Below are 57671 nucleotides of genomic sequence, written 5' to 3'. Positions count from 1 at the left end.
TCCTCTTCCTGAGAGGCAAACATCCCCACCTTGTCTGGATGCTGTGCAATCGCAATCTCCATCACACGATCCATGCTGATGTGTAGCGTATCGGCAGGCATTTCTGGTGCTTCAATTTCTGTGCCGAGCAGGTGGCCGATCTCGTGATGAAAGATCAGCGGCAGCCCTGTCAGACAGAGCAACAGCATGAACACCGTGCACACCAGGCTGGACCACTTGTGGATCCATGCCCAGCGACGGAGATTGGTGCCAGTCATCAGAAGTCGACTGAGGCGGTGAGGCTGATGGTACGTGGAGCACCGAGAACCAAGTAGTTGTTAGTCACGGATGCTCCGCCGACAGCAGCCCAGTAGTTACGATCAGTCACATTGTCAACACGTGCTCGCCAAGTAACCAGCTTTCCTCCAATTTCTGTGAGATAACGTGCGCCGACATCTAAGCGTGTCCATGATGGAATACTTAAAGAATTATCCTGCGTTGCATACTGAGAGTCTGTGTAGACAACGCGTCCTGTGACTGCAAGGCCGTTGATTCCCGGAACATTCCATTCCGCGCCAACATTTGCTTGAACATCTGGTATTCCGATTACTTTTTTTCCATCATAGGTACCACCAGCAGTTTTTTCCTGTTTGGCATCCATATAAGTTACGCCACCGAGAAGACGCAGCCCTTTTAATGGTTCTCCATAAATAGATAATTCAATGCCTTGATTTTTTTGTTCGCCATTTAATGCGAACACCAGATTCTGTACGTATGCGTTAGGACGTTTAGTTCTGTATGCGGCGATGCTTGCACCAAATGTTTTTGCATCGTATTTCAGTCCGATTTCCGTTTGTTTTGACTGATATGGAGCAAGTACTTGACCAGCGTTTAATACAGCTTGCCCCCCATCAGTTGCGGGAGCCGCAGCGCCCTTTACAAGTGCTTCAATGTAATTTGCATAAACAGAAATTTTTTCGTTTGCTTTATACACAATGCCTGCAACAGGAGTGATACGTCCTTTGCTATAACGATTGTTGTTTGAGGTGCCAGTGTTGTAGTCGAAAGTTTCGCTCTCAATTGTTTGGTGACGGGCTCCTACAGTCACCAATAGACGCTCATTGATAAATGCCATGGTATCTGCGATTGCGATACTTGAAGTACGATCTTTTGCTTGAACAACCGGATTTGTCATATTGCCTGTTGCTGTAATTGCTGGTGCTGGCGCTGGAACAAACTCATACAAGTTGGAAGCCGGTACGATTGCCGCACTAGTTGCAAAGGCGTTTCTTTTTTCCAAAGAAAATGTTGCTGCAGATACGCTGATTTTGTGCTTTACATTGCCAGTGTTGAATTGCCCACGTATGCCGATTTCAGCTGTTTTGGCAGTTTCTTCACGGACGTTATCAAATCGGCTGGTTGTAAGCGCGCCTGATGCGGTGGAGCGAGGATTGGCTAAAGAGTTGTATTCATCACCATTTCGAATACCAATTGCCCCCCATGCAGTTAATGAATCGCTAAGGTCAAGTTCTCCGCGAAATGTTCCGAATACGTCTTTTTCTTCAGAAAAGGTCCAAGGCTGCCCAAAGTTCTTGGATGCATCGGGTGCGTTGGGAATTCCGCCGACCGGCGTAACGCTTGGTTGCGGACGATCTAAGCGATGCTTTTGATAGCCAATGTCGGCAGATAATCGGGTGTTACGATTGCGCCAGTCGAGTCCAATCGCCAAAACGTCAAGTTTTCTTTCTTCGTTTTGAACGCCTGTTTCCCCCTCTCTTTTTGCCGCGTTTAGTCGAATCCCTGTGCTTTGATCAGGTCCAAAACGGCGAGACAAATCCAGTGCACCATATACCTGCCCACGTCCTTCGAATCCCAGAGTTGCTTGGGTCAGCGCCTCGTTAGCCGCACGTTTTGGCAGAAGATTAATTGCTCCTCCAATGCCGCTTCCAGCAGGTGCCGCTCCGTTAAGGAATGTGTTTGCTCCTCTGAATACTTCTACACGCTCAATTAGTTCAGTCGCTACAAATTGACGCGGAAGCATCCCATACAATCCGTTGTAAGCAACGTCATCCGAGTAGACAGGGAAGCCACGAATAACATACAGCTCTTGAAAATTGCCGAAGCCACGTGAAACGCGTACAGCCGGATCGTTCTGCACAACATCCGCAACACTGCGGGCATTCTGGTTTTTAATTAGTTCGTTGGTATAGCTCGTAATGGAAAATGGCGTATCCATATTATCTTGGGTGCCCAAAATACCAGCACGCCCACCGCGCGCGACTTGGCCTCCTGAATATGCTTTGGACAGGCCTTCAGCCGATGCATCTGCGCTGGAGGTGACCGTAATTTCTTCCAGTTGCGTGGTGGTGGCTTCAGTGGTCTGGGCGTAAGCCGTGCCGATCAGGATCGGTAGTGCTGCCTGAATGGCGCAGGCGATAAGTGTTGGTTTGAGCAGCGACGGCGTGCGGGATGCCATGAAAAATCCTTGTGGTGGGAAAAGCGCTTGAAAAAGCGAATGTGAAATACCTAAGATATTTCTTTTAATAAATGCGAATTATTATCAATTATATTTTGCGACCGTGTCGGCAGCAATCAATGTGTGCGTAAAGAAGACGTAAGAAATCAGATAAATCCAGTATTGATGCGGGTTTGCGTAGAGATGAGGGTGTTGTCAAATGTTGTGGTTAGGCCGCAACATTAATTGAATGGCAATGCCATTTTGATTCGTTATGTTGGGATGAAAACGATAACGGGTTGGGGAAGTATTGATGCGACGTCCAAGTCGGATAAATAAAAATGGCGACTGTGTGTCGCCATTTTTACGTTTGATCTTGCTGCAATGTTGCGAGCTCAATGATCCATGAGTGCCTTGACATGAACTGCGGTGCTGGATGCCAAACCTTCGAGGCTGTAACCGCCTTCCAAAATGGAAACAATACGCCCATCGCAAGTGTCATCGGCAATCTTCATCAATTCGCGCGTGATCCAGTCGTAATCGTCGTCTTGCAGTTTCAGCCCCGCCAGAGGGTCGAGGTGATGCGCGTCGAAACCCGCCGAGATGATCATCAGTTCGGGATTGAAGGCGCGGATCGCTGGCAGCATCTTGGCGGCGATTTGTTCGCGGAACAGTGCAGAATCGCAGCCACGCGGCAGCGGGACGTTGACGATGTTGTGAGATATGCCGGTTTCCGTTTCCAGGCCGGAATAGGGGTAGAAATGCGATTGATGGCTGGACGCGTAGAACAATTCGGGTCGGTCGTAGAACGCAGCTTGCGTGCCATTACCGTGATGCACGTCGAAATCAATGACGGCAACGCGTTCGAGTTTATGCACATCGTAGGCGTAGGCAGCGGCGATGGCGGCCTGATTGTAGATGCAAAAACCCATCGCCTTGTTCGGTTCGGCATGATGGCCGCATGGACGGGTTGCGCAGAAAACATTGTGGTACTCATCGCCCAGCACAACATCGACGCCCGCGCAGGCCGCGCCGACACAACGCATGACGGCTTCCAGCGAGCCTGGCGACATGACGGTGTCGCCGCCATCCAGTGGCATGAAACCGCGTACCGGCGAGGCATCTTCCACATCTTCCACAAAATCCTCTGTATGGATCATCAGCACTTGCCCGCGTGTGCCCATTGGTGCGTCACGCCATGCGGCATCGTCAAACTCCGGCGTGCGCAATGCACGCAAGACAGCGCGCAAGCGCTCTGGCGATTCAGGATGGCTTTCGCCAGGTTTGTGATCAAGGCAGGCTTCGTGGGTATAGATGAGTGTTGTCATGTCTTATCGATACGGCTTACCCGTATCGTTCTCCTTGTGTAAGTAGGTTTGACTGGCTGCAAGCTTGACGCCAGATGCATGCTGACATTATAAGACTCGACTCGCGAAAGGATGATGAGGTGGTCTCGTATGGTTTGTTGGTTGATTCGGCTGATTAATTTGCTGATTTTTTCATTCGCAAATTGGTCAATCAGGTCATAATGCATTCCATTACGACAAGATAGCCGCAACATCGCATTGCGTCTTCACCCTCATCATGACACCAAGCGTCGTGCTCAAGTTCGCTGCAAAAACTGATACAGGATTGGTGCGTACGCATAATGAGGACGCCATTGCCTTTGATGAAGCTTGCAATGTGCTGGTGCTGGCGGACGGTATGGGTGGTTACAACGCCGGTGAGGTGGCAAGCCGTCTTGCAACGGAATTCGTGCGGGCGGAACTCGTGCAACGACTGGCCCCTTTAAGTAGGGAAGGGCCGGCAAGCATTCTGCAATTGCAAAAAATCATGCGTGAAGTGGTTGGTGCGGCAAACGACCACATTCTGAATGCCGCGCTCGCCGAGCCTGCCTATCGCGGCATGGGCACGACGCTGGTTGCCGCATTGTTCGACCATGATCGCGTGGTGCTGGCGCATCTGGGCGATTCGCGCTGCTATCGCTTTCGTCAGGGAGTGCTTACTCAATTGACGCACGATCATTCACAGGTGCAGGAGCAAATCGATGCAGGGCTGGTACCACCCGACTGGGGGCGTTTCGCTCCTAACAAAAACCTGATTACGCGTGCATTGGGTGTCGCTGCATATATAGACACCGAGATCAGTGATCATGTCGTGCAAGAGGGCGATCTGTATCTATTGTGTTCGGATGGCTTGTCCGACATGCTGGACGCTGATGTCATGACCGCCATGCTGCAGGCCGATACGGATGATCTGGAACTGCTGGCCGAAGCCTTGGTGCATGCAGCCAATCAGCAAGGTGGACGCGACAATATCTCCGTTCTGGTGGCGCAGGTGCAAAGCTGTAGCAAGTCGCCGCAAATCGGTACGATTGATCGACTGAAGAACTGGTTGTCGATCTGATGCAGATTGGCGTTTAACGTTGGTATATCCCCAATAAAACCGGGCAGCAGATCCGATGCATTCCCCATCCCCTATGCCTAAGAAAAAACGGACAGCATTTCTGTTACTGAAGAAGGATGGCGTATTGGTGCGGCAGCTGGAGATATATGGGCAACGCACAACGATTGGGCGAAAACCAGGGAATGATCTGATCGTCGATTTGCCAAGCGTGAGTGGGGAGCATGCGGTGATCAATCGCACGTCCATTCAGTATTTTTATGAGGATCTGAACAGCACAAACGGCAGTTCCATCAATGGCGAGCGTGTCGATTACGGCATGCTTTATGACGGCGATGTGATCGAATTCGGTAGTTATGTGATCGAGTTCTCCGAGCAGGATCGGGTGCCGCCTGTACATAATCCTGTGCCACCCCAAATTCCCGCAATGCTTGATTTGCGTGAGGCTCCGCCACCTTTGGCAGCTATTCCCCCTGCAGCCAGTCCAGCCGCACTGGTGCGTATTGTTACCGGCCCATCGGTCGGTAAGGAATGGGTACTTACCAAATCCCTCACTACCATCGGTACGCCACCGCAGCATGTTGCTGTCTTCATGCGGTTGCCTGATGCATATGCGCTGGCCCACGTGGACGGTGGCACAGAAACGACCGTCAACGGCATACCCATTTATCAACAGCGCCAATTGGTGCACGGCGACGTGATCGGCATCGGCAAAAGCGAAGCGATCTTCTTTCTCGACCCTTGGCATGCGCACCGCCGATCAGGCTAGCACCGGCAAAAATAAAAAGCACCAAGTCATCAATGTGAAATCAAATGTGCACTTTGTGTCTTTCCCGGTGATCAGAGATGACAATTTTTGTCAGTGGCGCCTAAAAAAAGTGACTGTTTACGTCACAAAATTTCACATTTATGACTATTTTTCTTGAATTTCAGGCTGGCACGCGGCTTGCAATATGGAAAGTCATGGCAATTCCCGCCTATGACTCAGGAGAGTAAGAATGCAATCGATGAAGATGATGAAAAAAGCGCAGCAAGGTTTTACGCTGATCGAATTGATGATCGTTGTGGCGATCATTGGTATTTTGGCTGCGGTAGCGTTGCCCGCATATCAGGATTACACCGTCAAGGCAAAGGTCCAGGAAGCAGTTAGCCTTTCGGCGCCAGCTCGTACAGCCATAGGCGTTGCTTGTAGCGAAGGTAGTTTGGCCACCAATTCAGACCTGAATACATCACTGGGTTTGCCGACTGCCACAGATATTAGTGGCACATACACTACCTCTGTAACGGCAGCTGCTACTTCGGCTTCTGCGGCTACAGTGACAATTGCCATGAAGGATGTTGGCAGTGCCATTACTTCAGGTCAGACCATTATTTACAATGCTAACTGTACTCCAGCAGGCCTTATCTGGACGATTTCGCCTAGCAGTACGGTTGCTACTAAATTTTTACCAAAAACTTAATTTTTTAAGAGTTTGTGTATAAAGGCACCTTCTTGGGTGCCTTTTTCTATTTGGTTTGATATGCATCTCCCGCGTCTTTCACGCTTATTTCTCCTGTTATTACCAATTGGATTGGCATTGACATGGGTAATGCCTAATCATCACCGTCCCTGGACTGCATTTCATGCAGATGCTTGGATGGCAATCAACCTTTTAGTTTTAGCGGTTTTTATTGCATGTCGTTCAAAGCAAATTGATTGGTATGCTTTTGCTGTTGCGATTGCAGGTCTATGTCTGCTGCCCTGGGCGCAGTATTTTTTTGGCTCAGGGACATTGCAGCTTCAGAACGCCTGGTTGGCTTTCTTTTATCTTTTTGGTTTCTTTCTTAGTGTTTTAGTCGCGTCACAGTGGGAGCGCACCCAAGCTCATAGTTGTATGGATACGCTTTTTCTTGCGATTACGTATGCTTGTGTGATTTCTTTGTTTTTTCAATTAAATCAATGGCTTGACTTAATTGACTGTCAGCTTGTTTGCCCCGGAAAAACATCCCGCCCATTTGGAAATTTAGGGCAGGCGAATCAGATGGCAACTCTTTTGTTATGGGGTGTGCTTGGCCTTGGCTGGTTCGTAGCTAGAGGTAAGGTAAATGGTTGGATAGCTTTACTTTTATCTTGTTGCTTCTTTTTTGGGATCGCATTAACCCTATCGCGTACCGCGTGGATCGGGATCCTAATTCTATTTATGGCATCTTTGATCTGGAAAAGATTCTTTCGGCAGATTATTTCTTTTTGGACGAGCTTTTTACTCATTGTGTACTTCATTTTATGTGTATTTTTTGTATCAGAAGTATCCGCTTCAAAGGGTTTTTCAGATAACTTTGATGGGGTAATAAGGATGAGTTCTGAACTTAGGCCAATTGCGTGGCGCCTGTTTATCGATGCAGCATTGCAAGAGCCTTGGTTTGGCTACGGTTGGAACCAAACAGTTATCGCGCATGTTGCAGCCGCTGTTGAACATCCACAGCTACCTTCTCCATTTACTTACGCCCATAATCTTCTGCTTGATCTGGTTTTATGGTGTGGAATACCCATTGGTCTCGCTATTTTCTTGGGGCTATGCTGGTGGCTTTGGCGTCAGATAAATAAGGTTACGTCACCTGAAGAGGCATTGATTATTTTGGCGCTGTTGATTGTTGGTAATCACGCCATGCTGGAACTGCCTTTGTACTATGCTTACTTTCTTTTTCCAGTGGGTTTGATGATAGGTGTGCTATGCGTGCGATTGAAAAACAAGGTGATATTTCAATCTAGCGGATTAGTTTTTGTTCCACTTCTTTTTAGCGCTGCATTTTTTCTGGGAGTTTTAATCAGAGATTATTCTCGAGTTGAAGTTAGCTATAACTTATTAAGAATGGAGCTGTACAGGTTTGAAATTACTTCGACTAAGACGCCTCCAGATGTGTTTTTTTTGACTCTCTGGAAGAACTATATTCTCTACGCAAGGATAGAGCCTTACGAGGGCATGGATTTTCAAGAGATTGTTTGGATGCGACAAATGGTCTCCTTATTTCCTAACGCGCTTTTTGTTCATAAATTTGTAACCGTTCTAACATTGAATCATCAATCGGAAGAAGCAAAGTTTTGGATTGCACGCATGAAAAAAATAGTTTCGGACAGTGATTATTTGACTGCAAAAGAAATGTGGAAGAAGCAAGGTGAGCGGAATAAAATTTTCAAAGAGGTAGATTGGCCAGCATAAAATTAGCAGCTTTATGCGCTCCAATCCCCCGACTTCCCTCCGTGCTTTTCTCGCACCCGCACATCCGTCATCACCATGCCGCGATCAACTGCCTTGCACATGTCATAGACAGTGAGCAAGCCAACCTGCACAGCAGTCAACGCTTCCATTTCCACACCCGTTTTCCCAAATGTTTCAACTTGCGCCGAGCAGTGAATGCTGTCGTTAGGCTGATCGATGGAAAAATCCACGGTCACGCGGGTCAATGCAAGCGGATGGCATAGCGGGATCAGGTCGCTGGTTCGTTTGGCGGCCATGATGGCGGCAATGCGCGCGATGCCGAGGACGTCGCCTTTTTTTGCGGTGCCGGATGCGATGATGGCTAGCGTTTCCGGCTTCATGCGGATGGTACCGCTGGCGACCGCAATACGATGTGTTTCATCCTTGGCACCGACATCGACCATGTGGGCTTGTCCGGTTGCGTCAAAGTGTGTCAGGCCATCATTGGCCGGTTTGTCCTGTTGTGAGCTCATGGTGCGATAAAAAGCAGAGGGTGAACGATTGCAGAGAGCGGGTATCATAGCACCGTGAAACTGAATCCCTTTCTCTCATGTAAGCGGCACATGGCGTTTGAGCAAGCTGCCGCGTTCAGGTCGCTGGTGATCCAGCGTTGTGTACGGTGGTCGGCAGCGGCGTTGCTCATTGCCTCGGGCGTTTTGCTGACGCCATCGCTCATACCATCAGTGCAGGCGCAAGCCTTGCCGAATCTTGGCGATACCGAGCGCGAAGAATTATCGCCGGCAATGGAACGCCGGTTGGGTGAGCAGATCATGCGGCAGATTCGCCGTAATCGCGATTACCTCGATGATGCGCCCACACAGGAATATCTGAACAATCTGGGGAACGATCTGTTGGCCGTGCGGCCGGAGGCACGCGGCGAGGCGCAGTACGATTATTTCTTCTTCGTCGTGCGTGATCCCATGCTCAACGCTTTTGCACTGCCTGGCGGCTTTATTGGTACGCATACCGGTTTGATTCTTGCCGCGCAGAACGAGTCGGAAGTGGCTGGCGTGATGGCGCACGAGATTGGTCACGTTGCGCAGCGTCACATTGCGCGCATGCTGGGTAAGCAGCGGCAGGATATGTTGATCCCCCTGGCGGGGATGATTCTTGGAGCACTGGCCGCAAGCTCCAGTCCGAATGCAGGCGTTGGCATCATGATGGGTAGTCAGGGCTTGGCGATGCAGCGTCAGCTCAATTTCAGTCGTGAAGCGGAGCGGGAGGCGGATCGCATAGGCCTCGACATCATGCGCGATGCGGGTTATGAAACCTCTGGCATGATCAATTTCTTTGGCCGCTTGCAACAGGCAACACGAGGCTACAACGACAGCATGCCGGCCTATCTGCGTTCGCACCCGCTGACGACTGAGCGGATAGCCGATATTCAGGCACGTACCCGGGATCAGCCTTATCGTCAGCGCGCGGATGGTTTTGATTTCCCCGTGATTCAGGCCCGTGTACGTGTCTTGCAAACCAATTCGGCACAAGGCTTGTTTGAAGCGGAAGAAGTATTCAAAAGACAGGTCCAGCAAAACACTCGTACTGCAATCGTTGCGGGTAATTATGGCTTGGCAATGGTGGCGCTGCGACGAGGAGCGCCGGACCGGGCACAAACGTTTATCGATCAGGCCCGTGCTGTCTTGAAAGATGGTGCGCCCAAAACGGGTAATGCGGCCCTGACCAGTCTTGCCATTGAGGTGCGACTGGCAGCGCGACAGGCTAATGAAGCAGTCGCAGAAGCCGAGATTGCGCGCAAACAGTTTCCCTTGTCGCGCGGTATGGCGCTGCAATACGCCGATGCCCTGATGGCGGCAAATCGTGCCGATGACGCCGTGTCATTCTTACGTGACCAGACGAGCTTGTATCGCTCCGAGCCGCAGTTGTATGATCGTCTGGCCAAAGGGTATGCAGCACAAGGCAGGCAGGCATTGCAGCATATGGCGCTGGCAGAAAACTATGCCTTGCGCGGTAGCTTACCGGCAGCGATTGACCAGCTAGGCATTGCGCGCCGTGCACCCGATGCCACGTTCTACGATCAGTCCATCATTGATGCGCGTGAGCGCGAGATGAAGGCGCAGCGAATGGAAGAATTGCAGCGCGAAAAAGACGGTACGTTGTAGGCAAGTGGGCGCGCGCGTTGTTGAAATCATGTGCCGCTCTCAGGTCGCTGGCAGCCGAGGTTTTTTGACAAAACCAAAGCGTGTTTCCAGAGCGCTTTCTGCAATAAAACGTACAGGCAATGTCATCGTATTGTGCTGAAAAAACAGGGTGGTATTTTTGCCTTCCTCTGTCATCCACTGCAGCAGATATTGTTCATTCGCGGTCTGATCAGACATTTTCAGATGCAGCAGACATTCCGCCATGTCGCGATCATCAAGTAATGCAATGACACTGCTTTCAATCAGCACGCGTCCTTGATCGCTGAGCCAGATGCCATACATGGACTCTACTGGTGTGCCGGTGTGCAATGTAAAACCATGCCTTGGATCGGTGCGTACAACGTATGGTGTGACCTCGAGATCAACATACACACGCTGCGGCCCATTCTGAAAATACCATCGTCCTTGTTCATCATGCGTGTAGTTGCGCTGGATGAAGCCGATCAGGGCAGAAGAGTGGATGCGCTCACCCGGCAGGTTGTTTTGTTGTGCTTGCTCGTCGCGCATGCGCCAGTTGCCGCGTGCATCGAGTGCGAGCCAGCCATAGCAGTGTGGAACGTTGGGCCATTTGGCGAGGGCTTTTTCGACGATGGCATCCATGCGGCGCTCCTGATGGTTGCAGTTAGTGGTGACCTTGCAGGAATTTGACGATGCGTTGTGGCAGCCAGTTCAGTCGGCCGGGAAAAGGACCAGTGGCAAAACCCACGTGGCCCCCTTCAGCCGGATACTCCAGGGTGACCGCGCTGGATGCATGCGTTGGCAAGTACTGCTGCGGCAGGAATGGATCATTGCGCGCGTTCAGGACCAGTGTCGGAACGGTAATGTCCGGCAGTACATAGCGCGCGCTGGCGCGCATCCAGTAGTCCTCGGTATCACGATAGCCGTGCAGCGGCGCGGTGACGACATTGTCGAAGGCGTACAAATCCTTTGAACGCAACATGGCCTCCAGATCGAACAGGCCGGGAAACTGCAGTAGCTTTGCCTGACTCTTGAGGCGCAAGGTCTTGAGAAATACCTTTGTGTAAACCATGTTGAAGCCGCGAGATAACGCTGCGCCACCGCCGCTCAGATCCAGCGGCGCGGAAACGGCACAGGCGGCATCGATGATTTCTGCCCGATGTTGAGATTCTCCCAGCCAGCGCAACAAGGCATTGCCACCCAGCGAGACGCCGGCAGCATAGATGTGTGTTGCACCGCGTGTACGCATCAGTGGAGCCAGACGATGCAGGATCCAGTCGATCTCGATGGCATCACCGGAATGATAAAAGCGTGGCGCGTGATTGATCTCGCCCGAGCAACCGCGAAAGTGTACGACGGCACCCGACCAGCCCAGCGTCTTGATATATGCCATCAACGCACGCGCATAGTGGCTGTCCGATGAGCCTTCCAGTCCGTGAAACAGAACGATAAACGGTGCATTGGATGGACCGTCGACAAAATCCAGATCAATGAAATCCTGATCCGGTGTATGCCAGCGCTCACGGCGATAGGCTACATCCGGTTTGATGATGCATTTGGCGGGATAAATGGTTTGCACATGCCCGCCGGGCAGCCACCACGGTGCGGTATAACTCATGCAAAAGAACGGAGAAAGTGATGCAGGTAGAGATGCGACATCGTCAGATGGCAAAAGGTTGACACGCCATCAATGCAACACCGTGGTCGATACCTTTTGCGGTTCATGCTTGCCCGGTGCAGCTGACGCGTGATGCACAACGATGCGCCAGCCTTGTGGTGTTTTGACGTAAACGTTGGTAGCGATGATATGCACGTCGCGCTTGGTGCCTTCTGCCGTGCTGACTTCTTCGATCAGATTGTGCACGGCGCTCATCATGTTTTGCGAGGCATGCAATTGCACAGGACGGATATGAAAGCCGCTGCCGGCAAAAATTTCCGCCCACGAGGCGCGAATGGCAGAGAAGCCGATCAGACGGGTGCCGTCCGGATGGATGCAGACGATTTCCTCATCGTCTGCCCATAAGGCCATCAGCGCATCCAGATCGGCCCGACCGATCGCGTCATAGAACGCATGTTCGATATCGTCTGCCGAGCCAAACTGTTTGCGCGCCTTTGGCATGGTGATGACCGGATTAGTGGCCGTGAACGACTGCGCCTGGTTTCAGGCGATAGTGGGTGCCGCAGTACGGGCATTTGGTTTCGCCATGCGACATGTCGAGGAAAACGCGTGGATGCGAGCTCCATGAGGTCATGGCCGGGTTGGGGCAATAGGCCGGCAGATCGTGGCCGTCGAGTTCGATTGCGGACGCGTTGTTTTGCGTTGCTGCTGTCATGTCTATCTCCGTCTAGCTAATACTGAATAAAGAATGGTCGAATGATAAGTGGCTGCGGCCGGTTTCGCCAGCGAAATTCGACCGTCTGTGGTGTGCTTGCCGCTTACACCAAGGTGAGCCAGTGACTGTATTGCGGTGCCTTGCCAGCGACGACGTCAAAGAACAACGATTGCAGACGCGTCGTGATCGGGCCGCGTTTGCCATCCCCGATCTGGCGATTATCGAGCTCGCGGATCGGCGTGACTTCGGCGGCAGTGCCGGTGAAGAAGGCTTCATCGCAGCAGTACATTTCATCACGGGTGATGCGCTTTTCAATGACCTCGATGCCAAGATCGCGCGCCATGGTCAGGACAGCATCGCGCGTGATGCCATCAAGACAGGATGCAAGATCCGGCGTGTAGAGCTTGCCATTCTTGATGATGAAAACGTTCTCGCCTGAGCCTTCCGATACATAGCCGTCGGTATCCAGCAGCAGGGCTTCATCGTAGCCATCGGCCAGCGCTTCCTGATTGGCAAGGATGGAATTGATGTAATAACCGGATGCCTTGGCGCGCACCAGCGACACGTTGACGTGGTGCCGGGTGTAGGACGAGGTCTTGACGCGAATGCCTTTGTTGATGCCATCTTCACCCAGATAGGCACCCCAAGGCCAGGCAGCCACTGCAACATGGATGGTGTTGCCCTTGGCGGAAATGCCCAGTTTTTCGCTGCCGATCCAGACCAGCGGGCGAATGTAGCCGGATTCCAGTTTGTTCTCGCGGATCACATCGAGCTGCGCCTGCATGATGGTTTCCTGATCGAACGGAATGTTCAGCTGGAAAATCTTCGCCGAGTTGAACAGACGTTGCGTATGTTCCTTCAGGCGGAAAATCGCCGTGCCCTTGTCGGTCTTGTATGCGCGCACGCCCTCGAAGACACCCATGCCGTAGTGCAATGAATGAGTCAGGACGTGAATGGTGGCATCGCGCCAGTCAATCATGTGGCCGTCTTTCCAGATTTTGCCGTCGCGATCAGACATCGACATGTCAGGTTCTCCAGTGATTGTGCAAAACAGCGATTTTAGCGGATTCAGGTCCGAAACAGACGGGTGTAATGTCATGAAGGAAATGAACCGAGGCATTTTCCTGCGAGGAATTTGCTCCAGTCCATTTCAAATAAGAAACAAATGAATAAAAAGATAACTTTTTTGTTCAGGCAAGGAATCTATTGAGGCGCTTGCCTTCTAACCATCGGTTTTTCATCGCATGTACTTGCGATGCGTTGCCATCCTTTTAACAAGCTGGACAGCTTTTTGCTTGTTCCTGTGCGGTAAAATAATGGTCTTTTCTTAAATTTTCAGCAAAGCAAGAACACATGCAATTCAAAAGATTGAGCGACCTGATCGCGCGTGGCGAACTCAAAGGCAAGCGCGTCTTTATTCGTGCCGATCTCAATGTGCCGCAAGACAGCAGCGGCAAAATTACCGAAGACACACGTATCCGTGTTTCCGTTCCAGCCATTCAGCAGGCCTTACAGGCTGGTGCCGCCGTAATGGTCACGTCGCATCTGGGCCGTCCGACCGAAGGTGAACTGACTGCGGCAGACTCACTGGCACCGATCGCGGAGCGTTTGAGTGAGTTGCTTGGCCAGCCAGTGGTACTGAAACAGAATTGGATTGACGGTGTAGAGGTGGCGGCAGGCGAGGTGGTCTTGCTGGAAAATTGCCGCGTCAACAAGGGCGAGAAAAAGAATGATGAAGTACTGGCAAAGAAAATTGCCGGTCTGTGCGATGTGTATGTGAATGATGCCTTTGGCACCGCGCATCGTGCCGAGGCAACCACGCACGGCATCGCCAAATTTGCACCGATCGCTTGCGCTGGCCCTTTGCTCGCAGCCGAGCTGGATGCCTTGGGCAAGGCGTTGTTTCAGCCAGCCAAGCCGCTGGTAGCGATTGTGGCTGGTTCCAAAGTGTCGACCAAGCTTACGATCCTGAAGACATTGGCTGACAAGGTCGATAACCTGATCGTTGGTGGTGGCATCGCCAACACCTTCATGCTGGCTGCCGGTCTGAAGATTGGTAAGTCGCTGGCCGAGCCCGATCTGGTCGGTGATGCCAAGGCGATTATCGAGATGATGGCAGCGCGTGGTGCGTCGGTGCCGATTCCGGTTGATGTTGTCTGTGCCAAAGAGTTTTCGCCAACGGCAACGGCAACCGTCAAGGCTGTTGCTGACGTTGCGGATGACGACATGATTCTGGATATTGGCCCGCAAACGGCGGCAACACTGGCCAAGCAATTGGCAACGGCGGGCACGATTGTCTGGAATGGTCCGGTCGGCGTTTTTGAATTCGACCAGTTTGCCGAAGGCACCAAAACACTGGCGCTGGCGATTGCCGATTCCAAAGGATTTTCCGTGGCAGGTGGCGGCGATACCTTGGCGGCGATTGCCAAGTATCAGATTGCGGATCGGGTTGGGTACATTTCGACGGGCGGTGGCGCGTTCCTCGAATTCCTGGAAGGCAAGACGCTGCCAGCCGTCGAGATTCTGGCGCAACGTGCACAGTAATCCGTAGCCGACTCGGCTGGCAATAAAGAACAAAATCGAGAGCGAGGCTGTCTCGCTCATCAGTAACTCATTTCATATTTGGAGATTCAAATGGCACTCGTATCCTTGCGTCAATTGCTCGATCACGCTGCGGAAAACGGCTATGGCCTGCCAGCGTTCAACGTCAACAATCTGGAGCAGGTTTGCGCCATCATGGAAGCGGCGGATGAAGTCGGCGCGCCGGTCATCATGCAGGCATCTGCAGGTGCCCGTAAATACGCAGGCGAACCATTCCTGCGCCACCTGATTCTGGCTGCAGTAGAGGCGTATCCACATATTCCTGTGGTGATGCATCAGGATCATGGCCAGTCGCCCGCAGTGTGCATGGCAGCAATCCGCTCGGGCTTCTCTTCAGTGATGATGGATGGTTCGCTCAATGCCGACGGCAAATCGGTTGCCAGCTACGAATACAACGTCGAAGTGTCGCGCAAGGTCGTCGAGTTTTCGCACGCGATTGGTGTGACGGTCGAGGCGGAGCTGGGCGTGCTTGGTTCGCTGGAAACGATGAAAGGCGACAAGGAAGACGGTCACGGTGCAGAAGGCACGATGACGCGTGAGCAACTGCTGACGGACGTCGAGCAGGCTGCCGACTTCGTCAAGCAAACGCAATGTGATGCACTGGCGATTGCCATCGGTACGTCTCACGGCGCATACAAGTTCACCAAGAAGCCGACCGGTGACATTCTGGCGATTGATCGCATCCGTGAGATTCACCAGCGCATTCCAAACACGCACCTGGTCATGCACGGTTCGTCGTCTGTTCCACAGGAACTGCTGGCCGAGATCCGCGAGTTTGGCGGCGACATGAAAGAAACCTACGGTGTGCCGGTCGAGGAAATCCAGGAAGGCATCAAAAACGGTGTCCGCAAGATCAACATCGATACCGATATCCGTTTGGCAATGACCGGCGCGATCCGTCGCTATCTGGCAGAAAATCCTTCAAAATTCGATCCACGCGATTATTTGAAGCCAGCCAAAGCGGCTGCCAAGGAAGTCTGCAAGGCGCGCTTCATCGCCTTCGGTTGCGAAGGTCAGGCATCGAAAATCATCCCGGTGCCGCTCGACAAGATGGCAGAGCGCTACAAAAAAGGCGAACTCGCGCAAATCGTGCAGTAATGGCAAGAGTCAGGACTGAATGACGAAGAATTGGTCAGCGGCGGCAAAACTGCGATAATTCGCCTTTGCGCGCATTTGCGGTTTCGCTGACGGTCCTGTTTCAGTTCAGACCACGGTGCACAAGTAATTAGGCTGCAGTCGGCGCTTGCGCTGCTGCAAAGCACACGGCGATCCTCAGGGTCGCCGTTGATATTTATGGAAATGTCATGACCAGTCTGTATCAATCCACCATCAAATCTCTGCCACTGCTGGGCCGCGGCAAGGTACGCGACAACTATGCAGTCGGCGACGACAAAATCCTGATCGTGACTAGCGATCGTTTGTCCGCATTTGACGTGGTGATGAATGAACCGATTCCTGAAAAAGGCGTGGTGCTCAATCGCATGTCCGATTTCTGGTTCGAGAAGCTCAAGAACATCGTGCCGAATCATCTGACCGGTGTTGCGCCTGAAAGCGTGGTCGCTGCCGATGAGGTCGATCAGGTCAAAGGCCGTGCAGTCGTTGCCAAGCGTTTGCAGCCGATTCTGGTGGAAGCGGTGGTGCGTGGTTATCTGATCGGTTCCGGCTGGAGTGATTACAAGAAAACCGGCGCAGTCTGCGGTGTGCAACTGCCTGCAGGTTTGCAACAGGCTGAAAAGCTGGCCGAGCCGATCTTTACGCCAGCGGCAAAAGCCGACATTGGTGAGCATGATGAAAACATCAGCTTCGCCGATATGGAGCAACGCATCGGCAAAGAACTGGCTGCCAAGATTCGTGACATCAGTATCAAGCTTTACAAGACGGCTGCCGATTATGCAGCGACAAAAGGCATCATCATCGCCGATACCAAATTCGAATTTGGGCTGGACAAGGATGGCACGCTGCATCTGATGGATGAAGTGTTGACGGCCGATTCGTCGCGCTTCTGGCCTGCTGATTCATACGCGACCGGCATTTCGCCACCATCGTTCGACAAGCAGTTCGTGCGTGACTACCTGGAAACGCTGACTGAATGGAAGAAAGTCGCGCCAGCGCCAACGTTGCCAGCCGATGTGATCGAAAAAACCGGCGCCAAGTATCGTGAGGCGCTGACGCGTCTGACCGGTGAAAAGTAAGGAAGAGAAATGACAGACAAAGCCGCAGGTTCGCCGCTGGTTGGCGTGGTTATGGGATCGTCGTCCGATTGGGATGTGATGCAACATGCAGTGGCGATTCTGAAAGAGTTTGGTATCGCGCATGAAGCACAAGTCGTCTCTGCACATCGCATGCCCGACCAGATGTTTGCCTATGCCGAATCGGCTCGTGGACGTGGCTTGCGCGCCATTATCGCTGGCGCGGGTGGCGCAGCACATTTGCCAGGCATGATTGCCGCGAAAACCATCGTGCCGGTGATGGGCGTACCTGTTCCTTCCAAATATCTGCGTGGCGAAGATTCGCTGCTGTCGATTGTACAAATGCCGAAAGGCATTCCCGTTTCCACCTTTGCGATTGGTGAAGCTGGGGCCGCCAATGCGGCGCTGGCAGCGATTGCACTGCTGGCGACGACCGATGATGCACTGGCGACCAAGCTGGAAGATTTTCGCGTGCGTCAGACACAAATTGCCTTGGAAATGAGTTTGCCGTTATGAGTCAACACACGAATCAGACCCCATTGAATCCCGCTGCGTCGCCTGCCACCTGGCTTGGCGTGATGGGCGGCGGCCAGCTCGGTCGCATGTTTGTGCATGCAGCACAGAAGATGGGTTTCAAGGTTGCCGTACTCGAACCAGCGATGGATTGCCCGGCAGGTCATGCGGCAGATCAGTTACTGTGCGCCGGATACACCGATAGCGATGGCTTGAATAAGCTGGCGTCGCAATGTGTGGCAGTGACAACGGAATTTGAAAATGTCTCTGCCAAGAGCCTGTCGTATCTCGCCGAGAAAGCCTTCGTCGCACCGGCAGGTGAGTGTGTCGCGATTGCGCAGGATCGCCTGGAAGAAAAGCGTTTCTTTGTCGAGTGCGCAACCATTTCCGGTGTGTTTCCTGCTGCGCACAAGGAGATCAGGACTGAGAACGATCTCGATCAGATCTCGGATGATCTGTTGCCCGGCATTCTGAAGACGGCTCGCCTTGGCTACGACGGCAAGGGACAGGTTCGTGTCAAGACACGTGAAGAACTACGCAATGCCTTTGCTGCAATGAACGGCGTCGTGTGCGTACTCGAGAAAATGCTGCCGCTTGCTTACGAAATTTCCGTGCTGGCAGCGCGTGGTGCCGATGGCAAGGCCGTGGTGTATCCGATTGCCGAGAACGTGCATCGTGACGGCATTCTGTTCACGACCATGGTACCGGGACCGAACATTGGCAAGGAAGCTGCCGACAAGGCACAAGCTGCGACGCTGGCCGTGATTGAGCAGCTTGGTTATGTGGGTGTGCTGTGCATTGAATTTTTCGTGCTGACGGACGGTTCGGTTGTCGTCAATGAAATGGCACCACGTCCGCATAACAGCGGTCACTACACGATCGATGCCTGCATCACCAGCCAGTTTGCGCAACAGGTGCGTGCGATGGCACGTTTGCCTTTGGGCGATGTGCGCCAGCATTCGCCAGCTGCCATGCTCAACATCCTCGGCGACATCTGGTTTGAGGCTGGCGCCGACGACAAGACCACGCCACCGCGTGAACCGCAATGGGACAAGGTGTTGGCATTGCCGGGTGCGAATCTGCACTTGTATGGTAAAGACGTCGCGCGTCGCGCACGCAAGATGGGTCACATTACCTTTGTGGCGCCCACCATGGCCGAAGCGCAGGCTAATCTGAAGAAGGCATGTGAGATTCTCGGCATTGCGCCCTGAACACGCCATTTCCCATGACTGACGAGCAACTCGACTGGCCGGCGATCCGCGATGCGGCGCGCCGGCTGGAACGCGGTGATCTGGTCGCGTTTCCGACTGAAACGGTGTACGGCCTCGGCGCCGATGCCGAGAACCGTTGTGCCGTTACGTATATTTACGAAGCCAAGGGCAGACCGTCGAATCATCCGGTCATCGTGCATGTCGCGCCTGAGGCGGATCTCTCCTATTGGGTAAAGTCCGTTCCGGAAGACGCGCATAAACTGATTGCGGCTTTCTGGCCCGGGCCACTGACGCTGATTCTCAAGCGGGCAGACAATATTCCTGACACCGTATCGGGTGGTCAGGATTCGATTGGTATTCGCTGTCCTGCACATCCGGTCGCGCAAGCATTGCTGCGCACCTTCAAGAATGGTCAGGGCGGCGTTGCCGCACCATCGGCAAACCGCTTTGGCCACGTGAGTCCGACCACTGCACAGCACGTGCGTGATGAATTTGGCGCGAATAATCCACTGGTGAGTTGCGTGCTGGACGGCGGACAAAGCGATGTTGGTATCGAGTCCACGATAGTGGATTTATCGCGTGGTAAGGCCATGTTGCTGCGACCGGGGCATATCGATATCGATGCATTGGCCGCAGTGCTTGGTTACTCGCCATCGTTGCCCGATGCGGAGGCGCCGCGTGTGTCCGGCGCACTGGATGCGCATTACGCACCTTCCACGCCGGTGGTGCAGATCGCAACGGCGGAACTGAAATCGATATTGGCCCGTTTGCAGAATGCCGGTTATACAGCTGCGCTCATGCACTACACGGATGCGGATGTTTCCGCGACGACGACAATCAAGCTATCGCAAGATGCCAGTGCTTATGCGCATGATCTGTATGCGGGGTTGCGCAAGATGGATGAGGCAAAGGCCGATGTGATCGTGGTGGAAATGCCGCCAGCGGGCGAAGCATGGCGAGGGATCAACGATCGTTTGCGTCGCGCTGCACATGATTCGGCAGGCATACTGGAGCGCCTGCTGAAACCTGAAGGTTGAGACAATCAGGGCTGCCAGGCAGATAAGAAGCGGCCACCATGAAAAACCAGCGGTTCCTTGGGGCAGACATCACAGGCTTCGACTTCGCCAACGAAAATCACGTGATCGCCTTCCGGATAACGGCTGCGATTGTGGCATTCGAACCAGGCTGCGACACCGGAAAGAATTGGCAGACCTGTCGCAGATAAGGTGTAATCAATGCCTTTGAAGCGATCTTCTCCGGGGCGCGCAAACTGATTGGCGATTTCTGCCTGATCGGCGGCCAGCACGTTGATCACGTAATGCGAATTGCCGGAAAAAATCGGCATGCTATTGGCACGTTGATTGAGGCTCCACAACACCAGTGGCGGCTCCAGCGAGACGGAATTGAAGGAGCTTGCCGTCAGACCCAGAAAGCGACCGTCCGGCAGACAGGTGGTGATGATGGTGACGCCGGTGGCGAACTGGGACAACGCGTGACGGAAGTGGCGCGTATCGACGGGAACAGGCGGGTTGTGAGAAGAAATAGACATCAATGACTCAGGAAATTTCGTTCATTATGCCAAAAAGGGGCCTTTCCTTGGCGAGAGGATGCATTGCATTGTCATCGTATCCATATGTTGGCTTGCCTTTTCTCGCCCCGTCACACGATTACCTTGTATGAAGCAAGACCTTGATTTATTTGCGCTGTTGCGTCAGCAGGCGGTGCGTCTGCCGCTCGACATCGCGACCGATTCGCCGCGTCGAGCGATTTCGTTTCGCCGTTTCTGGTCACGCATTGAGCGTGCGACGGCTCGCCTGCAAGGCGAGTGGCATGTCGAACCCGGCGATCACGTTGTCTATTGGGGGAATGCGCATCCTGATGCACTGATTCTTCTTGTAGCGGTTGCACGTTGTGGTGCGCGCCTGCTGCCGCTGGAACGCTCAGACTTGCGTCAGCAGGCATCCGTCATCTGGGAGCACTATCAACCCAAAGCCGTTGTGCATGATGATGGGCTCTTGATTGATTCATCCTTGCATGCCGCCGTCATTACCAGTTTGCCCTCGATGCTGTCGGTACGCTGTCATCATGATGAAGACGTGGAAGAGAACGATGCCTTGCCGAGCCTGGTCGATCTGCATTGGGAAGCGGGCCAGTTGCAGGCACGGACGTATAGTCTGCATGCGTTGGCAGAGAAAGCAACGATGGCTGAACATCTTCAGACAGTGTCGGGCGCAACTTGCCCTGTGCAGGTGCAGGAGGAGCTGTTCAATCCGCATCTACTTTCTTCACGGATATTTCCTGCCTTGTTGCGCGGTGAGACCGTGACATTTGTCTGATCAACGCATCTGACCCCTCCAAAGCACGTGTTAATGCATTGAGCAATCGCAGCATGCATGTGACAATAGGCCACACGATCAATAACGGAGCACATCGATGGTAACAGAAATGGCAACCCTTGGCGGTGGATGCTTCTGGTGTACTGAGGCAGTCTTTCAGCAATTGAAGGGCGTGCAGACAGTCGAATCGGGTTATACCGGCGGCGAGATCGCTCATCCGACTTATGAGCAAATCTGTGAAGGGACGACCGGGCATGCAGAAGTGGTGCAACTCACGTTTGATCCTGCCGTCATCACGTTCCGCGAAATTCTGGAAGTGTTCTTCACGATCCATGATCCCACTACACTAAACCGGCAGGGGAACGATGTTGGTACGCAATATCGTTCGGTGATTTACTATCACTCGCCCGAGCAAGAGGATGTGGCCAAGCATGTGATCGCAGAGATGGCCAATGTATGGGATGCGCCCATCGTGACAGAGCTCAGTCCGATTGGTACCTATTACAAGGCGGAGGATTATCATCAGAATTTCTTCCGGCAAAATCCGATGCAGGGTTATTGCGCTTTTGTCGTGGCACCCAAAGTGTCCAAGTTTCGCCAGACATTTGCCGACAAGGTAAGGAAATAAACGTCATGCGCACAAAACAAAAAAGCGGCTACGGCCGCTTTTTTGTTTTGATGTGCAGAGAGCAGAGAACTAAGCGGCTTGATCAATCTTTGCAGTTATCTGATGAGCGGTGGTTTGTTCTGCGGCCAGTTTGCGCAAGACGTGTGCTGCTGCGACCAGGCCGAAGGAGGCCGTCACGACCATTGCCGAGCCGAAGCCAGCGCAGTTAAGGCCGGTAATGCCGTTGTCGCTGCTGTCTGCCGGCTCGTTGCCAATCGTACAGGCTTCGGTATCCATTTCCGGAAAACGTAAAGGTTCGGTCGAGTAAACTGCATCGATGCCAAATTTGTTCTTGGTCCCACGCGGGAAGCCATGCTCGGCGCGCAGACGCTTGCGTACCTTGGCAAGCAACGGTTCCTGTTCCGTACGACACAGATCCAGCACTTCTATGCGCGTGGGATCCATCTGGCCGCCTGCGCCGCCAATCGTCACCAGCTTCAAACCGTGCTTTCTGCAATAGGCAATCAAAGCGGTCTTGGCGCGGACGTTATCGATGGCATCGATAATATAGTCATAGTGACGAATGCCGATCATCTCGTCCAGATTGTCGGCAGTCAAAAAATCTTCAATTTCCGTGACGACGCATGTTGGATTGATCTGCGCAATGCGTTGTGCAAGTGCGGTGACTTTGGCCATGCCAAGGGTATCGGTCAGTGCGTGCAGCTGGCGATTGACGTTGGATTCGGCCACATTGTCGAGATCGATCATGGTGATATGACCAATGGCGCTACGTGCCAGTGCTTCCACCACCCAGGAGCCGACGCCGCCAACACCGATCACGCAGACGTGGGCCTGGCGAAAACGTGCGAGTGCATTTTTGCCATAAAGACGTGCAATGCCGCCAAAACGACGATCAAAATCGATATCGTCATTTTCTGTTTCGGCGGCGGGAATCAGGGACAGATCGGTCATGGCCGTCATTTTAACGGGCATGACGATGCTTTGCTGCGTTGTTCCTCCCGGTCGTGCGGGAGCTATGCCAATTTGTGGTGATTTTGCGCCAGACTTGCCAATTAATTCAGATTTGCGATGGATCAAGCGGTAAAAAACAGGCATCGCGACAATGGGAATGATGTTGTCGCCTCATGGCTTGGTCACGCTGGCAGAGACGCCAGCATATGCTTATCATGAACGCATTCCACGACCATTTTCACGAAAGAACACGCATGTCGATTGCAGATATCCGTACGGATTACACACAGGCCAGTTTGTCGGAACAGGATACGGATGCTGATCCGATGGCGCAGTTTGCACGCTGGTTCGAAGAGGCGCTGGTAGCACAAATCCGCGAGCCGAATGCGATGGGGGTATCGACCGTTTCTGCAGATGGCCGTCCGTCCTCAAGAATTTTGCTGGTCAAGGACTTCGATCAGCGGGGTTTTACATGGTTCACCAATTACCAGAGCCGCAAAGGTGAGCAGCTAGCGATACATCCGCATGCTTCCTTGCTGTTTCACTGGCTGGAGCTGGAGCGTCAGATTCGTATCGAAGGCAGAGTGGAAAAAGTATCGGCTGCGGAAAGCGACGCCTATTTCCACAGTCGTCCGCTCAAGAGCCGTTTGAGTGCGATTGCTTCGGCACAAAGTAGTCCAGTTGCCGACCGGGCAACGTTGGAAGCACGTTATGCGCAGGCCGAAGCACAGTATGGTGATCAGCCACCACGTCCTGAACATTGGGGAGGCTATCGTTTGCAACCGGATTATGTAGAGTTCTGGCAAGGACGCGCTTCACGTCTGCATGATCGCATTGTCTACACACGTGCACCGGATGGGGCCTGGCAGCGGCAACGACTGCAACCGTAAATGGAGGCGTTGGAGAAAGCGTAAACAAATAAAAAAGCCGCATCGTCCTGATGCGGCTTTTTCTTTACTTGAAGATTATGATGCAGAACGCGGCTGCATCGGGCAACTTTCACGAGGCGGGATGATGCCCCATTCGATTGCGACGGTCGGGCCGTTGGCTTTTTTGGTCCAGGGAATCTCGATCATGCCGTGCTCGGTTGCTTGTGCCATCAGCGCAATCGTACCCGGATCAATCTCATCTGGATTGACCTGACTGCGATTAATCGCAACCAGCATGCCACATTGCTCAGCGTGTTCTTCGTTCACCCAGGGCGATTTACTGTAATCACCATCGATCAGAACCTGAACCTGACGTCCAATACGCGTAGCGATGTTACCGCCGATCCATGTATCCGCTGCCACCACAGTCAGTGGAATCTGCATACGCTTGTTCCATTCGGCATGGACCAGTTTGGAAATCTCTGCGCCCGGAAAGGTTGCACGACTTGGGCGACCGGATTTGTCTGCAAGCGGGCCGCGTGCCAAGCCATACCCAACTGCACCAATAATCTGGAAAGCAACGACGACGATTATTGTTTTGCGTAATAGAGCGGTGTCATCTCCTGACCGCAGTAACCAGAACGAAAAAAAGCCGAACAGTAAGAAGAAAGTTGTGGCCCAATGAGAAGCCAAAGGCACTTTCATCACGCCCGCAATGAAGAGTGTCAGAACAATTGGAGCAATCCCGACAAACAGGACAAAGAATTTGTCCGAGCGAGCGAGGTCGTTTGCGATTTGTGATCCATTTGCTTTGGCAGCCGGACCGCCACGTTTATCTCTAGACCAAATAGCTACGATAAATGTTGCAACAATCATCAATGCGATTCGACCAAGGTTTGTGATGAGAAAGCCGAATAGATCACTGATTTCGTTCGCATAACTCGTCATGGTTGTGAGCTGGTGGCCTGCATAGGCAAGAGGACCTACGGTTTGTTGCTTCAACCACAACAGGTGCGGCGTCACCATGCACACCACGATGGCAGTTGAAAGCACAATGCCTTTCCATGTCGCACCGCGTTTCAAATGGCCTGTCAGCAGCAGATACAGGAAAAATACGGCGAACTGTACCAGCGCGCTGTACTTGGTCAGGAAAGCACAGCCACTAAAAAAACCCAGCGCTGCCCAGGCCCACAGGCTATCGGTACGGGTCGCGCGGTAGAGCATCCAGATCGCTCCGGCCAGCGTCCATAACTGCATAGTATTGTGATTGTTCATCACGCCACGCACCGTAAAGTAAGCGATCAGTGAGACGAGCAGTGTTGCGATCAGAGAGCGTTGCTGCGACGTGAATTCGCAACCGAGTTTCCACAGCATCCATAGCGCCAGGACTACACTGAGCTGACCTGTAAAAAAAGTGAGCCAGACCGGACGGTCAAAAACGAGCGTCAAGACATGCAGAATCCAGCTTGGCAAGGGTGGATGCTTGTAATATCCCCACTCCAGTCCGCTGGCCCAGACCAGTTCTTCCATATTGTCCCAGTCCGGCGAACGGTGGCTGAGGCCGGTGAAAATGGTCCACAGTGCGAGATGCAAAAGCAACAAGGCAAGCACGACCGGAACAAGATTGTCGGTGTGCAGAGAGAACAGGCGCCTGGAGCCGGTGTCAGGAAGATGGGTCGACATGATGTGGGTGTTTTTCTGATTTGATGCCGCAAGAAACAAGGATTTTACGAAGGTTTTTATCCTTGCCGGCCATGGCGGTGAATTATAATCTTGCTCATCAATTGCTGCCCAAATTTAGGCGGTGATCGCGACAATTTTCTGCAAAGACCGCCTATTTTCTCTGAAGGTGTTTTTTCATGCCCCACGCTCAAGCCTTGCCCGTTCGACGAGCAGATGATGCGCTGATTTCCTGTGTCATTCCTGCTTATAACGAAGCGGCACATCTGGCTGACTTTTTACGTGACCTGCGTGCGACGCTGGCGTCGTTTGCCGTGCATTACGAAATTATCGTGGTCAACGACGGCAGTGCGGACAAAACCGAAGAGGTCATGGCGTCGTTGCTGGGGGAAACCGGTTTGCGCTATTTGAGTCTGTCGCGCAATTTCGGCAAGGAAGCTGCACTTTCTGCAGGCATCGACAAGGCGCGTGGCGATGCCGTGATCCTGATGGATGGTGATTACCAGCATCCACTCTCTCTGCTGTCCGAAATGGTCGAGCTCTGGAAAAGCGGTATCGACATGGTCTACGGTGTGATCAGTGATCGCAGCAATGAATCACGCTTGAAGCGCTGGGGAACGGGGATGTTCTATCACCTGATGGAGTCCGGCTCGCCGATCACGATCCCGCGCAATGCAGGCGACTTTCGTCTGATGGACCGCAAGGTCGTCAATGCCTTACGCCAGTTACCGGAACGGAACCGCTTCATGAAAGGTCTGTACGCCTGGGTTGGTTTCAGCACGATTGCCTTGCCGTTTGTCCCGGCTGATCGGGCCACCGGTGTGTCGAGCTTCAGCTATCGCAGTCTTAGCCGCTTGGCGATGGCGGGCGTGACGGCATTTACGACGCTGCCTTTGCGTATATGGAGCGGTATCGGGGTGGTGATTTCCATTCTGGCCTTGCTGTATGCCTTCTGGATCGCGACCGACTGGTTGCTGTTTGGGAGCGATGTACCGGGTTGGACGACGCTGGCCGCGGGTCTGATGTTTTTCTCAGGCATTCAACTGATTTCGATTGGTGTACTTGGCGAATACCTCGGGCGTGTGTACGACGAGGTAAAGAAGCGCCCGCTTTATATCATTGCGCGTGACGTGGATAACGGTCCCGCCAATGGTATTCCAGGTGATGACGAGCACGCATGAAGCTTGAGGAGCTATGGCGCATCGCACGCTTTGGCGTAGTTGGTCTGACGGCTGCGGGCGTGCATTACTGGACCGTCATTGCACTGGTTGAGTTGCTGCAGATTGCACCATTGCATGCCAATGTGGGTGGGTTCGTGGTGGCGTTCTGGTTCAGTTACTTCGGACATCGGTACTGGACGTTTTCCGATACGGTGGGACACCAGCCAGGTCAGCGTCAGTCATTTCTGCGATTCCTGTTGGTAGCGGTGCTTGGCTTCCTCATGAATGCATTTCTGTTTTTTCTTTTTCTGCATTACACAGACATACCGTACTACGTGGCGCTGGCAATTGTGGTACTGACAGTTGCCGCCATGACTTATGTATTAAGCCGCCTGTGGGCATTTAGACGGATCGCTTCCTGATGAACAACAAACTGACGCCGATTGCACTGTGTGCGGACGACTATGCGCAGAATGCCGGTATAAATGAAGGTATTCTGGACTTGCTGGACAAGAAACGGCTGACGGCCGTGAGTTGCTTTTCAACGGCACCCGGCTGGAAGCAGGCGGCACCAGCTCTCCTGCCGTATGCAACACAGACTGATATCGGATTGCACTTCAATCTGACGGAAGGGTTTGGTCAGGAAAAAATGCCCGGCTTGCGTAGTGTCATTCTGCGTAGTTTGTTGCGAGGCATGCAGGCAAAAGAGATCAGAAAAAAGTTGGAAGATCAACTGGACGCCTTTGAAGATGCAATCGGCCACGCACCTGACTTCATTGATGGTCATCAGCACGTACATCAACTACCGGGTGTGCGTCAGGTCTTGATCAAGGTGCTGCAACGGCGGTATGCCGACAAACCGATCTGGGTGCGTAATACCGTGCCTGCCGATCTGACATGGAAAGGCAAACCACAGATCCTGAAACTGCTGGGCGGGCAGGTGACGGCGGATCATCTGTATTACGAATCCATACCGACCAACGATGGCTTTGGCGGCGTGTATGGATTTGATCGCGCCGATTACGATGCCTGCTTTCGCGACTGGCTCAAGGCAGCGCGTCCCGGCATGCTGATCATGTGTCATCCGGCGACGGCTCCATATCCGCATGATGACATCGCCAAGCAACGCGTTATCGAACATGCGTTTCTTCAATCATTCGATTGCGTACGGGCGCTGGATCAGGCACATGTGCAACTGGCAAAACTCTCCGATTGCTTTTTGCTGCAGGAGCAGAAACAGGCCGCAAGCGCCTGAACCCGTTGATGCGCAAAGGCCGCAGCCTGTTCAGATACGGTCGTTATCTGTACAGTACTTGCATGCTCGCCGGAGTCAATCGCTTGTGCCCGGTCACGAGTATCGATTGGCTTGTATGAGAGAAGTGGAAATCATGGGTGAGCCCTTATGCCTTCTGTGCATAAGGTTATGAAAATCACTTCGTTGTAGAGCGATAAAGATCGCGATAGGCTGTTCCGTTTTACATTAGCGCTCCCGGCGTGTACACGCTTTGCGAGCAGCGCGATGTTCGCTCAATGAACAATACCGATCAACTCGTACATTGGTTACTTGGCAGTCTGGAACTGCAAACGACGGTGTTTCATGTCGGCCAATACTGTGGTCGCTGGCGTGCCTCGACTGCAGGACGTGCGCTTGGCAGTTTTCATCTGGTGTTGCATGGTGACTGTTATTTGCATTTGGAAGGTGCCGAGCCGATCGCATTGCAGCCTCAGGATGGTGTTTTCCTGTTGCGCGATATTCCTCATTTCTTGAGTCCTGAGCAGGAGCGAACTGCCGTTTTGCCGCAGGTGGCAATGCTGCCGTTGAATGCCGCCGCTGCAAGCGATGCAACCGGGCTGGCGTGCGGTTATTTTCACTTTCGCACAGCGTTGAGTGCATTGATTGTCGATTCGTTTCCAGACTATGTGATTCTGCGTGCTGATGATCCGTCGTTGCGCGCAGCACGGGCTTTGCTTAACTTGATTCTGGAAGAGGGCGGGGATGATCCGGAGCAGCCATCACCGCTCATTGCGCGTCTGGTGGAACTTCTGTTTTTCTATGTCATGCGGCACGTCGCGCAATCCGATGTGGTTGCATCGGGCTTGCTGGCACTGGCCCGTCGTACCGAGTTCAAGCCATTGCTGGATCACTTGATGCAGGCTCCGGGTGAAAACTGGTCGACGGATGAAATGGCTCGTGTCACACACATGTCACGTGCCAGTTTCTATAAACATTTTGTCGACGCAAGTGGTCAGCCGCCAGCACAATTCCTCCTGTCCTTACGCATGAAGATCGCCGCACAGCATTTGCATGCAGGCGAGTCGGTTGAGCGTACCGCCGAGCATGTTGGCTATCGTTCGCATGCAGCATTTTCACGCGCTTTCAAAAAAGTCATTGGTGAACAGCCAGGCGCCTATCGGCGTGGCGTGCGTGCCAGGGACAATCTGCGGCAATTAAACTGATATCGAAAGACGTTTGAGCAAGAAACAGCGACGTAGGTGCATGGTATGCGATTCATACGATGCCATAATAGACGGTCAATTATTTCAAGAGGAATGACATGTCCCGTCTGACACTACGAACACTGGAGACCGCACCTGCCGATAGCAAACCTTTTGTTGAGCGTGCCATTGCGAACAATGGCTTTCTGCCCAATCTGATTGCTGTTCTGGCCAACTCGCCACAAGCGCTGGAAACCTATCTGACCGTTTCCGGAATCAATGCAAAAACCTCCCTGACGCTGGCCGAGCGCGAGGTCGTGCAGATCACGGCAGCGCGGATTCACGGCTGTGACTTCTGCATAGCCGGTCATACGGCAATCTCACTGAAAAAAGCACAGTTGCCGGTTGAACAGGTGCGTGCGTTGCAACAAGGACAGGACACGGGCGATGCCAGGCTGGATGCAGTCCGTCATTTTGCCGAAGCCGTGATTGCACGTCGTGGTGGCGTGGATGACGGTGATTATCAACAATTTCTGCAAGCCGGTTATAGTGAGCAGCAAGCGCTGGAAGTCGTGCTCGGCATCAGCCTCGCTACGTTGTGCAATTTTGCAAACAGCCTGGCAGGTAGTGCGATCAACAAGGAATTGCTACCCTTTGCGCCAGGAGCCATCTGATGATACTACCCACCACATTGCAAACCTGGCTGCAGGCGCAGAGCGATACGCTTGATCGCTCGCAGGATCTGGCATCTGAGGTGCTGCCCAAACTGAGCGAAGCGGGTCTGTTTGGTGTGGGCGTACCGCAGCAGTATGGTGGTAGTGGCGGTGATGTGCGCGATGCGATTCATGCGATTGCAGACGTGGCGGAATATTCGTTGACCGCTGCATTCGTACTCTGGGGGCATCGTACATTCATCGAGTATTTGCTGCACAGTCCGAATCAAGTGCTGGCTGAACGCTGGATTGCCCGACTGGCGAAAGGTGAGCGAGCTGGCGCTACCGGGTTATCGAATGCGATGAAGTTCCTGTCCGGTATTGAGTCGCTGCAAATTACAGCGACGCCTGAACAAGATGGCTTTCAACTTGAAGGCTCACTGGCGTGGGTAACCAATTTGCGCAAGGAAGGTTTTATTGCGGCTGCAGCGGTTGCTTCGTCAAAGGATGCGCCACCTGCCATCGTGTGCTTTTGTAATGAGACTGAAGGCGTGCAGCGCAGTGCCGATCTCGATTTGATGGCGCTACGTTCCAGCAATACCGCAGCAGTCAAGCTGAAGGCTGTGCACATCAGTGAGGACGAGGTCATCCATAGTAATGCGCGCGAATACTTGCCGGGCGTGCGCCCGGGATTTCTTGGTATGCAATGCGGGATGTCGATTGGCCTGGCGCGCGCCAGCCTGCGTGCGGCAGAAGCCTTGTGTGCTGCCACGCGCAGTCAGCTGAACGGCCGTGTCAGCGAATTGCAGCAGCAACTGAATGACGTGGTAGAAGCCATGACGGCGGGTATTCTTGACGGCAGTTTCAAGACTAAGGCGGCTGGCTTGTTCCGCATTCGCATTACGCTGGCGGAGATCGTGCAGCAGGCGGTCATGCTGGAATTGCAGGCCAGCGGTGGTCGCGCCTATTTGCAGGATAATGACCGCAACTTTGCACGGCGCTGGCGCGAATCGGCATTCATTCCCATCGTGACGCCGAGTCTCACGCAATTGCAGATTGAATTACAAAAGCAGGCAGCAACCTCGGGAGCATGATGACTTACGACGTGTCGCCAACTGATATCGGTGATATTGCACTGGAAGGCCGTAATCTGCGTTTTGGTTACGGCAGTCGCACCATCTTCAAGGATGTGTCGCTGCATGTACGCAAGCGCGAGATTGTCTGCCTGCTGGGCGGTAGCGGTTGCGGAAAATCCACCTTGTTGCGCGTACTCGCTGGCTTGGCAGAGCAGCAGCAGGGCGAAGTCTCGTTTCTTGGCAAGCCACTGGATGCGCCGCATCCACGTGCCGCGCTGGTCTTTCAACAAGCCAGTTTGTTGCCGTGGCTGGATGTAACGGGTAACGCAGGCTTTGGCCTGGACTTTGCGCGGCAACCTGTCATCGACAAACAAACACGTCAGGCACGCATTGCAGAGGCACTGGAAGCTGTTGGTCTGCGTGGACACGAACGCGCTTTTCCGGCGCAACTGTCCGGCGGCATGGCACAACGTGTTGCGCTGGCCCGTGCACTGGCCCGTGAGCCCGAACTGCTTTTTGCCGACGAACCTTTCTCGGCACTGGATGCGATTACGCGTGCCGGCATGCAGACCTTGCTGGTCGAGCTGGTGCATCGCTGGCATACCGCCGTTCTTCTGGTGACGCATGATATCGACGAAGCCATCCTCGTGGCTGACCGCATCCTGCTGATGGGCAAGGATGAGGGACCGGATGCGCCGGGTCGTATCGTGCAGGAGTGGACACTCGATATTCCACGTCCGCGCGAAGCACATACCAACGAAGTTACCGAGTTACGCATGCAGATTCTGTCTGCCTTGCGTCAATTACAAATCACTGCCTGATTCACTTCTTAATTAAAGGTAATAACCATGAGCACGCTGTCGAACAACAAGAAAATTCATATCTGCGCGTCTTCCGATTGCGATTGCGGTATGACGCGCCGCGATTTCCTGCAGATGTCGGCGATGGCAACAGCGGGTGCTGCTGCGCCGATGTTGTTTGCTAGCGATGCAATGGCGCAGAATTTCAAGGGAGATGACCAGCCGGTCAAGATTGGCTATCTGCCGATCACCGATGCAACGCCATTGCTGGTGGCACACGGTCGCAAGCTGTTTGAACAACAGGGCCTGAAAGCAGAAAAACCACGCCTGTTCCGCAGCTGGGCACAGATCATCGAGGCATTCGTTTCCGGTCAGGTCAATGTGATCCACTTGCTGTCGCCTGCGACCTTGTGGGTGCGTTATGGCTCCAAATTTCCTGCCAAGGTGGTGGCGTGGAATCACATCAATGGCTCGGCGGTCACTGTCGCTAACGATATCAACACGATTGGCGATCTCGGCGGCAAGACGTTTGCGATTCCCTTCTGGTATTCAATCCACAATATCCTGTTTCAGCAGCTGCTGCGCAAGAATAATCTGACTGCGGTAACGCGTGCGCGCGGCGAGGCAATCAAACCGAATGAAGTCAATCTGGTTGTGCTGGCACCGTCGGAAATGGTTTCTGCCTTGGCGACGAAGTCGATTGCCGGCTTTGTTGTGGCAGAGCCGTTCAATGCCAACGCAGAGATCGCCGGTATTGGCAAAGTTTTGCGCTTTTCGGGCGACGTCTGGAAAGATCACGCCTGCTGCGTCACCTTCCTTGCCGAGCGCGATTTGAATGACAAGCCGGAATGGTCGCAACGTGTCACCAATGCCATCATCAATGCGCAATTGTGGACGCGTTCCAACCAAGTGGAAACAGCCAAGCTGATGGCCTCAAGCGGCGAGGAAAAATACACGCCGCACAGTCTGCAAGCGCTGACCAAGGTATTGGCTGTCAGCGACTTCAACAGTTATGAGAAGCGTGGCGTGATCGCGCACCCGAACTGGAATCAGCGTCGTATCGATTTCCAGCCTTATCCATTCCCTTCCTATACCGAAGAACTGGTGCGCGCGATTACGCAAACCAAGGTGGAAGGCGATATCAGCTTCCTGCAAAAACTTGATCCGAAGTTTGTTGCCAAGGATCTGGTGGATGACCGTTTTGTTCGCAAGGCGATCACTGCGGCTGGCGGCCCTTCGGCATTCGGCTTGCCTGCTGGCTACACCCGTACGGAAACGATTGCTGTCTGATGAAAAAAGTCTTGCGCGATCGCATTCTGCTGCCCTTAATCGGGCTGGTCGTCGCGATCATTCTTTGGAGCTTTGGCGTCTCTCTGCTGGAAGAGCAGACGCCGATTGCTGCCATGTTCGCGCCGTGGCCGACAGCGCGTGCATTTGTTGAACTGGTGACAGGTGCCGACATCTGGCTACACGTTTATTTGAGTCTGAAGCGGGTTGTTGTCGGTCTGGCGTTTGCATTTGCCATCGGGGTGCCTTTGGGTATTTTGGTGGCGACGTCGAAGGTGTTTGCCAATAGCAGCACGCCTTTGTTTCAGCTCTTGCGGATGGTGTCACCATTGTCGTGGATGCCGTTGGCTGTCATGGTGCTGGGCGTTGGTGACGCACCGGTTTATTTTCTGTTGGCGTTCGCTGCAGTATGGCCGGTCATGCTCAATACGATTGCCGGTGTCATGCATCTGGATCCGAACTGGTTGATGCTTGCCAAGAGCTTGTCTGCAACACGTACGGAGCTTGTCTTGCGTGTGATTCTGCCCGGGATTACTGCACATATTCTCACTGGCGTTCGTCTGGCCATCGGCATCATCTGGATTGTGCTGGTACCGGCAGAGATGCTGGGTGTGTCCGCCGGCCTGGGCTACTTCATTCTCGATACGCGTGATCGTCTGGCGTATTCCGAATTGATGGCAGCGATCATTCTGATCGGCATGCTGGGCTATTTTCTGGATTACGCCGCGCGCTTTGCGCATGCGCGTTGGTCGCATGTCAAGGAACGTGAGTTTGGTCGTTGATCGCATCCATCTGTAATGTTGATCGGATGTCATACATGAAAAAGCCGCATCGTTCATTCGATGCGGCTTTTTTGTTCGCACAATGTGAAGTGCTTAGTTCAAATCCTCATCACTCGTGCTTTGCGAGGCCTTGTCCTTTTGCGAGCGCTGATTGTTCTGGGCGCCTGTTGCAGGCTTTTGTCCTGGAATCGTTTCGTGCTTGATGGTACGTTCATTTGAGCGGTTACCTGAACTTGCATTAGGCATCTCGCTCTTGCGACGCAGATCATCTTTTTCACTTTTCATAACAGTCTCCTAAGGGTTGTTGTTCAATAAGTTTAACGATGTACCTTTAATCGACTAGTCGGATAAGTAGCTGTTTTGTTGTGGGAAGATGATTCAAAATTTGCATTCATTGCATTGATGCAATGCCGGGAGTCGCCAATGCATGCCGGCTCGTGATGAAACAAGATAATTCTTGGGATTACTTGGTGTCGAACGTGGTCACACCATCCCAATCTGCTGGCGGTGCATTATCACGGTAGTGCTGGATTCGCTGTAAATAAAGTGTGTATAAGCCATGCGGTTTATCTGCCTGCAGCGCTTGCAGTTTTTGTTCCGCGTCATCCCATCGCATGGCACGAATCGCGGCAAGCGCATCATGCCATTTTTCGATGCGCGCACGCGCAACGTGATTGAGCTCTTTAAACAATCCCATCGGCTCAAAAATCGGTACCGGTTCGTTCTTGCCTTTGACGCGTACACGATCCAGCTCTCGGTAGGCATACTCTGGCGCAGCTTCGCGTGTTTGTACACCGACGATAACGCCGACGCCATAGACCTTGGTAATCGCTTCGAGACGTGATCCCAGATTGACCGCATCGCCCATCACTGTATAAGCACGACGTACTTTGGATCCCATATCGCCTACGCGCATCAGGCCAGTGTTGATACCGATGCCGATGTGCAGGGCGGGCCATTTTCGTTTGGCGAAACGTTGATTCAGTTCAATCACGCTTTCCTGCATCTTGAGGGCCGTTGCCACGGCCAACGATGCGTGATCTGGCAGAAAAACCGGTGCGCCCCAGAACGCCATGACTGCATCGCCAATGTATTTGTCGAGCGTGCCGCGATTGTTGCGAATGTCTTCGGACATGGCAGTCAGATAGTCATTGATGTATTCACGCAGCTCGTTTGGCTGCAGGCTCTCCGAAATCGTCGTAAAACCACGTACGTCCGAGAACAACACTGTCAAATCACGGCTTTCGCCTTCCATGCTGTATGCCTTGGGATTGGCCGCCATTTCTGCGACCAGCTCTGGGGCGACATACTCACCAAACAAGCCGACCATGGCGCGTCGGCTACGCACTTCAAACAGATAACTCCAGCCCAGGTTGCTGACAAACAGCACCGCAACCAGTAACAGTGCACTTGCCATCGGCAATACAAGGTTGCCGTAGCTGTAAAGCACAAAATTCAAGACAACAATGATTACGGCTGTACCGAACGATAATCCCATGCCAACCAGTGGGCCAAGCAAAGGGAGACAGATGCCAAGCAGGAGCCCGACAAGAATGACTTGTAGCAAATCGTAGCCAACCGAAAAATCGGGACGATGCAGGAAGTTTGCATCAAGGATGGAGGCAATCACGTTGGCATGGATTTCCACGCCAGGATAGTTCGGGCTGACTGGCGTGGCGCGCAAGTCGTACAGACCGGGAACGGTTGTGCCGACCAGCACGATTTTCCCTTCCAGGGCAGACAAGGGCAAACGTCGCTTGATGATGTCCACAGCGGACAGATAGGTAAAGTGACTGTCTTCAACGCCACCTTTACTGCCATAGCGCACCAGCGTCGTCAGACGGCGTTCGACAGGAATATCGATGGTTTCCAGCGGACCATCCATGGCAAGCGATGCAATCGCCCCGTATTGACGCAAAGCCTCTTCCGACATCATGGCATCGGCCTGCAGAAAGACCGGACGTACGGTGTTGGCACCCAATGCTGCACGGGTGGTGGCAATTGCAAGCGACTCATAATAATTGCCATCGATCTTCGCAAGCAGGGGTACGGAACGCACGACACCGTCCTGATCGAGTACGGGATTAAAGAATCCACCACTTGATGCAGCGGACTGCAGACGAGCCAGATTGGCGGTGTAGGACGTCCAGTTCAAGGTGTCCAGTCGTCGACCTTCCAGTTCGTCTTCAGAAAAGGCAGGTGGCGGTAGAACACCTTTGGAAACCGAGCGTGGCTCGTTTGAAAACAGGAAACCCATGACAACCGGCTTATCCTTGATTGCGGCAGCCAGGCGTCCATCGTAGTCGAGCTCGTTTCTCAACTGCCGCAAGCGTTGATCAAGGCCAGGCGTATCCTTCAGCTCGTGTTGACTTAATTTCCGCAAGGTTTCAAAGCCGGAACTTGTATCTGGTTCGGCAAAGATGATATCGAAGCCGATGGATTTGGCCTTGTAGTGATCTGCAAGCGAACTGGTGAGATCGGCAACGACATTGCGACTCCAAGGCCAACGGCCAATTTGATCCAGGCTTTTTTCATCAATATCGACAATCACGATACGGGGATCGTGCTCTGTAGGCTGTGCCCGCATGCGCAGGTCATACAGAAAGTGATCAATGCGTTCGACAACCGTCGTCGGCAAAACCTCCATCACGACACCGCAAGTTAATGTCGTCAGCAGCAAGGAAACGAGCCAAGTGAGGCCGTATTTTTTCAGCAGGCGCATGGACTATTCCTTTGCAACAATGGCGTACGCAAATGTTGGAGCAATGGTGGCGAGTACATATGGTTTGTCACTGAAGGCATCAGGAAAGGTGTATCGCAGCCGGAGATAGGCCGGCTTGATGTCGAGCCCAAATGGCTTGATAGGCGCGTTCAAGATTGCGGACAAGATCCCGTGGATCAAATAATGATGTGCTTACACGCTTTACTGCAATTTTTTTACGGATTTCTTCTAGACGATCAGGGGACGTTGCCAGTTCTACTGCCAGATTCTCGTAACACTCGACGGATCCTGTGATCAGCTCAGGCATTTTCAGCGTAGTGAGATGACTGCTGCTAACTCTGGATGCATAGTGCGCTCCAAGCTTAGTAACAACAGGACAGCCTGCCCATAGTGCATCAAGCGTAGTGGTGTGGCCCCCGTAATAGAACGTGTCAAGAAACAGATCGGCGACCAGGTAACGTGCCAGATGCTGTTTGACCGGTAACGGATCTGCAAACACCAGCCGAGATGGATCAATCCCACGCTGATGTGCTTCTTCGCGCAAGTTTTCTTCGACATCGGGGTTCGGTTTAAACAGCCAGAGTACGCTGTCCGGTGTTCTTGCCAGTATGCGCATCCAGCTATCAAATACGGTGGGCTCCAATTTCCAGGTGTTGTTCAGGCAGCAGAAAATAAATCCTGTCGTCGGTAAGCCGTATTCTGTTCGTGTTAGTGGCGCTGCAATTTCCTGTTTGTCGTTGTAACAAAAACTGCTGCGTGGCAGCGTGACGATTTTCTCCGAGAAGAAAGGTATCTGTTCAGTATTGCAGGCTACGCTGTCACTGATGTAGTAATCAACGCCATCCAGTCCGACACTACCCGCATATCCCAAATAGGCTGCACACAGAGGTGCCGGGCGTGAGGAGAACAGTGCTTCACGTGCATGTGCCGTATAACCGGCAAGATCAATCAAGATGTCGATTTCGTCTTTGCGAATTAATGCATCGATTGCTGCCGTGCTTAGCGTCGAAACATCCCTGAAAGCATCACATGCTGCCGCAATTTCTTTCTGGATGGATGGACTGCTCGCATCATTGGAGATTGAATAGCAGTAAATCGAAAATTTTGTTCGATCATGCAATCCATACATATGTCGCGTGAGATGGATAGTCGCATGTTCACGAAAGTCGGGAGAAAGATAGCCGATGCGTAATTTTTGATGCGTCGTTACGGATTTGGAAGTGACAGGTGCATGAGGAGCTTGAGATTGCACGCCGGCTGCTGCTGATGAGGCGAGATTAGCGTGCTCTTGAAGCGTTAATGGCAATGCCAGACAAGGATGTGCCAGAATTTTGTCGAGATAACTTGTCGTGGATGCTGTTTTCCAATGATGGAGTAGTTCCTTGAATGTACTCAAGAACTCATCGTAGTTTTGCCAATCGCATTGGCGCAACTGCTCCAACTTACGTAAGCAGTAGACATTGCGTGGATCTGGCATGTTGTGTTGCCAGATGCTGCTATCCATACCGATATTTTTCAGAAGCGCGCTGAATTCAGCCGGAACAATACGCAAGCCATCAAGAAATGCTTGCTCGGCTTCATCCCAACGCTTTAATGAACTGAGCGATACGGCGCGAGAAAAAAGCGACTTGGCGTGTTGAGGATCAATCGCCAGAGCTGCGTCGTTGGCGGCTAATGCCTCTGTATCACGATGCAATGTCGCCAGCGTTTCTGCCGAAAAATAATGGCCATTGATGCTATTCGGTGCCAAACGCGCAAACCGTTGATGATCTGCCAGTGCCTCTTTCTTTTTTCCTTTTAGTAACAGCAAGGCACCGCGATTGTTTAGTGCACCTAGATGATCGGGGTTGATATCCAATGCCTGATCGTAGCTCTGCATGGCCTCGCCATGACGCTTTAATGCCTCTAACACGATGCCGATGTTTGTCAGGATCTGTGGGTCACGTGGGTTCAAACGCCGAGCACGATCAAACGCGGCAAGTGCTGCGGCGATACGATTCATTTTGATGAGAACAGAGCCGCGCGCATTAGCTATTTCAGGATGATTGGGATTCAGCGCTTCACATTGAGCAAAAGCGTGTTCTGCCTGTTGTACTAGGTTGCAGCGGTCTAGACATGCGCCCAGCATAAACCAGGCTGAACTATCTGCTGGATCATGCTGAATAAGTTGCTGAAAGAGATTGGCAGCATTTTGGTAGTCAGCGCGTGAAAATGCATCACGTGCTGACTGCCGTAGCTGCTCTATGGAACGAGTTGCATCCAAAATTTTTTCAACAATCAAGGAGGCGATGGGCCGCGTGATGTTGAGGTGAAGGCCGCAGCGCCTGTGGTGGTGACGCCATTTCCCTGATCAATACTATAGGCAATACCCATGCGCTCGGCATTGGAGCCTGCAAATAGTCCGTTCAATTCGATGAATGACGAACTTACGCTGCCTTCTCCATTGGTATAGAACGTTGCTATTGGTCCGCCACTACCCGCATGGGAACGTAGCTGCATATTATTGAAAGTAGCGTTGAAGTTGCCGTAAAAACTATCTGATATGTTGGTGGTCAGGTCCATATATGTGTTTGATCCGAAATGTACGGCTGCAGAACCTGTGAAGGTGCCAAGCGATACTAGTCCGCTACCACTGCCTGAGCTTGCTACAAAAGCCTCGCCTCCGCCAAAGCCGAGGCTTGATACGGCACTAGTTGCGCCGAGCAAAGCGAAATTTACCGTTGTACCATTCAATGCAGTGATTGCTGACTGACTGGTTGCTTTACCAAAAACATAGTGGTCATGGCTTTCGTAGGTGGGAAGAGCGACAAGCGCTGCAAGAGCGGGGCCTTCTCCTCCCTCACTACCACTGCTTCGGACCCATCTTCCCCAACCGATCAACCCATCCCATTTGGCTTCTGAGATCGTGCCGTTATAACTAAAATAAGAGCCCTCTCCGTCATCACCCCACACATATGCAGTTAAGGCGTTTCCGGAAAAATTTGCTGTTGTGTTGGTGGCATGATAAAGATTTCCATAGCCTGTTCCGTAAGCCTCGACGATGGAATAGCCTGGGCCATCGACCGGGTTTTTGAGCAGTTCGGAGTACGTCACTGATTCACCCGACGAGGTGCGCTGGTCACCTGCAGTAAACAACGGCTGCGTATCGAGTGGTCGCTCGGTTTGCGTCTGTTGCTCCAGCTCTTCCTGTTGCTTTCGTTCCGCGACGATCTGGTCTGCGGCTGCTTTCTGATCGGTCATCTCTGGGCTGCTTTGCGATGTCCGTACAAAAACTGATTGACCTCCACCCAAGGTCACGCTGCCTCCCTGATTGGATACGGATACCAGTCCGGTATACACGCTCACCGTTGTGCCATTGTCATCAGCTTCTGCGCTATAGCCCGTACCGCGGATACCGATCGTTGCGGTTGGTGTGCGGACTTCATAGTTCTGTTTGTTGACCTTGCCGATTGCGCCGGTAATGGTACGCAGGCCGCCTTTGACGAGACTAAAAGATCCTTTCTCTTTGCCGTCCGATTTGCCTTCATAGGCGTATTGATCCACCTTGAACAACGTGTTGGGTTGCAATGCGAGATAGGCACCATCGCTAAAGCGGATTTGTACGCGACCGTCTGTGGTCGTGATGGCATCACCGCTATAGATTTCGGTGCCTTTTTTCAATGGACGAATAACGCCATCTGTGCCGGTTGCCGTTGCCGTGCCGAAGGCAAAATCGATCTTGCCCGCTGGTGTCAACGCAAAGGCATAAGGAGTGAAAGCGGCGGCAATCAATGTTGCCAGCATGCCTGCTTTGTTCATATAAAAGGGTTGTCGTGTACGCATGATAGAGCCTCTGCGATTAGTTGAAGTTGCGGCGCACTGTCACGAAAATCTGTGTGCGCGAGAAGTCGTTGAAAACAACATTGGATTTGTTGCGGATATGGCTGATTTCCGGCCGAATGACCCAATCGGTTTTCGGCAGATAAACCAAGGCCAGACTCAGATCCATTTGCTTGTCATCACGTGTACGCAAAAAGCCAGGTTCTTCACCGCGATAGTCACGCTTCTCGATGCTGGTCGAACCGACGATCCCCAGATTGGATGCAAGCGAAATCTGACCGCCGGTGCGCAGGCCATAAAAATTGTGGCCCAGGTGTGGCACACCTGCAGCATCAGGACGTTCCTTGCCAACATAAGCACCCGCATAGCCAACCGGCATGTATTTGCCGTCAAATGCCTGAGAATAGGCTGCACCCAGGAGATAACGATTGCCGGTTCGGATGTTCTGTCTGCCGTCGTAATCCAATTTCATCGCCTGACCATACGTGGTGAACTGGCGTTGATTATCGAAGCTGTGCTGCCACTGACCGAGGAAGCCGTATGTCTGACGATAGGAAGAACTGTCGATCATCAGTTTTTGGTATTGAATTGCGCCCGTGTACTGATCAACACCACGCGTGCGAGTAAAGCCGGCAGAGCCATCCAGCGTGCCGAGATTGAATTGGTCGAGTGAACTGTAACGACGCAGATTGAGTGCGGCGTTCGCACTGAAGGCCCATTCAGGCGAGAACGGGTGACGGACATTGATGCCTGCCCCTCCCATCAGGAATTCATCGCTCTGTTTGCGTGATGCAGGATCCAATGTGCCAACGAGGCCACCAAATGCTGGAATTGCCACGGTGGTCGCTGATGTCGCGCTGTTGGCATTGCTATCGTGTCCGCCACCGAGTTCCACATAGCCGCGCACGCGCGTGCCGGCACCGGCGACCAACGCATTCATGGCGCTCAGATAGTTTTGAATCGCGGCGTTGACTTGCGTTGGAATCTGTTGCGCTTTCACGGTTTCAAATTCACGGCGCGATGACTTGATGTCTCCCATGATGTAATAGGCACGTGCCAGTTCCAGACGGGCAGGGCCATTGTCGGGATTGAGCATGAGAAATCGTTCCAGCGCAAAGACGGCTTCCAGCGTTTTGCCACTGTCGAGTGCCGCAATGCCGAGCAGGTAATCATATGGGGGATCACCGGCTCGCTCTGACTGGAGTGGCAGGAGCAGTTCGTACGCTTCGGCTGATTTCTTTGCTGTGACGAGGCGTTGCGCTTCATCGAGTTGTGCGTCGGCCGCCATGGCAAATGGTATTTGCATCGCCATGGCAATGAGCAAAGCAGCATGCTTTGCAAATCTTGATTTCTTCATCTTACGTCCGTAAAAAAAGCGAGCTGTTACTGGCGTTTCACTAAATATCCTGCAAACGCTGTTTCCAACAGCGGCGCATGACACGTTGTTGCAGGGACCACATCTGCAACGAATGTCTCTTCATTTCCCTCATTTCGGACTGTTGTCGTCCTTTTTCTGTTGTTGACACGGGTCTTGTAGCTTCAAACCTTCCTTCTTTACTTCGACCAGTGTTTCACGACCTTTTTGATCAGTACGTTCCTTGCGTTTTCCCGCTTCCGTGGCGTCATCACAGCTGATGTTGAATGCAGGTGAATCAGTCTCAGAAGAGTTGGACGATTGATCGTCGTCTTTTCCGTCGCCATTGCCATCGGAAGTCCCGCCGGAGCCATTACCACTGCCTCCATCACCTTCGCCATCACCGTTGCCACCGGCGCCGTCGCCATTACCGTTGTCACCGTTTCCGTTACCTGCGCCGCCGGAACCACTGCCGCTGCTGCCATCGCCGTTGCCGTCACCCGGTCCGCCGGAACCATTCCCGCTACCGCCGTCGCCATCACCGTCTCCTGAGCCACCGGTACCGCTGCCACTACCATCATCGCCGTTTCCGTTGCCAGCGCCACCGGAGCCGCTGCCATTGCTGCCATCACCATCACCCTGGCCGCCAGAGCCATTGCCGCTGCCGCCGTCACCATCGCCGTCGCCTGAGCCGCTATTGCCGCTACCACTGCCACCGGATCCTTCGCCGTCGCCAGCGCCGTTTGAGCCATTGCCGTTTCCACCGGAGCCGTTGCCGGCACCGCCATCGCCGGTCCCATCACCATCGCCGCTTGAGCCACTGCCTCCGGAACCGTTTCCGCTACCAGCACCACCTGTGCCATCGCCATCACCGGTGCCGCCGGAACCATTGCCGTTGCCGCCGCTGCCGCTACCATCACCAGCACCGCCTGTGCCATTGCCGTTTCCACCGGAGCCGTTGCCGGCACCGCCATCGCCGGTCCCATCACCATCGCCGCTTGAGCCACTGCCTCCGGAACCGTTTCCGCTACCAGCACCACCTGTGCCATCGCCGTTACCCGTTCCACCGGAGCCACTACCGCTGCCGCCGCTGCCAGACCCGTCGCCAATGCCACCAGTACCATTGCCGTTACCACCGGAGCCATTGTTGGCGCCACCGTCTCCGCTACCATCGCCCGTACTGCTGTTGCCATTGCCGGTACCACTACCGCCTGAACCGCTGCCGTCGTTACCAGTACCGGTGCCGGTGTTGGTATTTGTGTTTACGTTGTTGCCGTTGCCATTGCCGCCACTACCGTTGCCACTGCCCCCATCGCCATCTCCCGTGTCCGTATTGCCGGGTGTGGTACCGCTTCCCGGGTTTGTGCCGGGATTGGGCGAATTAGGTGGTGTGCCCATATCCGGAGTGGTCGTGCCGGGTGTTGGATAGTTAGGGTCAGGTTGTGCAGGTGGACAGGTGGCGCAACTTCCGCCGTCACCACCAGTGCCGCCGGTTCCACCCGTTCCGCCGGTTCCGCCCGTGCCGCCATTGCCGCCATCAGGTGGTGGTTCTGTTGCAGGATTCGTGCCTTTGCACGTTGCCAGATTCTGGCAGCCTTGCCATAGCCCGCCACTGGTTCCCCCATCGTTTTTCTTGATAAAGGCTGGCGTGGGATTGTAGGTATAAACATCAGCCCCCGTTGACAGGACCAAGGTCCGATTACCTAGCGAGACAATGCCGTTGTTCCACGGGATATGGATGTCGCCATGTTGCGTCTGACCGTTCAGACTGCCGCCCGATGTGTAAGCAAAATCCGTGCTTCCGCTGATGATGATGGTGCTGCCATCCGGGAGCTTGACGAGTGTCTGCGGGAGGATGTACGGCTCGTAAGGTTTATTGGCCAGGCCTTGTCCGATCCAGATCGTGTGGTTGCTGAGAGGGCGAAGCGTGATGTTGGGCTTGTTCGGATTGATGTAGCTGGCAACCGTGCCCGGCAACTGGAGATTGTTGGTGAAGAAGTGCAACTGATCACCGAATGTATTAAATCCGTTGATCGTCAGATTTTCGGCTGCCAGACGCAGGTTGTAGAGCGGACCAACGTTATAGGCGATCAGATCGCCTGTCGTTTGGGCCGAGAGGCTGCGATACCCCAAGTTGAATGCGCCGTCTGCGCCGATGCGAATGTTGCCGGTGAAGGTACTCTTGGCTGCAGCATCCACATTGCTATCGTTCCGAATATTGTTCGGTGCCGTACCAAAATAAAAAGTCGCCGTCTCATTCTTAAATTTAAGCAAGGTGGCAGCGTCGTAATTGATGCCCGGCGTGAAACCAGACTGGCTCGCATTGTTGATGCCGATGGAAGAACTGGCATTCAATGGCTGAAGCATGATGCGCGCATTGTTAGCGGTGACGGCATCTAGCAGAATGCTTAAGGCGGTGGAACGCAGCAGAAGATTTTGCCCCTTGCTGTTGAGCGTCAATACGTTGAGTTTGCCGCCTGTCGTCAGGTAAAAGTCGCCGACCGCTTTTTCCGCAGCTGAAACATTTGTGCTCTGAGATGGCTGTAGGTTGGAATTTGATGTGTCCACGCTGCCAGCCTGTCCACCAATGGCGATGGCAGTCAATTCGCCCGTGTAGGCGCTGTTATCGATGACCATCTTTTTCCCGCCGCCTGCAGCCAGTTGCGAAACGTTGGATTTCAGGAAAAAGGTACCTTGGCCATCATCCCCAAAGACACCCAAAGTCTTGGCTGAAATGATTTTTCCGGAGGCCATCGATGCGGTGTTGTCGCCGCCGATGCCGACATTGATCGTACTGCTGCCTTTCGAATCGGCAGTCAGGTTCTGATTGATATTAAGATTGCCACCGATCGACAACGAGATGTTGTTGCTGTTATAGATATTGCTAACGACATTGGTCTCGGGGTCGGTTTCGGTATCAATGACTTTGTTGGCGGTCGTCGTAATACCGGCAATGCCATCAATCGTGCCAATCGTTACTGCCCCACCGGTGTAGCTGATGGAGCCGTTTGTCAGACCGGCAAGCGTGTTGACGCGATTGTATGAGTTGTTGAGAACGAACGAGGTGATATCCGTGGTGGTGTTGGCACGCAGGAGAAGATTGCCCGCTGTGATAGAACCCGCTTCAATCGGTGTTCCATTATTCGTATCATTGCGCTGAAAGACGCCGCCCTTGCCGGTCGTGATGCGTACGGTGCCGGTTCCGGCATTAATGCTTTCATTCAGTCTTAAACTGGCTGTGTTGGTCGCGCTCGGCAAAGACTCGTCATTGTAGGAGGCGGAATCTCCGGTTCTGAGCGTCACATTATTGTTATTTGTCTTGATACCCAAGACGCCCGATGCATTGCCAATTGTCAGCGTATCAGCATCTCGATAGCTCAACGCGCCGTTGATATCTGCGGCTAAGACGTTGATGTTGTTGCCCGTGTTTTCAAGCGTAGCGGCTCCGCCACCTAAACCCAGGGTATTTGCCAGAATATTGGCATTCGCCTGCTGCGTCGTTCCGCCCGTTGCACGTATGTATAGATTGCTGGAGTTGATCGTCTGAGCGATTGAGATTGCAGCGTTGTTTCTATCAAGATAAAGCTGGGTACTGCCATTGACATGATTGATGCCATTCACGCCATTGACACTGCCGATGCTCAGATTTTTGTTATTGCTGAAGCGTAGCAGACCACCGTTTAGATTAGCGGCAAACGTGTTGATTTCATTGTGAGCACCGATAGAAGGTGAAGTACCGACGCCAGCCAGATCCCAATTGCCCGAGCCGGTCACAACCAGTCTGCTCGCCGTGATCACGGTTGAAGCCGCCTGCGCTGCACCATTTGCATTCAGACGGACTTCACCGTTGCCTGCATTTATATTCTTATTGATACTGAGCTGATTGCCATTCAATACGACCAACCCATTGCTGGACAGCACGTTGGCATTGGTTGTAACGGTGTTGTTCGCACTAAAGGTGATTGCGCCGCCGCCCGTAGTTTCTACAGCCGAATTGATAACAATATTGTTGTGAGCCTGCAGCGTCAGTGTGTTTCCGGAACTCCACTGCACGCCACCTCCGTTGCCATCATCGATGGTGATGTTTCCGGGGCGGCTCCCGCTTGATGACGTCATCAGCGTGACGTTGTTGGAGGCCAATTGCGTTTCGAGGTTTGCAACGGTAATCTGGGAGACATCGGTTGTTGGTGTTGTCGCCAGTGTGTTGACAACTTCGATGTCCGTAGGGTCAAGAAGCAACGTCCCTGTTTTCCCATTCGTCGCGCTTGTCGTTACATTGCCGCGAAAATCCAGCTGCGTCTTGCCCGATACTTCAACATTTCCACCGTCACCACGACTTGCGCCGCCACGTGCAGTGATCTCTCCGTGGTAAGTCGTCTTGTTATCGGCCCACACAACGACGTCACCACCATTGCCGCTCTGTACTGAATCGGCATTGATTTTTACTTCTCTGCCAATATAAGTGTTACTCGCATTTTGCAAGGGGCCGGTACCCTGAAAATTGCCGCCGACATTGATTTTCCCGCCATCCGTATTGCCGGATGCATTCAAGACCGCGTTGTCAGTCAGCGCGACATTGGCACCAAGAACTTGAATGCTGCCACCTTTCTGTCCAGCACCGGTCCCGCTTGCGTCCAGCGTGCCGCTGACTTGCGTGTTGCCACCTTCCGCCGATAGATAAATCGCACCATCGCGTTCCACGGTACTGCTGGCACGAATCAAACCGCTGTTATTGACGACAGCTGTTGTCAGATCGGTCGCGACGGCGGCTGTCATGATGGCCTTGCCACCATCCGCGAGAATTTGTCCGCTGTTATCGACACCGGACAAGGCTGCAACCGTTTTTTCATCAACGGAAAAGTTGATCAGGCTGTCGCCTTGTACATCCAGCGTCATCTTGCTACCGGAGGCGAGGGCTGCGGTGCCGAATCTCGCTTGGATGGCACCACGGTTTGCGACATAGTCGCCTGCCAGAACGACGTAACCATTCTCGCGTGCCCGGATGACGCCCTGATTGATCACTTCCTGCCTTGCTGCGATTGCATTGTCTCGGCTGAATGTGTATCGACCTGCCATGAAGTCGTCATTACCGATATTCATGGTCGTGGCGACCAGTCCACCGACATCCACGGTTGCGCCGGTGCCAAAATAAACGCCGAGCGGATTGACCAGGAAAACCTGACCGTTTGCGGACAGATTGCCGAGAATCGTGGACGGATTATTGCCGGTGACACGGTTCAGCAAAACAGAGGAAGAGCTCAGTTGGTTGATGCGAACGCTATGACCGGCACCAATGGAGAAATCATTCCAATTAATGACCGCTTTCGAAGTCGTTTGTGTGATGACCTGATTGACACCACTTTGATCGATCGTCGCGGATCCGGCAACGACGCTACCGCCGCTTGGCAAATCGGCAGATGTCGCCTGACCAACAAGGCCGAAGGCGAGCAAAATGGCGCGGCGGATGGCGTTAGAAGTTGGCACTGATTGTCATCCAGATTCGATTTTTGGCTTCGACCGTCGTGAAGCGGCCATCAGAGTTACTAGGAAGGCTGCCGACGGGTTTGGATACATCAATCGAAGCAACGAGGCCTTGTGTGGGATAGAAGATTGCACCAAAACCGACGCTGTGCAGATTGGCCCCACTATCACGACGCCCGATGTCTTTGTAAACGACCTGACCTGTGTCGGCAGTCAGGCGAAAGACCGCCATTTTGTTGCCAATACTGAATGGCCGACGCAGTTCGGCTGTGCCAAGATATCCTGAGTCACCACGCAATTCGGAGGGACGATAGCCGCGTACACTGGCAGGACCACCAATGGAAAATTTCTCGGTATCAGGCAATCGCTCCTTACTGAATACGTAATTTGCGCGCAAGAACAGATCCCATTTCGGGGTGAATGCAGCCGTATGGTTGACGTCCATTTCAAGACGGGCATACATCGCGTTCTGTTGTTCTGTCGTTTTTACACTTTTGAAATTGGTTGCGAGCGACAAACTCAGGTTTGTGATCGCCGCGTCTTCATGGATATGGTTGACCTGATAGCCTGCCGTGAGGATATTGATCCGGCTATCCGCAATGGAAAAACCAAGTGCGCTTTGCGAAAGCTCGTTCCGTTTGACGCCCAATGATAAGAATTCGTTGTGATTGCGGGTGCGGACAAGCGGATGTGATACCAGCATCTCTTTTGTGTTGACATCGCCATTGATACCAAGCGCGGACAAGTCACCGCTGACCTGATACTCGACTTTGGATGCACTGAATGCCAGTCGCGTGCCGATGGTGTTGAGTGGTATCGAATAGCCGGCCTTCCAGTATTTGACCAACTGATGATCAGTACTTGATCCGCTGATGGAAAGTTGATCGCCCCATCCGAATGGCGAGAGCAGATTCAGGCCGAACTCGAGCTTGTGCTGTCCGGTTTCTTCCCGACCGTGGTTGTTGATGCCCACATAGCCGCTGAAAAGTTTCTCGGTCAGTCCGATTTCGGCATCGGTTGCTCCGAACTCCGTTCCAGGTGACAACGTCACTTTGGTGTTCAGCCCGGGAATATCATTGAGCAACAGCAGCGTATTTTCCAGCTTGTCTGTCGTAACCAGGGTACCTTTTGTCAGTAATGGTGTACGGGCAAGGATGAAGGGCGATGAGAAACGCTGATTACCGCTCAGGGTAACCTTTCCCATACGACCTTCAATGACCTGGATATTCACGATGCCATTCTCGACTTTTTGTGCTGGCACGATTGCGCGTGCCAGTCTGTATCCACGACTGTGATAAAAATCCGTTACCGTATCTGCAGCCTTGTTCAGGTCATACAGATTCAGCTCCTGATCGACAAATCGCTCCACCAATCTTTTCAGTGAGCGTTCCTGATAAACGGTGTTACCCGAGAATCTGAATGCATTGACGCGAAAACGCTTCGCGCGCGGCTCATGCTGAGACGGCGCTGCCTGTGCCGGCAAGACAACCTGTGCCGGCGTTGATGGCAGGCGTGGCTTGGGCGGCATGACGGTATCGAGCACACTTCCAGGTGTGATCGGCGGGTCCGCCGCGAGGCTACTGCCATGCAGCATCAACAACACAAGTGGCAAGGCACAGGCGTAGCGTGTTGTTGCTCTATCGATTCGATTCTTTTGCACTGGATACAATCGATACAGGTTAAGCCGCTGATTCCTTGCGCACGCGCTTGTTTGCCTCTTGCAGATCGCGCGCCATTTGCACTGCGATCATGTATTGCAGGTGATGTCCGATCGGTGATGCTTCCGAAAACAGCTTCTTGAATGCTTCTCGCGACAGAGAGGCGGCACGCACTGCGCCTTTGGCCATGCACGAAGCTTGTGTCGGCAGATCTTCAATCAGAGAGAGAATGCCGAACATTTCACCATCGGCCAGTTCGCGCACTTCATGCTCCACGCCTTCGCGATCCAGACGTGTGATGCGCACAGAGCCCTGCAGTAACAAATAGAGCGCTTTACCTTCCTGTCCTTGCTGGATGAAGACATGCCCATCGGCGTATTCCTGGACATCGAGGTTGCTTGCCAATGTGCTCAGGTCCGAGGCGTGGAAATCTTCGAATGCGGGCAGATTCTTCAAGAAATAGGTCAGGTCCATATTTATTCTTCTTATTGAGTTAGGAAACCGCGTTGGAAGCGCGTAAACGCTTGGCCATCAGATTAATGAAATGCTGCAGCAGGACTTGAGCAACTTCCGGATTCTGCGTGAGCAGTTTTTCAAAGGTCAGGTGATGTACGCGGAGCAGCTTGCAAGTCACATCGGTCGTGACGGTTGCCGCCGCCAGAAATTCGCCGCTCAGGACGGAAATTTCGCCCATCCATTCACCAGGCTTGATCGTGGCCAGGAATTTGGACTTGCCCGCATCTTCTACCGACACGCTCAGGGTGCCATCGAGAATGAAATACAGGTAGTCGACAGGCATACGGTCACGGATGACGATGCGATTGGGTGCAACTTCCTGCAGGGTCGCGCCCTCCAGCAAGGTTTCCAGATTGAGAGAGCCCAGCTCCTGCGCAATGACCGGAAAGGCGTTGGAAAATTCTGCGTGCAAAGAGGAATCGTTCATGGCTGATAGCTTTGTAATGTTGTTGATGCTGGCGATGAAGTTGCGTTTGACGAGTCGCTCAACTGGCTGGTGCCGGTGGCGAGAAATCCTCCGATCAGTAGGATCGGCAAAATGATGGCAATCGCCCTGGTTCCGGCAGAAGGTACCGGAAGGGGTAATCCATATTTGTTTTCTTCTTTGGTACCGGGGATGAAGCAGAAGGCCAGATTGACCACGGGGACCAGTAAAAGAACGGCCAGCCATCCGCCCATGTTGAAATCATGGCAGCGCTTGATCGTCAAAATCGTGAGGAAAATGGGCAAAAAGGCGTAGCAGAGCACCACACTGGCCCCGATATACAACATGCGACCGAGCGAACCGAGATAGAGCAGTGCAAAACCTGCGATAAACAGGATCAGCATGACTGCCACGATTGCACAGAGCGCAAAGGCGACGTAGCGCCAGCGATCCAGACGACCTGCCAGCGAGAAAGGACGAATGCGCTCTACGGGCGGCGTGTTATCCGGTGGTGACAGGTAGGGCGTATAGCTTGTCATGGTCCTACCCATTGTTGGGAGGCGAATGGCGTTTGCATGCGCACGATCGCTTCTGAGGTAATGGGGATACGATATTGCCCATCCTGTTTTTTGGTGCATTGTTTGCTGCTACTGCCACCACCTTCGGATGCCAGCATGTCCGCAGCAGTGCTTCCAACGACCAGTGTGGTCGGCGGGTCGACGACGAGGTTGTAAATCAGCTTGTTCAGCAAGGGCACTGCCATGCGATAGCAATAGGTGATGCGCACCTTGAGCAGGTTGGCATCTTGAATCGTGGTGCCGTTCGCCGCTTCCTTCCGGTACATCAGATTGTCGTTCGGAATGTATCTGCTCTTGCCGCTGAAGAGCGAAGAGAGTGAGGGAATCAGTTCGGTAAGAAAGTTACTGGTCGGGACTTCTTCGTAGTAATCGCTCCACATCTGCTGTGACGGGTTGACGATGGTAATTGTCGTGAGGTCCGGATCGGATAATTGGGCGAACGACAGTTTCCACGCCTCTTTCAGCATATCCAGATCGCGCTCATTGCCTTTGCTATGTGCAAACAGCGGCATCATGCCGGAAACCAGACCATCCACGATGGAACTCATGATGCCGCCATTGAGCGCGCCTTGACGCGTGGCCGCAAAGGTTGCGTAGTTCAGTGTTGATTTTGTCTGGTAGATGAAGCCGAACTGAATCGCACCCAGAATCAGCATGATCAGTATCGGAAAGACATAGATGTATTCGACCAGAGCCTGGCCACGCTGATGCTGCCTGAACGCGCCGAAATGGAAACGTTTCATTTCGATGCCTCTGCGGCTGCGGGTTTTGCTGTGCGTGACAAGCCGTCCAGCGGCAGTTTTTCCATCGCACTGATCAGCTCATGCAGTTTGCCGCGCAAAGGATCGTTGGGATCACCGAGTGCTTCCGCTTGAATGAACGCTGCCCAAGCCTGACGGATACGCACCACGCCAATGTTGTGCCATGGACGGGGATCCACGCTTTTGAGCATCAGCGACTTTTCATAGGCCTCGATTGCCTGAACAGGGCGATTGGTCCGTGCGTACAGGTTGCCCAGATAAAACCATGTTTCCGGATCGTTTGGCGCGGCACGTGCGAGGCCGAGGAACAAGGCTTCCGAGCGTTGATCTTCCTCTGCCGCATAAGCAACTTGCGCCTGACGACGCATATCGTAGATATCGCCTTGTGGCGTTGTCGTGCTACAGCCACTTGCGGCGACCAAAAGCAACAAGGCCAAACCGGACATCACCATGCGCGATGCAATCATGCTGCGACCTCACGCCAGATCAAGGTGTCGCCGGTTTGCAGGGCCATGCCGGCCAGTGAGCCGGTTGCCAGTTCAAGCGTCTGATGCGCTGAAAGGCATCCTGCCATGCGGCCAGGCAAAACGTTGCGTTGCAATTTCTTGATGCGACCGCGACTGTCCAGGAAAACCAGATCCAATGGATAGCGCATACCGATGGTGTGTACCAGACGACATTGTCCAATCAGCATGCCTTGTCCCTGTTGCAACGTCGGGCGACCAAGCAGGCCACGCGTACGCTCCCATGCAGAAACGGCGCTCCATACATGCGGAACGACGCAAACATCATTGCGGAAAATGCCACCAATCTTCACAGCATGCCTTCTTCCATGAATTTGACCACGATCGGGAAGGCCAGCACCAGAAAGGTGACCGGGAAAATGAAAGCAATCAGGGGCAGAATCAGTTTCACCGGCGCTTCCATCGCCAGTTTCTCGGCGCGCTGAAAGCGCTCGGTGCGGCGTTGTTGGGATTGCACGCGCAGAGCCGCGCCAACACTGGCTCCCATCTTTTCTGCCTGAATCACGGTGCCGACAAAACTGGTGATTTCCTTCATGTTCAGACGTGCTTCCATGCGACGCAACGCATCGGCACGTGGCACGCCCGCACGCAGATCGCGCGAGATCATCTGAAATTCGTTCCGTAATGGACCGGCAGGTCCCTTGTCCATCGCCTGTTTGATTGCACCGGTCAGATTGAGGCCTGCCTCGACTGCCAGCGTGATGAAGTCCAGGTAGACGGGCAATGCTTTCAGAATTGCTTTTTCACGGCGCTTGCGTACATCGCCTAGCCAGATCAGAGGATAAAAGTTACCGAGCAAGGTCATGCCGAGCAGGATGCTTGGCGAAGAGTGATCCAGTGCTTTCAGGCAGAAAAGAGTCAGTCCGAATGCAACGATGGTCGCGAAGGTACGGACTGCATAGAACTGTTCGGCGCTGAGAATGTAGCCGACACCGGTTTCCTGCAGACGCTTATGCGTTTTTTCCAGCCAGGCGGGTGGCAGGCGGGAACAGAAGTGATACTCGATGAAGGTGATGATGGGCCAGGAGAGGCGCAGGACCGGCGGGAGCGGATCCATGTACTCGCGTTCTTCTTCCGGCACTTCCGATTTCAGCTTGTTGAAACTGAAGGTGAAGAGCAGAATCGTCACGCACACCGAGACGCCAATGAGCAAAGCAACGAGTGAGTTGGATAAGATCATGATTAGACGTCGATATTGGTGATTTTGCGGATGAGCAGATAGCCGATCACGATCATGGTCAGAATGACGGCCAGCGTGATCCAGCCGAATAGGGTCGTGAACATCATGCCCATGGCTTTGGGTTCCAGCCAGTTCAGTGCTGCCATGATCAGCAATGGCAGGCAGGACATGATCAGACCTTGCATCTTGCCTTGTGCTGTCAGGCTGCGAATCTTGCCCTCCATCGTGGCCTTGTCACGTAGCGTGGTTGCTAGTGACTCGAGAATTTCAGCCAGATTGCCGCCGACCTCGCGCGAGATGCGCAGGCCCGAGACAACCAGAGAAAAATCCTGTAAAGGATTGCGTTTCTCCATGTTGACCAGCGCCGTATCAAAGTCCACGCCCAGCCGTTGTTCACGCAAGAGAAGCTCGAATTCCTGACTCAACGGTGGTCGTTGCTCCTTCACCATGGATTCCATTGCAACGTTGAGACTGGCGCCTGCACGCATGGCGCCGGAGATCATTAGCAGCGCGTCCGGCAACTGTTCTTCAAAGCGCTTGAGACGGCGTGTGCTCAGCGCCTTGATGTAAACCTTCGGCAGGATCAGCGTTGCAATGGCGGAGAAGGTGACGAAGACCGGATTACTTGTGAACAACCAGACCAATGTTGGAACGACGACCAGCGCGGCCATGTTGTAATAGAAAATGGTCGTGGGATCCAGAAAGATGAACATGTCGGCCAAGGTAGTCTTGGTCGACATTTCCAACTGCGATCGCTGTCTCGCCAGCACAGCACGGACGCCTTGCAGTGCGATGTAGGCAAGGACAAAAGCAGTCAGCAAGCCAACTGCGATGAGCAAGGCCAGGCTGTTCACAGGCGTTTGTCCTTCGCGTCAAACATGCTGAAATCGATTTCCAGACCACGGCTCTGCAGTTCTTCGTAGAACTCGGGAATCTGGCCGGTTGCGACGTGCTGCCCCCGTACTTTTCCATCCGGGCCAAAGCCTTCGCGTTTGTAGAGATAGATATCCTGTAACTGGATGATGTCACCTTCCATGCCGGTGACTTCCGTGATGTGCGTGATTTTTCGGGTACCGCAGGCAAAACGGTTCTGCTGCACGATGAAACGGACGGCGGAAGCGATCTGTTCGCGGATGGCGCGAATCGGCAAGTCCATGCCTGCCATCATGACCATGACCTCGATACGTGCCAGACAATCGCGTGGTGTATTGGCGTGGGCAGTCGTCAACGAGCCATCGTGACCCGTGTTCATCGCAGTCAGCATGTCGAGTGCTTCACCGCCACGGCACTCACCCACAACGATACGATCCGGGCGCATACGCAAACAGTTCTTGACCAGATCGCGGATACTGACCATCCCTTTGCCTTCGGCGTTGGGCGGACGAGATTCCAGACCGACCAGATTAGGCTGACTCAACTGCAGTTCGGCAGCATCTTCGACGGTCACGATACGTTCATCCTTGGGGATGTAGCTGGACATGACGTTGAGCAGGGTGGTTTTACCCGAACCGGTACCGCCAGAGATGATGATGTTGGCTTTCTCTTCCACAACCGTCTTGAGGAAGTTGAGCATGACTGGCGTCATGGAACCGAAATTCACCAGATCCTGACCGACCATTTTCTTTTTGGAGAATTTACGGATGGTGATGTTGGCTCCCTTGAGGGCCAGCGGTGGAATCACCGCATTCACACGCGAGCCGTCTTTCAGGCGCGCATCGACCATCGGCGAGCTTTCATCGATACGACGACCGATCGGGGTCACGATACGCTCGATCGCGCTCAGGACGGCCTGATTGCTGGTAAAGGTAATCGACGATTTTTGCAGCTGACCCTTACGCTCGATGAAGATCTCATCAAAGCTGTTGACCATGATCTCGGATACGCCATCGTCGGCAATCAGATCTTCCAGCGGGCCCAAACCGACCACTTCGTCCAGCACGCGCTTGACGAGCATCTTGCGGTCGAAATGTGCAGGAATGGTCTTGTCCTGCGCGACGATTTCTTCCAGCATGGCCAGCGTATTGGCACGCAGTTCTTCTTCGTTCTGACGATTGACGTCAACGCGGCGCAAATCCATCTGCTTGATGAGTTGCTGATGCAGATGCTTGAGGACGGCCAGTGTCTCGGCAATTTCCGCGCGGGTCTTGTCTTCGCTGGTTTCGCTCTCCACTGCTGGCGCGCTTGAGTTGGCCGCCGGCGCTGCTTCTGTCGCGACCGGCTCCGTCTCTTCTTCCAGATCCAGCACTTCCAGTACGTAATCGCAAATGGTGATCTTGTCACCCGGTTTCAGCGGACCGTATTCGCCGCTGACTTTATCGCCATTGATCTTGGTGCCGGCCGAAGAACGATGGTCTTCCACGTACACGCCTTCCTTGCGGCGATGAATGGTCGCGTGAGAGCGACCAACCGTCCAGCCCTGCAGCATGATCCGGTTTTCGTCTGATTTCCCGATGGTGCAACTGTTAATCGTGCATTCTTCCTCGGTACGCTGCCCTTTGGGAGTGGTAACGGCGATAAGCAACATGTCGAACCCTTAATCTACGATGTCTTGATTGTTGAGCTTGCGTTCGAAGCTTTCACGGATATCCATGCCTTTTTCGATACGTTCACGATTGAGGGTGGACGTGGGGTCGAAGATGGTTGGCGTTACAAGAACAACCAGATCGGTACGACCATTGCGGAAACTGTCGGAGCGGAACAGACGACCCAGAACCGGAATGCGGCTGATGCCCGGTACTTTGGTGGCGTCATTGGACATCTCGGTGTTGACCAGACCGGACATGACAATGGTTTGACCATTCTTGACGTTGATCTCACTTTGAGATTGACGCGTCAGGAAACCCGGAATCTGTTGAACGGAAACGGAAGGATCGACGCTGCTGACTTCTGTGGAAATCTTGGCCATGATGTTGCCGTATTCATCTGCATTGGGCTCGATCGTCAGACGGATACCGTAATCCTTGAATTCCACAGAGCCGGCGCCGAGAGCGGAGGTTGCCGGCAGAGGGATCTGCCCGCCTGCGAGAAATTTCGCTTCGCCCCCACTGCGCGCGCTGAGTTCAGGTTCGGCCAGAGTAAAGGCATCGCCATTGTTCTTTGCCAGATTGAGGGTGGTTTGAATCAGCGATGAAATACCGAGATAAGTCGTGAGGCCACCTTTGCCTGGAACAGGAAGGATATCTTCCAGCGCACCACCTACTGTTGGACGGCTTGAGCCGAAGTTGCCCGAAAAGCCCAGCATAGGACCGGCGGCTGAGCCCGGCCATTGCAGACCGATGTTTTCGATCAGAGATTTTTTCATCTCGATGATCTGTACTTTCATGTAGACCATGCGTTTCATCGAGACTTCTTCTTCACGCACCACACTGGTCGCCTGCGGATACATTTTGACGATGGTGGCAATGCGTGTCAGGTTCTCCTTGCTGGCAGTACCGCTGATAACGACGTTGGAGCCGACCATTGATACAACCACATTGGGCATATCTTGCAGCAAGCTGGTCACGCTCTTGAACGCATTGCCGGCGTCGCGTGGGCTGACGCGAACGGTATAAACGCTCTTTTGGTTTTTGTCTGACCAGATGACCAGTGAAGAATCGCCGGCTGCTTCACCGATCAGCAGGAGCTCGTTGTTGCTCAGTACCGATGTCGTGAACATCTTGCCGTTGCCAACAGCGATACGATTGATTTTTCCCGTTGGGAGAATCTTGACTTCACCAACGAACATCACGATTTCCGTATTGTGCGGCGCAAGAACTTCTTGTGCCTGTGCAGAGCCGGCAAGAAAGCAGAGAGTGCAAAGAGTAATTAGGCGGTTGAACATGTTTTTCTCTTTATTTGGTAGATGTCGCAGGCGCGGCGTTGGCGCTATAACTCATTTTTACGAGATCGGTCAGTGACTGTGGCATGCCATTGGCTGGCAGGGAGTCCACTGCGCTGACGCTGTTCTGTCCCGGCATGGCACCTGGAGCCATTGCCGGCCCCATGCCCGGGATAGTCGGCATGTTGATGACAGGTGCGACCGCATCGCTACCAGCCTTGCCCCCGATGAAGTACTCCACATAACGGCCGTTATTACGCGAACGACCGGTTGCGGCCTTGCGTTCACGTTCCATGATGTCTTCCATCAGATTGTTGGCATTGACGGAATCAAAGGTGACGGATTGCTTGTCGTTGCCATTGCGCAGTACCGCACGAATCTTGCCAAGCTCGCCAGCGAGCGTCAGGCGGGCACCTTGCGTGGGCGTGACTTCCAGTGTGAGGGTGCTGTAAGTGCCGCGACGGCGATCATCGCCTGGCTGCATGTCCGGATCGTCAGGGCGGATTTTCTGTCCGGTCGCCAACACCTTGACCTGATCGAGGAAGGGAACCACCGTCTGGTTGGTAGCGCCAATTGCACCGTCACTTGTGCCGGACAGCACCAGCATCAGATCGACCATGTTGCCGGGTTCCACCATGTGAGCCATCGAGTTGATTTCATCCACATTGATGGTGATGGCGCGTTTGCCTGCTTCCAGCGTGCCGGAAAAGTCGGCAAACACTTCGTGTACGTCGGTAATGCGCAGTGGTTTGCCTCGTTGTACCGAACGGATAAGTGCCTGGCCTTTATAACGTTCGAATTGCTCTACCGTGATGACATCATCATGTACAAAGTCGGCAGGTACATTACGCGATGCCACGAAGGATTCGATCAGCAGTGCGCCGACCGGCAGCGGACGGGTGGGCACAACAACAGCGACGGTCTGCCCGCGATTTTGTTGTGCACGTGCTTCGATCTCAGCTTCGATGCTGCGCTCTTTCTGCGTGAGGTATTGCAGCGTCAACCAGACAGTCAGTAACGCTAATACGATCGCGGCGATGAGCATCAGCCACGTCTTGTTGATCTTGATATTGGGGCGTTGGATTTTCAATTTGTGTAACCCTGCAAAAAATCTGACTGTGAGGTTGTGAAAAATACTGTTT

At 53.3% G+C, this 57671-nt stretch carries 53 protein-coding genes (1 of these 53 running past the window's edge); 23 read left to right on the top strand and 30 right to left on the bottom strand.

The annotated features are described in order from the left end of the window. The 3 genes from IEV29_RS07615 to IEV29_RS07605 all read right to left on the bottom strand — a co-directional run. On the bottom strand, positions 1-257 hold the 5' end (the start) of the coding sequence (locus tag IEV29_RS07615; protein WP_188380607.1) for a PepSY-associated TM helix domain-containing protein. The gene continues 877 nt to the left of window position 1, outside the view; 257 of the gene's 1134 nt are visible here — the first part of the coding sequence; it begins with the start codon at positions 255-257; its stop codon lies off the left edge, out of view. Then, positions 257-2455 carry a TonB-dependent receptor gene (locus tag IEV29_RS07610; RefSeq protein ID WP_188380606.1) on the bottom strand — a complete coding sequence of 733 codons (2199 nt, stop codon included), beginning with the start codon at positions 2453-2455 and terminating at the stop codon, positions 257-259. The genes IEV29_RS07615 and IEV29_RS07610 overlap by 1 nt, the downstream gene beginning before the upstream one ends. A 374-nt stretch (positions 2456-2829) precedes the next feature. Continuing rightward, on the bottom strand, positions 2830-3762 hold the full coding sequence (locus IEV29_RS07605) for a histone deacetylase family protein (protein ID WP_188380605.1): 933 nt from the start codon (positions 3760-3762) through the stop codon (positions 2830-2832). Positions 3763-4018: 256 nt separating this feature from the next. Here IEV29_RS07605 and IEV29_RS07600 point away from each other — a divergent pair, with 256 nt between their 5' ends. The 4 genes from IEV29_RS07600 to IEV29_RS07585 all read left to right on the top strand — a co-directional run bounded on the left by IEV29_RS07600 (position 4019) and on the right by IEV29_RS07585 (position 8034). Next, positions 4019-4840, top strand: a complete 822-nt coding sequence (locus IEV29_RS07600; RefSeq protein WP_188380604.1) for a Stp1/IreP family PP2C-type Ser/Thr phosphatase — start codon at positions 4019-4021, stop codon at positions 4838-4840. Positions 4841-4913: 73 nt separating this feature from the next. Beyond that, positions 4914-5606, top strand: coding sequence for an FHA domain-containing protein (locus IEV29_RS07595; RefSeq protein WP_188380603.1), 693 nt, complete (start codon positions 4914-4916; stop codon positions 5604-5606). Between the two features lie 229 nt (positions 5607-5835). Continuing rightward, positions 5836-6297 carry a pilin gene (locus IEV29_RS16265; RefSeq protein ID WP_308632712.1) on the top strand — a complete coding sequence of 154 codons (462 nt, stop codon included), beginning with the start codon at positions 5836-5838 and terminating at the stop codon, positions 6295-6297. Between the two features lie 129 nt (positions 6298-6426). Beyond that, on the top strand, positions 6427-8034 hold the full coding sequence (locus tag IEV29_RS07585) for a PglL family O-oligosaccharyltransferase (protein ID WP_188380602.1): 1608 nt from the start codon (positions 6427-6429) through the stop codon (positions 8032-8034). Between the two features lie 11 nt (positions 8035-8045). Here IEV29_RS07585 and moaC read toward each other — a convergent pair whose 3' ends face one another. Beyond that, positions 8046-8546 carry a cyclic pyranopterin monophosphate synthase MoaC gene (gene moaC, locus IEV29_RS07580; protein ID WP_188380601.1) on the bottom strand — a complete coding sequence of 167 codons (501 nt, stop codon included), beginning with the start codon at positions 8544-8546 and terminating at the stop codon, positions 8046-8048. 90 nt (positions 8547-8636) lie between these two features. On the opposite strand from moaC, the gene IEV29_RS07575 reads away from it, so the two are divergent. Further along, positions 8637-10193 (top strand): beta-barrel assembly-enhancing protease, encoded by a 1557-nt coding sequence (locus tag IEV29_RS07575; RefSeq protein ID WP_188380600.1) that lies wholly within the window; start codon positions 8637-8639, stop codon positions 10191-10193. A 39-nt stretch (positions 10194-10232) separates the two neighbouring features. Here the strand turns inward: IEV29_RS07575 and IEV29_RS07570 are convergent, their stop codons facing one another. The 5 genes from IEV29_RS07570 to IEV29_RS07550 form a co-directional block, all read right to left on the bottom strand. Beyond that, positions 10233-10832 carry a DUF2946 family protein gene (locus IEV29_RS07570; RefSeq protein WP_188380599.1) on the bottom strand — a complete coding sequence of 200 codons (600 nt, stop codon included), beginning with the start codon at positions 10830-10832 and terminating at the stop codon, positions 10233-10235. 22 nt (positions 10833-10854) lie between these two features. Then, positions 10855-11808, bottom strand: a complete 954-nt coding sequence (locus IEV29_RS07565; protein ID WP_188380598.1) for a YheT family hydrolase — start codon at positions 11806-11808, stop codon at positions 10855-10857. 69 nt (positions 11809-11877) lie between these two features. Continuing rightward, positions 11878-12309 (bottom strand): YybH family protein, encoded by a 432-nt coding sequence (locus IEV29_RS07560; RefSeq protein ID WP_188380597.1) that lies wholly within the window; start codon positions 12307-12309, stop codon positions 11878-11880. A gap of 13 nt (positions 12310-12322) precedes the next feature. Then, positions 12323-12523, bottom strand: a complete 201-nt coding sequence (locus IEV29_RS07555) for a zinc-finger domain-containing protein (protein ID WP_188380596.1) — start codon at positions 12521-12523, stop codon at positions 12323-12325. 103 nt (positions 12524-12626) lie between these two features. Further along, on the bottom strand, positions 12627-13547 hold the full coding sequence (locus tag IEV29_RS07550; protein ID WP_188380595.1) for a branched-chain amino acid transaminase: 921 nt from the start codon (positions 13545-13547) through the stop codon (positions 12627-12629). A gap of 329 nt (positions 13548-13876) precedes the next feature. Between IEV29_RS07550 and IEV29_RS07545 the strand changes: the two genes are divergently transcribed. The 6 genes from IEV29_RS07545 to IEV29_RS07520 all read left to right on the top strand — a co-directional run bounded on the left by IEV29_RS07545 (position 13877) and on the right by IEV29_RS07520 (position 20074). After that, positions 13877-15067, top strand: a complete 1191-nt coding sequence (locus tag IEV29_RS07545; RefSeq protein WP_188380594.1) for a phosphoglycerate kinase — start codon at positions 13877-13879, stop codon at positions 15065-15067. A 90-nt stretch (positions 15068-15157) separates the two neighbouring features. Then, the gene (gene fba / locus IEV29_RS07540) at positions 15158-16222 is read left to right on the top strand and encodes a class II fructose-bisphosphate aldolase (protein ID WP_188380593.1); all 1065 of its coding nucleotides are present in this window, start codon (positions 15158-15160) and stop codon (positions 16220-16222) included. Positions 16223-16428: 206 nt separating this feature from the next. Continuing rightward, a complete protein-coding gene (locus IEV29_RS07535) occupies positions 16429-17316 on the top strand; it encodes a phosphoribosylaminoimidazolesuccinocarboxamide synthase (RefSeq protein ID WP_188380592.1) in 888 nt (295 codons plus the stop codon). Between the two features lie 9 nt (positions 17317-17325). Further along, positions 17326-17829: a 5-(carboxyamino)imidazole ribonucleotide mutase gene (gene purE / locus IEV29_RS07530; protein ID WP_188380591.1), complete on the top strand. Its 504-nt coding sequence runs from the start codon at positions 17326-17328 to the stop codon at positions 17827-17829. Next, positions 17826-19037 carry a 5-(carboxyamino)imidazole ribonucleotide synthase gene (locus IEV29_RS07525; protein WP_188380590.1) on the top strand — a complete coding sequence of 404 codons (1212 nt, stop codon included), beginning with the start codon at positions 17826-17828 and terminating at the stop codon, positions 19035-19037. The genes purE and IEV29_RS07525 overlap by 4 nt, the downstream gene beginning before the upstream one ends. A gap of 14 nt (positions 19038-19051) precedes the next feature. Then, complete coding sequence (locus IEV29_RS07520; RefSeq protein WP_188380589.1) at positions 19052-20074, top strand: L-threonylcarbamoyladenylate synthase; 1023 nt, start codon at positions 19052-19054, stop codon at positions 20072-20074. Between the two features lie 5 nt (positions 20075-20079). Here IEV29_RS07520 and IEV29_RS07515 read toward each other — a convergent pair whose 3' ends face one another. After that, positions 20080-20586 (bottom strand): flavin reductase family protein, encoded by a 507-nt coding sequence (locus IEV29_RS07515; protein WP_188380588.1) that lies wholly within the window; start codon positions 20584-20586, stop codon positions 20080-20082. Between the two features lie 127 nt (positions 20587-20713). Between IEV29_RS07515 and IEV29_RS07510 the strand changes: the two genes are divergently transcribed. Next, a complete protein-coding gene (locus IEV29_RS07510; RefSeq protein WP_188380587.1) occupies positions 20714-21373 on the top strand; it encodes an AMP-binding protein in 660 nt (219 codons plus the stop codon). A gap of 97 nt (positions 21374-21470) precedes the next feature. Continuing rightward, the gene (gene msrA, locus IEV29_RS07505; protein ID WP_188380586.1) at positions 21471-22001 is read left to right on the top strand and encodes a peptide-methionine (S)-S-oxide reductase MsrA; all 531 of its coding nucleotides are present in this window, start codon (positions 21471-21473) and stop codon (positions 21999-22001) included. Between the two features lie 69 nt (positions 22002-22070). Here msrA and tcdA read toward each other — a convergent pair whose 3' ends face one another. After that, on the bottom strand, positions 22071-22952 hold the full coding sequence (gene tcdA, locus IEV29_RS07500) for a tRNA cyclic N6-threonylcarbamoyladenosine(37) synthase TcdA (RefSeq protein WP_188381116.1): 882 nt from the start codon (positions 22950-22952) through the stop codon (positions 22071-22073). A gap of 254 nt (positions 22953-23206) precedes the next feature. On the opposite strand from tcdA, the gene pdxH reads away from it, so the two are divergent. Next, positions 23207-23842, top strand: coding sequence for a pyridoxamine 5'-phosphate oxidase (gene pdxH, locus IEV29_RS07495; RefSeq protein WP_188380585.1), 636 nt, complete (start codon positions 23207-23209; stop codon positions 23840-23842). A gap of 75 nt (positions 23843-23917) precedes the next feature. On the opposite strand, the gene IEV29_RS07490 is transcribed toward pdxH, so the two are convergent. Further along, positions 23918-25504, bottom strand: coding sequence for a glycosyltransferase family 39 protein (locus tag IEV29_RS07490; protein WP_188380584.1), 1587 nt, complete (start codon positions 25502-25504; stop codon positions 23918-23920). Positions 25505-25680: 176 nt separating this feature from the next. Between IEV29_RS07490 and IEV29_RS07485 the strand changes: the two genes are divergently transcribed. The 9 genes from IEV29_RS07485 (at position 25681) to IEV29_RS07445 (ending at position 33695) form a co-directional block, all read left to right on the top strand. Next, entirely contained in the window at positions 25681-26682 is a 1002-nt protein-coding gene (locus IEV29_RS07485; RefSeq protein ID WP_188380583.1) for a glycosyltransferase family 2 protein, read from the top strand. Then, positions 26679-27083 carry a GtrA family protein gene (locus IEV29_RS07480; protein ID WP_188380582.1) on the top strand — a complete coding sequence of 135 codons (405 nt, stop codon included), beginning with the start codon at positions 26679-26681 and terminating at the stop codon, positions 27081-27083. Before IEV29_RS07485 ends, IEV29_RS07480 begins: the two co-directional genes overlap by 4 nt. Beyond that, positions 27083-27916 carry a ChbG/HpnK family deacetylase gene (locus IEV29_RS07475; protein ID WP_229726275.1) on the top strand — a complete coding sequence of 278 codons (834 nt, stop codon included), beginning with the start codon at positions 27083-27085 and terminating at the stop codon, positions 27914-27916. The genes IEV29_RS07480 and IEV29_RS07475 overlap by 1 nt, the downstream gene beginning before the upstream one ends. Positions 27917-28191: 275 nt before the next feature. Beyond that, positions 28192-29118: an AraC family transcriptional regulator gene (locus IEV29_RS07470; RefSeq protein WP_188380581.1), complete on the top strand. Its 927-nt coding sequence runs from the start codon at positions 28192-28194 to the stop codon at positions 29116-29118. 98 nt (positions 29119-29216) lie between these two features. Continuing rightward, a complete protein-coding gene (locus tag IEV29_RS07465; protein ID WP_188380580.1) occupies positions 29217-29771 on the top strand; it encodes a carboxymuconolactone decarboxylase family protein in 555 nt (184 codons plus the stop codon). Beyond that, a complete protein-coding gene (locus IEV29_RS07460; RefSeq protein WP_188380579.1) occupies positions 29771-30844 on the top strand; it encodes an acyl-CoA dehydrogenase family protein in 1074 nt (357 codons plus the stop codon). The genes IEV29_RS07465 and IEV29_RS07460 overlap by 1 nt, the downstream gene beginning before the upstream one ends. Further along, a complete protein-coding gene (locus IEV29_RS07455) occupies positions 30841-31647 on the top strand; it encodes an ABC transporter ATP-binding protein (RefSeq protein ID WP_373868103.1) in 807 nt (268 codons plus the stop codon). Before IEV29_RS07460 ends, IEV29_RS07455 begins: the two co-directional genes overlap by 4 nt. 27 nt (positions 31648-31674) lie before the next feature. Further along, positions 31675-32916 (top strand): ABC transporter substrate-binding protein, encoded by a 1242-nt coding sequence (locus tag IEV29_RS07450; RefSeq protein ID WP_188380578.1) that lies wholly within the window; start codon positions 31675-31677, stop codon positions 32914-32916. Beyond that, entirely contained in the window at positions 32916-33695 is a 780-nt protein-coding gene (locus IEV29_RS07445; RefSeq protein WP_188380577.1) for an ABC transporter permease, read from the top strand. The genes IEV29_RS07450 and IEV29_RS07445 overlap by 1 nt, the downstream gene beginning before the upstream one ends. A 93-nt stretch (positions 33696-33788) precedes the next feature. Here the strand turns inward: IEV29_RS07445 and IEV29_RS07440 are convergent, their stop codons facing one another. The 18 genes from IEV29_RS07440 to cpaB form a co-directional block, all read right to left on the bottom strand. Next, positions 33789-33980, bottom strand: coding sequence for a hypothetical protein (locus IEV29_RS07440; RefSeq protein ID WP_188380576.1), 192 nt, complete (start codon positions 33978-33980; stop codon positions 33789-33791). A 178-nt stretch (positions 33981-34158) separates the two neighbouring features. Next, positions 34159-36417, bottom strand: coding sequence for a CHASE2 domain-containing protein (locus IEV29_RS07435; RefSeq protein ID WP_188380575.1), 2259 nt, complete (start codon positions 36415-36417; stop codon positions 34159-34161). 79 nt (positions 36418-36496) lie between these two features. Continuing rightward, positions 36497-38698 (bottom strand): O-linked N-acetylglucosamine transferase, SPINDLY family protein, encoded by a 2202-nt coding sequence (locus IEV29_RS07430; protein ID WP_188380574.1) that lies wholly within the window; start codon positions 38696-38698, stop codon positions 36497-36499. Beyond that, entirely contained in the window at positions 38695-40239 is a 1545-nt protein-coding gene (locus tag IEV29_RS07425) for a FecR family protein (RefSeq protein WP_188380573.1), read from the bottom strand. The genes IEV29_RS07430 and IEV29_RS07425 overlap by 4 nt, the downstream gene beginning before the upstream one ends. Positions 40240-40255: 16 nt before the next feature. After that, positions 40256-41548, bottom strand: coding sequence for a surface lipoprotein assembly modifier (locus tag IEV29_RS07420; protein ID WP_229726274.1), 1293 nt, complete (start codon positions 41546-41548; stop codon positions 40256-40258). 174 nt (positions 41549-41722) lie between these two features. Beyond that, positions 41723-47074 carry a beta strand repeat-containing protein gene (locus IEV29_RS07415; RefSeq protein WP_188380571.1) on the bottom strand — a complete coding sequence of 1784 codons (5352 nt, stop codon included), beginning with the start codon at positions 47072-47074 and terminating at the stop codon, positions 41723-41725. Further along, on the bottom strand, positions 47061-48731 hold the full coding sequence (locus IEV29_RS07410) for a ShlB/FhaC/HecB family hemolysin secretion/activation protein (protein ID WP_188380570.1): 1671 nt from the start codon (positions 48729-48731) through the stop codon (positions 47061-47063). The genes IEV29_RS07415 and IEV29_RS07410 overlap by 14 nt, the downstream gene beginning before the upstream one ends. A gap of 19 nt (positions 48732-48750) precedes the next feature. Next, on the bottom strand, positions 48751-49203 hold the full coding sequence (locus IEV29_RS07405) for a Crp/Fnr family transcriptional regulator (RefSeq protein WP_188380569.1): 453 nt from the start codon (positions 49201-49203) through the stop codon (positions 48751-48753). A 19-nt stretch (positions 49204-49222) separates the two neighbouring features. Beyond that, entirely contained in the window at positions 49223-49672 is a 450-nt protein-coding gene (locus IEV29_RS07400) for a Crp/Fnr family transcriptional regulator (RefSeq protein ID WP_188380568.1), read from the bottom strand. Further along, positions 49669-50208 carry a DUF805 domain-containing protein gene (locus tag IEV29_RS07395; RefSeq protein ID WP_188380567.1) on the bottom strand — a complete coding sequence of 180 codons (540 nt, stop codon included), beginning with the start codon at positions 50206-50208 and terminating at the stop codon, positions 49669-49671. Before IEV29_RS07395 ends, IEV29_RS07400 begins: the two co-directional genes overlap by 4 nt. Then, positions 50205-50990: a TadE/TadG family type IV pilus assembly protein gene (locus IEV29_RS07390; RefSeq protein WP_188380566.1), complete on the bottom strand. Its 786-nt coding sequence runs from the start codon at positions 50988-50990 to the stop codon at positions 50205-50207. Before IEV29_RS07390 ends, IEV29_RS07395 begins: the two co-directional genes overlap by 4 nt. After that, positions 50987-51475 carry a tetratricopeptide repeat protein gene (locus IEV29_RS07385; RefSeq protein WP_188380565.1) on the bottom strand — a complete coding sequence of 163 codons (489 nt, stop codon included), beginning with the start codon at positions 51473-51475 and terminating at the stop codon, positions 50987-50989. The genes IEV29_RS07390 and IEV29_RS07385 overlap by 4 nt, the downstream gene beginning before the upstream one ends. Then, a complete protein-coding gene (locus IEV29_RS07380; protein WP_188380564.1) occupies positions 51472-51825 on the bottom strand; it encodes a DUF192 domain-containing protein in 354 nt (117 codons plus the stop codon). Before IEV29_RS07380 ends, IEV29_RS07385 begins: the two co-directional genes overlap by 4 nt. Beyond that, positions 51822-52712, bottom strand: a complete 891-nt coding sequence (locus IEV29_RS07375; RefSeq protein ID WP_188380563.1) for a type II secretion system F family protein — start codon at positions 52710-52712, stop codon at positions 51822-51824. The genes IEV29_RS07380 and IEV29_RS07375 overlap by 4 nt, the downstream gene beginning before the upstream one ends. 2 nt (positions 52713-52714) lie before the next feature. Then, a complete protein-coding gene (locus tag IEV29_RS07370) occupies positions 52715-53566 on the bottom strand; it encodes a type II secretion system F family protein (RefSeq protein ID WP_188380562.1) in 852 nt (283 codons plus the stop codon). Beyond that, positions 53563-55236: a TadA family conjugal transfer-associated ATPase gene (locus tag IEV29_RS07365; protein WP_188380561.1), complete on the bottom strand. Its 1674-nt coding sequence runs from the start codon at positions 55234-55236 to the stop codon at positions 53563-53565. The genes IEV29_RS07370 and IEV29_RS07365 overlap by 4 nt, the downstream gene beginning before the upstream one ends. Before the next feature lie 9 nt (positions 55237-55245). After that, the gene (locus IEV29_RS07360) at positions 55246-56532 is read right to left on the bottom strand and encodes a type II and III secretion system protein family protein (RefSeq protein ID WP_188380560.1); all 1287 of its coding nucleotides are present in this window, start codon (positions 56530-56532) and stop codon (positions 55246-55248) included. Between the two features lie 10 nt (positions 56533-56542). Next, complete coding sequence (gene cpaB / locus IEV29_RS07355) at positions 56543-57619, bottom strand: Flp pilus assembly protein CpaB (protein ID WP_188380559.1); 1077 nt, start codon at positions 57617-57619, stop codon at positions 56543-56545. Positions 57620-57671: the final 52 nt, after the last annotated feature.

It is taken from the genome of Oxalicibacterium faecigallinarum, from assembly GCF_014635705.1.
GTDB lineage: Bacteria > Pseudomonadota > Gammaproteobacteria > Burkholderiales > Burkholderiaceae_D > Oxalicibacterium > Oxalicibacterium faecigallinarum.
This window is presented reverse-complemented; position numbering and strand designations above follow the sequence as displayed.

Excerpts from the sequence above, each read along its gene's own strand:
- IEV29_RS07610 (WP_188380606.1), bottom strand. The coding sequence starts at position 2,455 with ATGGCATCCCGCACGCCGTCGCTGCTCAAACCAACACTTATCGCCTGC.
- IEV29_RS07605 (WP_188380605.1), bottom strand. The coding sequence starts at position 3,762 with ATGACAACACTCATCTATACCCACGAAGCCTGCCTTGATCACAAACCT.
- IEV29_RS07600 (WP_188380604.1), top strand. The coding sequence starts at position 4,019 with ATGACACCAAGCGTCGTGCTCAAGTTCGCTGCAAAAACTGATACAGGA.
- IEV29_RS07595 (WP_188380603.1), top strand. The coding sequence starts at position 4,914 with ATGCCTAAGAAAAAACGGACAGCATTTCTGTTACTGAAGAAGGATGGC.
- IEV29_RS16265 (WP_308632712.1), top strand. The coding sequence starts at position 5,836 with ATGCAATCGATGAAGATGATGAAAAAAGCGCAGCAAGGTTTTACGCTG.
- IEV29_RS07585 (WP_188380602.1), top strand. The coding sequence starts at position 6,427 with ATGCCTAATCATCACCGTCCCTGGACTGCATTTCATGCAGATGCTTGG.
- moaC (WP_188380601.1), bottom strand. The coding sequence starts at position 8,546 with ATGAGCTCACAACAGGACAAACCGGCCAATGATGGCCTGACACACTTT.
- IEV29_RS07575 (WP_188380600.1), top strand. The coding sequence starts at position 8,637 with ATGGCGTTTGAGCAAGCTGCCGCGTTCAGGTCGCTGGTGATCCAGCGT.
- IEV29_RS07570 (WP_188380599.1), bottom strand. The coding sequence starts at position 10,832 with ATGGATGCCATCGTCGAAAAAGCCCTCGCCAAATGGCCCAACGTTCCA.
- IEV29_RS07565 (WP_188380598.1), bottom strand. The coding sequence starts at position 11,808 with ATGAGTTATACCGCACCGTGGTGGCTGCCCGGCGGGCATGTGCAAACC.
- IEV29_RS07560 (WP_188380597.1), bottom strand. The coding sequence starts at position 12,309 with ATGCCAAAGGCGCGCAAACAGTTTGGCTCGGCAGACGATATCGAACAT.
- IEV29_RS07555 (WP_188380596.1), bottom strand. The coding sequence starts at position 12,523 with ATGACAGCAGCAACGCAAAACAACGCGTCCGCAATCGAACTCGACGGC.
- IEV29_RS07550 (WP_188380595.1), bottom strand. The coding sequence starts at position 13,547 with ATGTCGATGTCTGATCGCGACGGCAAAATCTGGAAAGACGGCCACATG.
- IEV29_RS07545 (WP_188380594.1), top strand. The coding sequence starts at position 13,877 with ATGCAATTCAAAAGATTGAGCGACCTGATCGCGCGTGGCGAACTCAAA.
- fba (WP_188380593.1), top strand. The coding sequence starts at position 15,158 with ATGGCACTCGTATCCTTGCGTCAATTGCTCGATCACGCTGCGGAAAAC.
- IEV29_RS07535 (WP_188380592.1), top strand. The coding sequence starts at position 16,429 with ATGACCAGTCTGTATCAATCCACCATCAAATCTCTGCCACTGCTGGGC.
- purE (WP_188380591.1), top strand. The coding sequence starts at position 17,326 with ATGACAGACAAAGCCGCAGGTTCGCCGCTGGTTGGCGTGGTTATGGGA.
- IEV29_RS07525 (WP_188380590.1), top strand. The coding sequence starts at position 17,826 with ATGAGTCAACACACGAATCAGACCCCATTGAATCCCGCTGCGTCGCCT.
- IEV29_RS07520 (WP_188380589.1), top strand. The coding sequence starts at position 19,052 with ATGACTGACGAGCAACTCGACTGGCCGGCGATCCGCGATGCGGCGCGC.
- IEV29_RS07515 (WP_188380588.1), bottom strand. The coding sequence starts at position 20,586 with ATGTCTATTTCTTCTCACAACCCGCCTGTTCCCGTCGATACGCGCCAC.
- IEV29_RS07510 (WP_188380587.1), top strand. The coding sequence starts at position 20,714 with ATGAAGCAAGACCTTGATTTATTTGCGCTGTTGCGTCAGCAGGCGGTG.
- msrA (WP_188380586.1), top strand. The coding sequence starts at position 21,471 with ATGGTAACAGAAATGGCAACCCTTGGCGGTGGATGCTTCTGGTGTACT.
- tcdA (WP_188381116.1), bottom strand. The coding sequence starts at position 22,952 with ATGACCGATCTGTCCCTGATTCCCGCCGCCGAAACAGAAAATGACGAT.
- pdxH (WP_188380585.1), top strand. The coding sequence starts at position 23,207 with ATGTCGATTGCAGATATCCGTACGGATTACACACAGGCCAGTTTGTCG.
- IEV29_RS07490 (WP_188380584.1), bottom strand. The coding sequence starts at position 25,504 with ATGTCGACCCATCTTCCTGACACCGGCTCCAGGCGCCTGTTCTCTCTG.
- IEV29_RS07485 (WP_188380583.1), top strand. The coding sequence starts at position 25,681 with ATGCCCCACGCTCAAGCCTTGCCCGTTCGACGAGCAGATGATGCGCTG.
- IEV29_RS07480 (WP_188380582.1), top strand. The coding sequence starts at position 26,679 with ATGAAGCTTGAGGAGCTATGGCGCATCGCACGCTTTGGCGTAGTTGGT.
- IEV29_RS07475 (WP_229726275.1), top strand. The coding sequence starts at position 27,083 with ATGAACAACAAACTGACGCCGATTGCACTGTGTGCGGACGACTATGCG.
- IEV29_RS07470 (WP_188380581.1), top strand. The coding sequence starts at position 28,192 with ATGAACAATACCGATCAACTCGTACATTGGTTACTTGGCAGTCTGGAA.
- IEV29_RS07465 (WP_188380580.1), top strand. The coding sequence starts at position 29,217 with ATGTCCCGTCTGACACTACGAACACTGGAGACCGCACCTGCCGATAGC.
- IEV29_RS07460 (WP_188380579.1), top strand. The coding sequence starts at position 29,771 with ATGATACTACCCACCACATTGCAAACCTGGCTGCAGGCGCAGAGCGAT.
- IEV29_RS07455 (WP_373868103.1), top strand. The coding sequence starts at position 30,841 with ATGATGACTTACGACGTGTCGCCAACTGATATCGGTGATATTGCACTG.
- IEV29_RS07450 (WP_188380578.1), top strand. The coding sequence starts at position 31,675 with ATGAGCACGCTGTCGAACAACAAGAAAATTCATATCTGCGCGTCTTCC.
- IEV29_RS07445 (WP_188380577.1), top strand. The coding sequence starts at position 32,916 with ATGAAAAAAGTCTTGCGCGATCGCATTCTGCTGCCCTTAATCGGGCTG.
- IEV29_RS07440 (WP_188380576.1), bottom strand. The coding sequence starts at position 33,980 with ATGAAAAGTGAAAAAGATGATCTGCGTCGCAAGAGCGAGATGCCTAAT.
- IEV29_RS07435 (WP_188380575.1), bottom strand. The coding sequence starts at position 36,417 with ATGCGCCTGCTGAAAAAATACGGCCTCACTTGGCTCGTTTCCTTGCTG.
- IEV29_RS07425 (WP_188380573.1), bottom strand. The coding sequence starts at position 40,239 with ATGCGTACACGACAACCCTTTTATATGAACAAAGCAGGCATGCTGGCA.
- IEV29_RS07420 (WP_229726274.1), bottom strand. The coding sequence starts at position 41,548 with ATGGCGATGCAAATACCATTTGCCATGGCGGCCGACGCACAACTCGAT.
- IEV29_RS07405 (WP_188380569.1), bottom strand. The coding sequence starts at position 49,203 with ATGGACCTGACCTATTTCTTGAAGAATCTGCCCGCATTCGAAGATTTC.
- IEV29_RS07400 (WP_188380568.1), bottom strand. The coding sequence starts at position 49,672 with ATGAACGATTCCTCTTTGCACGCAGAATTTTCCAACGCCTTTCCGGTC.
- IEV29_RS07395 (WP_188380567.1), bottom strand. The coding sequence starts at position 50,208 with ATGACAAGCTATACGCCCTACCTGTCACCACCGGATAACACGCCGCCC.
- IEV29_RS07390 (WP_188380566.1), bottom strand. The coding sequence starts at position 50,990 with ATGAAACGTTTCCATTTCGGCGCGTTCAGGCAGCATCAGCGTGGCCAG.
- IEV29_RS07385 (WP_188380565.1), bottom strand. The coding sequence starts at position 51,475 with ATGATTGCATCGCGCATGGTGATGTCCGGTTTGGCCTTGTTGCTTTTG.
- IEV29_RS07375 (WP_188380563.1), bottom strand. The coding sequence starts at position 52,712 with ATGATCTTATCCAACTCACTCGTTGCTTTGCTCATTGGCGTCTCGGTG.
- IEV29_RS07365 (WP_188380561.1), bottom strand. The coding sequence starts at position 55,236 with ATGTTGCTTATCGCCGTTACCACTCCCAAAGGGCAGCGTACCGAGGAA.
- IEV29_RS07360 (WP_188380560.1), bottom strand. The coding sequence starts at position 56,532 with ATGTTCAACCGCCTAATTACTCTTTGCACTCTCTGCTTTCTTGCCGGC.